Annotated in this window: 53 protein-coding genes (2 of these 53 only partly in view); 24 read left to right on the top strand and 29 right to left on the bottom strand. The window is 73.5% G+C overall.

Annotated elements, in window-relative coordinates; genetic code table 11:
- The 7 genes from ACGFZ2_RS16545 to ACGFZ2_RS16515 all read right to left on the bottom strand — a co-directional run.
- On the bottom strand, positions 1 to 180 hold the beginning of the coding sequence (locus ACGFZ2_RS16545; RefSeq protein ID WP_393263954.1) for an RtcB family protein. It extends 1,239 nt beyond the left edge of the window; the window shows 180 of its 1,419 coding nt (coding positions 1–180); its start codon is at positions 178 to 180; its stop codon lies beyond the left edge, outside the window.
- 28 nt (positions 181 to 208) lie between these two features.
- On the bottom strand, positions 209 to 835 hold the full coding sequence (locus tag ACGFZ2_RS16540) for a GNAT family N-acetyltransferase (RefSeq protein WP_393454427.1): 627 nt from the start codon (positions 833 to 835) through the stop codon (positions 209 to 211).
- Between the two features lie 100 nt (positions 836 to 935).
- Positions 936 to 1,805, bottom strand: coding sequence for a carbohydrate ABC transporter permease (locus tag ACGFZ2_RS16535; RefSeq protein WP_393454424.1), 870 nt, complete (start codon positions 1,803 to 1,805; stop codon positions 936 to 938).
- 38 nt (positions 1,806 to 1,843) lie between these two features.
- Positions 1,844 to 2,881: an ABC transporter ATP-binding protein gene (locus ACGFZ2_RS16530; RefSeq protein WP_393454297.1), complete on the bottom strand. Its 1,038-nt coding sequence runs from the start codon at positions 2,879 to 2,881 to the stop codon at positions 1,844 to 1,846.
- Complete coding sequence (locus ACGFZ2_RS16525; RefSeq protein ID WP_393263958.1) at positions 2,878 to 4,200, bottom strand: ABC transporter substrate-binding protein; 1,323 nt, start codon at positions 4,198 to 4,200, stop codon at positions 2,878 to 2,880. The genes ACGFZ2_RS16530 and ACGFZ2_RS16525 overlap by 4 nt, the downstream gene beginning before the upstream one ends.
- Positions 4,201 to 4,226: 26 nt before the next feature.
- Positions 4,227 to 5,081, bottom strand: a complete 855-nt coding sequence (locus ACGFZ2_RS16520) for a carbohydrate ABC transporter permease (RefSeq protein ID WP_393263960.1) — start codon at positions 5,079 to 5,081, stop codon at positions 4,227 to 4,229.
- Positions 5,082 to 5,107: 26 nt separating this feature from the next.
- Entirely contained in the window at positions 5,108 to 7,900 is a 2,793-nt protein-coding gene (locus tag ACGFZ2_RS16515; protein ID WP_393263962.1) for an exo-alpha-sialidase, read from the bottom strand.
- 441 nt (positions 7,901 to 8,341) lie between these two features.
- On the opposite strand from ACGFZ2_RS16515, the gene ACGFZ2_RS16510 reads away from it, so the two are divergent.
- The 4 genes from ACGFZ2_RS16510 (at position 8,342) to ACGFZ2_RS16495 (ending at position 11,668) form a co-directional block, all read left to right on the top strand.
- On the top strand, positions 8,342 to 10,021 hold the full coding sequence (locus ACGFZ2_RS16510) for a serine hydrolase (RefSeq protein ID WP_393454294.1): 1,680 nt from the start codon (positions 8,342 to 8,344) through the stop codon (positions 10,019 to 10,021).
- Between the two features lie 151 nt (positions 10,022 to 10,172).
- Complete coding sequence (locus ACGFZ2_RS16505; RefSeq protein WP_393454291.1) at positions 10,173 to 11,075, top strand: pentapeptide repeat-containing protein; 903 nt, start codon at positions 10,173 to 10,175, stop codon at positions 11,073 to 11,075.
- Between the two features lie 79 nt (positions 11,076 to 11,154).
- Positions 11,155 to 11,391 carry a preprotein translocase YidC gene (locus ACGFZ2_RS16500; RefSeq protein ID WP_393454288.1) on the top strand — a complete coding sequence of 79 codons (237 nt, stop codon included), beginning with the start codon at positions 11,155 to 11,157 and terminating at the stop codon, positions 11,389 to 11,391.
- Positions 11,392 to 11,440: 49 nt separating this feature from the next.
- Positions 11,441 to 11,668 (top strand): hypothetical protein, encoded by a 228-nt coding sequence (locus tag ACGFZ2_RS16495; RefSeq protein ID WP_393454285.1) that lies wholly within the window; start codon positions 11,441 to 11,443, stop codon positions 11,666 to 11,668.
- 31 nt (positions 11,669 to 11,699) lie between these two features.
- Here ACGFZ2_RS16495 and rnhA read toward each other — a convergent pair whose 3' ends face one another.
- On the bottom strand, positions 11,700 to 12,179 hold the full coding sequence (rnhA, locus tag ACGFZ2_RS16490; RefSeq protein WP_393263971.1) for a ribonuclease HI: 480 nt from the start codon (positions 12,177 to 12,179) through the stop codon (positions 11,700 to 11,702).
- Between the two features lie 130 nt (positions 12,180 to 12,309).
- On the bottom strand, positions 12,310 to 13,560 hold the full coding sequence (locus tag ACGFZ2_RS16485) for a lycopene cyclase family protein (protein ID WP_393454421.1): 1,251 nt from the start codon (positions 13,558 to 13,560) through the stop codon (positions 12,310 to 12,312).
- Positions 13,561 to 13,706: 146 nt separating this feature from the next.
- On the opposite strand from ACGFZ2_RS16485, the gene ACGFZ2_RS16480 reads away from it, so the two are divergent.
- Both ACGFZ2_RS16480 and ACGFZ2_RS16475 read left to right on the top strand, forming a co-directional pair.
- Positions 13,707 to 14,816, top strand: a complete 1,110-nt coding sequence (locus ACGFZ2_RS16480; RefSeq protein ID WP_393454282.1) for a hypothetical protein — start codon at positions 13,707 to 13,709, stop codon at positions 14,814 to 14,816.
- 261 nt (positions 14,817 to 15,077) lie between these two features.
- Positions 15,078 to 15,902, top strand: a complete 825-nt coding sequence (locus ACGFZ2_RS16475) for an inositol monophosphatase family protein (protein ID WP_393454279.1) — start codon at positions 15,078 to 15,080, stop codon at positions 15,900 to 15,902.
- Between the two features lie 36 nt (positions 15,903 to 15,938).
- On the opposite strand, the gene ACGFZ2_RS16470 is transcribed toward ACGFZ2_RS16475, so the two are convergent.
- Positions 15,939 to 16,475, bottom strand: a complete 537-nt coding sequence (locus ACGFZ2_RS16470) for a GNAT family N-acetyltransferase (protein WP_393454277.1) — start codon at positions 16,473 to 16,475, stop codon at positions 15,939 to 15,941.
- 142 nt (positions 16,476 to 16,617) lie between these two features.
- Between ACGFZ2_RS16470 and ACGFZ2_RS16465 the strand changes: the two genes are divergently transcribed.
- From ACGFZ2_RS16465 to ACGFZ2_RS16435, 7 genes are all read left to right on the top strand, one after another.
- On the top strand, positions 16,618 to 16,992 hold the full coding sequence (locus ACGFZ2_RS16465) for a hypothetical protein (protein WP_393454274.1): 375 nt from the start codon (positions 16,618 to 16,620) through the stop codon (positions 16,990 to 16,992).
- A 465-nt stretch (positions 16,993 to 17,457) separates the two neighbouring features.
- Positions 17,458 to 17,946 (top strand): hypothetical protein, encoded by a 489-nt coding sequence (locus ACGFZ2_RS16460; RefSeq protein ID WP_393263980.1) that lies wholly within the window; start codon positions 17,458 to 17,460, stop codon positions 17,944 to 17,946.
- A gap of 30 nt (positions 17,947 to 17,976) precedes the next feature.
- The gene (locus ACGFZ2_RS16455) at positions 17,977 to 18,660 is read left to right on the top strand and encodes a class F sortase (protein WP_393454271.1); all 684 of its coding nucleotides are present in this window, start codon (positions 17,977 to 17,979) and stop codon (positions 18,658 to 18,660) included.
- A 63-nt stretch (positions 18,661 to 18,723) separates the two neighbouring features.
- Entirely contained in the window at positions 18,724 to 19,827 is a 1,104-nt protein-coding gene (locus tag ACGFZ2_RS16450; protein WP_393263984.1) for a magnesium and cobalt transport protein CorA, read from the top strand.
- Between the two features lie 426 nt (positions 19,828 to 20,253).
- The gene (locus tag ACGFZ2_RS16445; RefSeq protein WP_393454268.1) at positions 20,254 to 21,183 is read left to right on the top strand and encodes an STM4015 family protein; all 930 of its coding nucleotides are present in this window, start codon (positions 20,254 to 20,256) and stop codon (positions 21,181 to 21,183) included.
- 240 nt (positions 21,184 to 21,423) lie between these two features.
- Positions 21,424 to 21,795 (top strand): hypothetical protein, encoded by a 372-nt coding sequence (locus ACGFZ2_RS16440; RefSeq protein WP_393454265.1) that lies wholly within the window; start codon positions 21,424 to 21,426, stop codon positions 21,793 to 21,795.
- Between the two features lie 132 nt (positions 21,796 to 21,927).
- Positions 21,928 to 22,344 (top strand): YchJ family protein, encoded by a 417-nt coding sequence (locus tag ACGFZ2_RS16435; protein ID WP_393454262.1) that lies wholly within the window; start codon positions 21,928 to 21,930, stop codon positions 22,342 to 22,344.
- A 36-nt stretch (positions 22,345 to 22,380) separates the two neighbouring features.
- On the opposite strand, the gene ACGFZ2_RS16430 is transcribed toward ACGFZ2_RS16435, so the two are convergent.
- The 8 genes from ACGFZ2_RS16430 to ACGFZ2_RS16395 form a co-directional block, all read right to left on the bottom strand.
- Positions 22,381 to 22,938: a gluconokinase gene (locus tag ACGFZ2_RS16430; RefSeq protein ID WP_393263991.1), complete on the bottom strand. Its 558-nt coding sequence runs from the start codon at positions 22,936 to 22,938 to the stop codon at positions 22,381 to 22,383.
- Positions 22,928 to 24,157, bottom strand: a complete 1,230-nt coding sequence (gene manD / locus ACGFZ2_RS16425; RefSeq protein ID WP_350708225.1) for a D-mannonate dehydratase ManD — start codon at positions 24,155 to 24,157, stop codon at positions 22,928 to 22,930. Before manD ends, ACGFZ2_RS16430 begins: the two co-directional genes overlap by 11 nt.
- 33 nt (positions 24,158 to 24,190) lie before the next feature.
- Entirely contained in the window at positions 24,191 to 25,144 is a 954-nt protein-coding gene (locus ACGFZ2_RS16420; RefSeq protein WP_393454259.1) for a sugar kinase, read from the bottom strand.
- On the bottom strand, positions 25,141 to 25,779 hold the full coding sequence (locus tag ACGFZ2_RS16415) for a bifunctional 4-hydroxy-2-oxoglutarate aldolase/2-dehydro-3-deoxy-phosphogluconate aldolase (RefSeq protein ID WP_393454256.1): 639 nt from the start codon (positions 25,777 to 25,779) through the stop codon (positions 25,141 to 25,143). The genes ACGFZ2_RS16420 and ACGFZ2_RS16415 overlap by 4 nt, the downstream gene beginning before the upstream one ends.
- A 4-nt stretch (positions 25,780 to 25,783) precedes the next feature.
- Entirely contained in the window at positions 25,784 to 26,932 is a 1,149-nt protein-coding gene (gene dgoD / locus ACGFZ2_RS16410; RefSeq protein WP_393454253.1) for a galactonate dehydratase, read from the bottom strand.
- Positions 26,933 to 26,939: 7 nt separating this feature from the next.
- Positions 26,940 to 27,755: a carbohydrate ABC transporter permease gene (locus ACGFZ2_RS16405; RefSeq protein WP_357700978.1), complete on the bottom strand. Its 816-nt coding sequence runs from the start codon at positions 27,753 to 27,755 to the stop codon at positions 26,940 to 26,942.
- Entirely contained in the window at positions 27,752 to 28,702 is a 951-nt protein-coding gene (locus tag ACGFZ2_RS16400; RefSeq protein ID WP_363706493.1) for a sugar ABC transporter permease, read from the bottom strand. The genes ACGFZ2_RS16405 and ACGFZ2_RS16400 overlap by 4 nt, the downstream gene beginning before the upstream one ends.
- 81 nt (positions 28,703 to 28,783) lie before the next feature.
- Positions 28,784 to 30,070 (bottom strand): sugar ABC transporter substrate-binding protein, encoded by a 1,287-nt coding sequence (locus ACGFZ2_RS16395; protein ID WP_350708213.1) that lies wholly within the window; start codon positions 30,068 to 30,070, stop codon positions 28,784 to 28,786.
- Between the two features lie 142 nt (positions 30,071 to 30,212).
- Here ACGFZ2_RS16395 and ACGFZ2_RS16390 point away from each other — a divergent pair, with 142 nt between their 5' ends.
- Entirely contained in the window at positions 30,213 to 30,974 is a 762-nt protein-coding gene (locus ACGFZ2_RS16390; protein WP_393264001.1) for a FadR/GntR family transcriptional regulator, read from the top strand.
- A gap of 221 nt (positions 30,975 to 31,195) precedes the next feature.
- Positions 31,196 to 31,930: a DUF4287 domain-containing protein gene (locus ACGFZ2_RS16385; protein WP_393454250.1), complete on the top strand. Its 735-nt coding sequence runs from the start codon at positions 31,196 to 31,198 to the stop codon at positions 31,928 to 31,930.
- Positions 31,931 to 32,050: 120 nt separating this feature from the next.
- Here the strand turns inward: ACGFZ2_RS16385 and ACGFZ2_RS16380 are convergent, their stop codons facing one another.
- From ACGFZ2_RS16380 to ACGFZ2_RS16360, 5 genes are all read right to left on the bottom strand, one after another.
- Positions 32,051 to 33,403 (bottom strand): MFS transporter, encoded by a 1,353-nt coding sequence (locus ACGFZ2_RS16380; protein ID WP_393454247.1) that lies wholly within the window; start codon positions 33,401 to 33,403, stop codon positions 32,051 to 32,053.
- Between the two features lie 200 nt (positions 33,404 to 33,603).
- Positions 33,604 to 34,563: a hypothetical protein gene (locus tag ACGFZ2_RS16375; RefSeq protein WP_393264006.1), complete on the bottom strand. Its 960-nt coding sequence runs from the start codon at positions 34,561 to 34,563 to the stop codon at positions 33,604 to 33,606.
- A 140-nt stretch (positions 34,564 to 34,703) separates the two neighbouring features.
- Positions 34,704 to 35,930, bottom strand: coding sequence for a hypothetical protein (locus ACGFZ2_RS16370; protein ID WP_393454244.1), 1,227 nt, complete (start codon positions 35,928 to 35,930; stop codon positions 34,704 to 34,706).
- 44 nt (positions 35,931 to 35,974) lie between these two features.
- Entirely contained in the window at positions 35,975 to 37,600 is a 1,626-nt protein-coding gene (locus tag ACGFZ2_RS16365) for a serine/threonine-protein kinase (protein WP_393454241.1), read from the bottom strand.
- A gap of 308 nt (positions 37,601 to 37,908) precedes the next feature.
- On the bottom strand, positions 37,909 to 38,784 hold the full coding sequence (locus tag ACGFZ2_RS16360; protein ID WP_393454238.1) for an SPFH domain-containing protein: 876 nt from the start codon (positions 38,782 to 38,784) through the stop codon (positions 37,909 to 37,911).
- Positions 38,785 to 39,033: 249 nt separating this feature from the next.
- On the opposite strand from ACGFZ2_RS16360, the gene ACGFZ2_RS16355 reads away from it, so the two are divergent.
- The gene (locus tag ACGFZ2_RS16355; RefSeq protein ID WP_393454418.1) at positions 39,034 to 40,902 is read left to right on the top strand and encodes a transketolase; all 1,869 of its coding nucleotides are present in this window, start codon (positions 39,034 to 39,036) and stop codon (positions 40,900 to 40,902) included.
- On the opposite strand, the gene ACGFZ2_RS16350 is transcribed toward ACGFZ2_RS16355, so the two are convergent.
- Entirely contained in the window at positions 40,832 to 41,776 is a 945-nt protein-coding gene (locus ACGFZ2_RS16350; RefSeq protein ID WP_393454235.1) for an ATP-grasp domain-containing protein, read from the bottom strand. The two genes, ACGFZ2_RS16355 and ACGFZ2_RS16350, sit on opposite strands and share 71 nt — an antisense overlap.
- Positions 41,777 to 41,945: 169 nt before the next feature.
- Between ACGFZ2_RS16350 and ACGFZ2_RS16345 the strand changes: the two genes are divergently transcribed.
- The 3 genes from ACGFZ2_RS16345 (at position 41,946) to ACGFZ2_RS16335 (ending at position 44,036) form a co-directional block, all read left to right on the top strand.
- Entirely contained in the window at positions 41,946 to 42,458 is a 513-nt protein-coding gene (locus tag ACGFZ2_RS16345; RefSeq protein ID WP_393454232.1) for a SigE family RNA polymerase sigma factor, read from the top strand.
- The gene (locus ACGFZ2_RS16340; RefSeq protein WP_393454229.1) at positions 42,455 to 43,642 is read left to right on the top strand and encodes a hypothetical protein; all 1,188 of its coding nucleotides are present in this window, start codon (positions 42,455 to 42,457) and stop codon (positions 43,640 to 43,642) included. Before ACGFZ2_RS16345 ends, ACGFZ2_RS16340 begins: the two co-directional genes overlap by 4 nt.
- A 106-nt stretch (positions 43,643 to 43,748) precedes the next feature.
- On the top strand, positions 43,749 to 44,036 hold the full coding sequence (locus tag ACGFZ2_RS16335) for a DUF1905 domain-containing protein (protein ID WP_393454227.1): 288 nt from the start codon (positions 43,749 to 43,751) through the stop codon (positions 44,034 to 44,036).
- Positions 44,037 to 44,078: 42 nt separating this feature from the next.
- On the opposite strand, the gene ACGFZ2_RS16330 is transcribed toward ACGFZ2_RS16335, so the two are convergent.
- On the bottom strand, positions 44,079 to 45,563 hold the full coding sequence (locus ACGFZ2_RS16330; protein ID WP_393264440.1) for a peptidoglycan DD-metalloendopeptidase family protein: 1,485 nt from the start codon (positions 45,561 to 45,563) through the stop codon (positions 44,079 to 44,081).
- A gap of 392 nt (positions 45,564 to 45,955) precedes the next feature.
- Here ACGFZ2_RS16330 and ACGFZ2_RS16325 point away from each other — a divergent pair, with 392 nt between their 5' ends.
- Together ACGFZ2_RS16325 and ACGFZ2_RS16320 are read left to right on the top strand one after the other, a co-directional pair.
- Positions 45,956 to 47,071, top strand: a complete 1,116-nt coding sequence (locus tag ACGFZ2_RS16325) for a DUF4185 domain-containing protein (protein WP_393454225.1) — start codon at positions 45,956 to 45,958, stop codon at positions 47,069 to 47,071.
- Between the two features lie 73 nt (positions 47,072 to 47,144).
- On the top strand, positions 47,145 to 48,140 hold the full coding sequence (locus ACGFZ2_RS16320) for an alpha/beta hydrolase (RefSeq protein ID WP_393264023.1): 996 nt from the start codon (positions 47,145 to 47,147) through the stop codon (positions 48,138 to 48,140).
- Positions 48,141 to 48,234: 94 nt separating this feature from the next.
- Here the strand turns inward: ACGFZ2_RS16320 and ACGFZ2_RS16315 are convergent, their stop codons facing one another.
- From ACGFZ2_RS16315 to ACGFZ2_RS16305, 3 genes are all read right to left on the bottom strand, one after another.
- Complete coding sequence (locus ACGFZ2_RS16315) at positions 48,235 to 48,507, bottom strand: potassium transporter TrkA (RefSeq protein ID WP_393454223.1); 273 nt, start codon at positions 48,505 to 48,507, stop codon at positions 48,235 to 48,237.
- Between the two features lie 137 nt (positions 48,508 to 48,644).
- Positions 48,645 to 49,415, bottom strand: a complete 771-nt coding sequence (locus ACGFZ2_RS16310) for a rod shape-determining protein (RefSeq protein WP_357702800.1) — start codon at positions 49,413 to 49,415, stop codon at positions 48,645 to 48,647.
- Between the two features lie 156 nt (positions 49,416 to 49,571).
- Positions 49,572 to 49,778, bottom strand: a complete 207-nt coding sequence (locus tag ACGFZ2_RS16305; RefSeq protein ID WP_357702798.1) for a hypothetical protein — start codon at positions 49,776 to 49,778, stop codon at positions 49,572 to 49,574.
- Positions 49,779 to 49,894: 116 nt separating this feature from the next.
- Between ACGFZ2_RS16305 and ACGFZ2_RS16300 the strand changes: the two genes are divergently transcribed.
- A complete protein-coding gene (locus ACGFZ2_RS16300) occupies positions 49,895 to 50,794 on the top strand; it encodes a GNAT family N-acetyltransferase (RefSeq protein WP_393454221.1) in 900 nt (299 codons plus the stop codon).
- Positions 50,795 to 51,188: 394 nt separating this feature from the next.
- Here ACGFZ2_RS16300 and ACGFZ2_RS16295 read toward each other — a convergent pair whose 3' ends face one another.
- Positions 51,189 to 53,663 carry a low temperature requirement protein A gene (locus tag ACGFZ2_RS16295; protein WP_393454217.1) on the bottom strand — a complete coding sequence of 825 codons (2,475 nt, stop codon included), beginning with the start codon at positions 53,661 to 53,663 and terminating at the stop codon, positions 51,189 to 51,191.
- A 477-nt stretch (positions 53,664 to 54,140) separates the two neighbouring features.
- Here ACGFZ2_RS16295 and ACGFZ2_RS16290 point away from each other — a divergent pair, with 477 nt between their 5' ends.
- Both ACGFZ2_RS16290 and ACGFZ2_RS16285 read left to right on the top strand, forming a co-directional pair.
- Positions 54,141 to 55,331: a hypothetical protein gene (locus tag ACGFZ2_RS16290; RefSeq protein WP_393454214.1), complete on the top strand. Its 1,191-nt coding sequence runs from the start codon at positions 54,141 to 54,143 to the stop codon at positions 55,329 to 55,331.
- Between the two features lie 190 nt (positions 55,332 to 55,521).
- Positions 55,522 to 56,373, top strand: partial view of an adenylyl cyclase gene (locus tag ACGFZ2_RS16285; RefSeq protein ID WP_393454211.1) — the 5' portion only. It continues 1,017 nt past the right edge of the window; the window shows 852 of its 1,869 coding nt (coding positions 1–852); the start codon lies at positions 55,522 to 55,524; its stop codon lies off the right edge, out of view.

Below are 56,373 nucleotides of genomic sequence, written 5' to 3'. Positions count from 1 at the left end.
CATGGCGTACGAGGCGTCGACGATGCCGGGCAGCGTGGCGACGTTCGCGACCTGCTCCAGCGACTTGTCCGCCCCGGCGTCGGGCAGCAACGACCGGGACGCGAAGACCACACCCGGCACCCGCATCGGGTCGTGCCGGTCGATCCGGAAGCGGTACGGCGACTCCTCGACCAGCTCCATTCCCGGCGGCTACCCGGGCGAGCGCCCCTTACACCCGCGTCCCGGTGTCGGCCCGCCCGGCCGGCCGGCGCATCGCCCAGACGCGGGGACCGCCGTCGGGCACCCGCGCCTGGCCGGTGACCGCGAAACCGAGCCGCTGGTAGAACCGCACGTTCGGCTCCGACGAGGTCTCCAGCACCGCCGGCAGGCCGGCACGGTCGGCCTCGGCCAGGCCGGGCCGCAGCACCCGGGCGCCCAGCCCCCGGCCCTGGTCGGCCCGGCGCACGCCGACGGTGGCGAGCAGGAACGCCGGCTCGGCCGACCGCAGCGAGGCGCAGGCCGCGTCGGCGGCGAGCAGCGCCGCGTGCCGGTCGCCGGCCAACTCGGCGTTGCGCGCCGCCACCCCGGCCCAGACGTCGTCCGGGACCGGCCGGTCGGGGCGCAGCCACACCGCCACGGCGACCGGTCGACTGTCGGGGCCCACCGCGGCCCAGGCGTCGCCGTAGGGCAGCCCGACCGCGTCGACGGTGCCGGCGAACATCGCCTCCAGCCGCTCCCGATGCCGGTCGGCCGCCACCGTCCAGGCCATCCAGGGATACCCGTCGAAGGCGTCGGCGAGCACGGCCGCCGCCCCGGCGGTCGACTCCGGCCCGATCCGGCGTACCTCGAACTCCATGCCGCCCTCCTCGCGCGCCGCCACCCGGTCGGCGCAGTGCGCGATCATGTCACGGCGTCCGGGGCCGGCGCCCGGGAATTTCGGGCTCGCGCCGGGCTCCTCACAGGCGGTAGAACGCGCGGTAGCGGCGAATCAGCCGCCACTGCACCACCACCGCCGCCACGGTCAGCAGGATCATCACCAGGGTCGCGGCGGCCGCGTAGCCGTAGCGCAGGTACTCGAAGCCGGTGCGGTAGACGAACAGCGACAGGTAGGTGGTGGCGTACGGGGGCGGGCCGCCGTCGGTGACCACGAACGCCGGCACGAACGTGAAGTGCAGACTCTGGATGGCGTCGCGCACCGCCAGCAGCCCGAGCACCGGCGCCATCAGCGGCAGCGTGATCCGACGGAACACGTCCCAGCCGGTGGCGTCCTCGATCGCGGCCATCTCGTAGACGTCGCGGGGCAGCGCGCGGCGGGCCGCCAGCAGCACCACGAACGTCTCCCCCATGGTGAACAGGCTCATCAGGATGATCGCGGCCCGGGCGTCGGTCGGGTCGGTGAGCCACTGCGGCGGGGTGCGGCCCAGCGCGGTCAGGCCGTTCTCCCCGCCGGTGCGCAGCAGCTGGTTGATCGGGCCGTAGAGCGGATTGAGCAGCCACAGCCAGAGCAGCCCGTAGGCGATCTCCGGCACCGCCGTGGGCAGCACCGCCGCCGTGCGGGCGGAACCGACCCCGAGCGCCCGACGGTGCAGCAGCAGCGCCAGGCCGAGCGCGAAGAGCACCCGCAGCGGTACGGCCACCAGCGCGAAGACCAGCGAGTTGGTCAGCGCCACCCGGAACACCGGGTCGTCGACCAGCGCCGTGAGGTTGTCCAGCCCCACCCAGCGTGGCGGGCGCAGCAGGTCGTACTCGGTGAAGGCCAGCGCCACGGTGACCGCGGCGGGCAGCAGCACCAGCCCGACCAGGCCCACCAGGTACGGCGCCAGCATCAGCGCCAACTGCCGGCGGGAGCGGCGGTCCGTGGTCGTCACGGGGCGTACCGGCGGCCGGAGTCGGCGTGGAAGACGTGCACGTCGGCCCAGCGCACGCCGACGCGTACCGCCGCACCGCGCTCGGGCCGGCGGGCCGCGGGCACCCGGGCGACGACCCGGTGCCCGCCGGCGAGGGTCAGGTACGCGTACGCGTCCTCGCCGACGACGTCGACCCGGTCGACGGTGGCGTCCGTGCCGTCGGCGGCGTCGAGGGTGACCGCCTCGGGCCGGAAGCCGATCTCCAGCTCCTCGGCGGCCCCGACGGGCGCGGTGCCCGACGGCACGAGCACCCCCGCGGCCGGGAGCAGGTTCATCGCCGGGGAGCCGACGAAGCGGGCGACGAAGGTGCTGGCCGGGGTGCGCCAGATCTCGTCAGGCGTGCCGACCTGCTCGATCCGCCCGGCGCGCAGCACGGCGATGCGGTCGGCGAGCACCAGGGCCTCGGTCTGGTCGTGGGTGACGTGGACCATCGTGGCGCCCAGCCGGTCGTGCAGGGCGCGCAGCTCGGCGCGCAGCTCCACCCGCAGCGCCAGGTCGAGGTTGGACAGTGGCTCGTCGAGCAGGAACACGTCGGGCTCCCGCACCAGGGCGCGGGCCAGCGCCACCCGCTGCCGCTCCCCGCCGGAGAGCTGCCCGGGCCGCCGGTGCAGCAGGGCGGCGCAGCCGACGGCCTCGGCGGCCGCGCGGGCCCGATCCCGGGCGACCGCGCGGGGGGTGTCGCGCACCTCGAGGCCGAAGGCGATGTTCTCGGCGACGGTCAGGTGCGGGAAGAGCGCGTACGACTGGAACACCATCGACACGTTGCGCCGGCCGGGACGGTCGGCGGTGACGTCCCGGCCGGCGATGCGGACCCGGCCGGCGGTGACCGGTTCCAGGCCGGCCACCACCCGCAGCACCGTCGACTTGCCGGCCCCCGACGGGCCGAGCACCACCAGCAGTTCCCCCCGGGCGACGGTCAGGTCCACCTCGTGCAGCACCGTCGACCCACGGTAGGCGGCGGAGACGCCCGCCAGGGCGAGGCCGGGGTCGCTCACCCGTGCTCGCCGCGGGCGAACAGGGGGCGGGTCTGCTGGTCGAGGTCGCGGATCACGTCGTCGAGCCGGTCACCCCGGTGCATGGCGTTCTCCAGGATGCCGTACGTCGCGTCCTCGATCTCGGGCCAGGTGGAGACGGTGGGCAGCGCCCGGACGGTGGGGATGGCGTCGAGGAAGACCTTCGCGCTGCGCGGCGGCTGGGCCGGGCCGAGGAACGCCGGCGACCGCGACACCCCGATGTGGGACGGGACGGTGCGGCCGGTGGCGGCGACGATGCGTTGGCCCTCCTCGGCGATGGCGAACTCCAGGAACCGCCACGCGGCGTCCTTGCGCTTCGCGCCCCGGGTCATGCAGTACGCGTCCGAGTGCAGCACCCCGACCTGCTCCTTGTATACGGGCAGCGGGGCGACGTCCCATTCGAAGCCGGTTATGGAGCGGAACGTGGTGGTGGAGCGGCGGGAGCTCATCAGCATGGCGAGCCGGCCGTTGGCGAACCGCGACTCGTCGTCCTCGGCCTCGACCTCCTCGTCGGTGGGCACCACCCCGTACGCCAGCCGCAGGTCGACCAGGTTCTTCAGCGCCTCCCGGGCGGGCGGGGTGTCCAGGGTCAGGCGGGTCGGCCTCGTCGGGTCGTCGACGAGCTGGCCGCCGTTGGACCAGACGAACGGGGCGAGCCGGATGATGGACGGCTCGACGCCGAGGCCGTGCACGGCGGGGCGCAGCGCCGCGCCCTCGCTCTCGGTGGCCTTGACGACCACGCCACGGGAGTCGCGGGTCATCGCGGACGCGGTGGTGAGCAGGTCGTTCCAGGTCCAGCCGGCCTTCGGCTCGGGCACGCCGTACTTCGCGAAGAGGGTGCGGTTGTAGTAGACGGCGAGGCTGGAGACGTTCTGCGGCAGGCAGAGCTGCCGGTCCTTCCACCGGAACGCGTTCCACGCCACCGGGTAGTAGTCGGCCGGGTCGACGGCGTCGGAGGCGGCGAGCCGGTCGTCCAGCGGCTCGATGACGTCCTTCGCCGCGAACTGGCCGTAGAAGCGGTAGTTCATCAGGAACAGGTCCGGCGGGGCACCGCCGGCCACCGACGTGGCCAGCCGGGCCAGCAGGTCCTTGCGGTCGCTGGCCTCGACGAGCTGCACGTCGGCGCCGGGACGCGCCTTCTCGTACGCCTCGACGAGGGTGCGGTAGGCGGCGAGTTCCTCCGGCGCGCCGAAGACCAGCAGCCGCACCGGGCCGTCGTCGGACGCCCCGGAGCCGGAACCGCAGCCGGTGGCGGCCAGCACGGCGGCGAGCAGCAGGGCGAGCAGCGCCTTCGGTCTCATCGTCGGTTCTCTCTCCGGTCGCATCGTCAGTCTCGTCCCGTCGGGTCGTCGTGGTGGAGGAAGCGCCGCTGGGCGAGCACGAAGACGGCCAGCGCCGGCACCGTGGCCAGCACCGCGCCGGCCAGGAACACCGGGAAGTTCGTCGGGTCCAGCACCGACAGGGAGCGCAGGGCCAGCGGCAGGGTAAACAGGTCGCGGTCGTAGACGTAGACCAGCGGGTCGAGGAAGTTCGACCAGGTGAGCACGAAGGTGAGCGCGGTGAGGCCGGCGGTGACGGGGCGGACCAGCGGGAGGGCGACCCGCCACCAGGTGCGCATCGGCGAGAGGTCCTCCACCAGGCAGGCGTCGTAGAGGTCCGCCGGCAGCGCCCGGAAGGCCAGGTAGTAGACCAGGACGTAGAGCGGCGAGGTGCCCAGCAACGCCGGGGCGACCAACGGCACCAGGGTGTCGGTCAGACCGAGCAGCCGGAAGATCGCGAATCGGGGCACCAGCAGCGCCGTGGCCGGCACCATCAGCGCCACCAGGGAGGCCGCCACGACGACGCCGGTGGTGCGCGGGGCGAGCCGGGCCAGCGCGAAGCCGGCCAGGGCGGCGACGAGCACGCTCAGCGGCACCGCGACGACCGCGACCAGGACCGAGTTGAGCGAGGCCCGCAGCAACCCGCCCAGCTCGACGGCCTGCTGGTAGCCGGCGGTGGAGACCGGCTCCGGCACCAGCCGCGGCGTGGGCGGCGGAGGCAGGCCGGGCTCGGTGAGCGAGCCGGAGAGCAGCAGCAGCAGCGGCGGGACGAAGACGAGCAGGACGAACGCCGCGCCGAGGGTCCGCCAGGCCCGGCCGGCCGCCTCGGGCAGCGGTGAGGGGCCGCTCGCGCGGCCCCTCACCCGGTCGTTGCCGATGGTCGACTTCCTCAGAGCGCGAGCTGCCAGGCGCCCAGGCCGTGCGAGGCGGCGTAGAGCACCCGCTTGCCGGGCACGACGGTCAGCCCGGCGACCTCGACGTTCGGCATGCCGCGGGCCGCCTTCACCCAGGTCGTGCTGCCCCTGGCCAGCCGCAGGACACCGAAGTCGGTGGCCGCGTAGAGGTCGCCGGTGACGTCGTCGCGGACCAGGTCGGTGATCGGCTGGTCGCCGAAGTCGTACGACCGGTCGGCCCAGGTCGCGCCGGTGCCGGCCAGCTTCACCTCGAACGCGTGGCCGAGGGTGGCCGGGGTGTTCGAGTTGAACCCGCTGTAGGAGACCCACGCCCGGGCCGGGTCGGCCGGGTCGACGTGGATGCTGGTGACGAAGCGGTTGGGCGTGGCGGCGGTGTCGATCCGCGTCCAGGTGACCGCGGCGGCCGGCTCGGCGTCGACGTTGCGGGACACGAACACCCGCCCGGTGCTGGTGGCCGCGTACGCGGTGGACGAGTCGGTGGCGACCCGCTCGACCACCGAGACCGCGCCGCCGGCCCGGTCGCCCCAGGCGGCGTCGGTCAGGTTGACCGTGCCCAGCGGCGCGAAGTCGCCGCACTGTGCCTCGAACGTGCCGGTCCAGGTGTTGCAGATCCGGTCGGCCTCCGCCAGGCTCCGGTCGCCGAGGCCGAAGGTCTTGGTCCGGTAGACGGTGCGGGAGGTGCCGGCGAAGATCGTGCCGCTGACCTTCGGGTCGCTGACCACCGGGGCGTAGAACAGGGTGCCCGGGTGCCCGAAGATCGGGTCGGAGATCGAGATCCAGCTGCCCACGTCCCCGTTGTCGAAGTTCACCTCCGGCGAGGCGTCGTAGAAGGTGTGGAAGCGGAACTCCGGCTTGCCGACGTCGAAGCCCGACGCGCCGCCGTCACCGATCATCGTGTTGACCCAGCGGCTGCGCTGGCCCTTGTTCTCCCAGGTGCCGTTGTCCTGGGTGCCGCCCTGCAGCAGCGTGTGGTCGTGCGGGCTGGCCGACAGGCTGATGAACTGCAGCGTGTTCATGCCCTTGTTGATGCCGTCCAGCTTCGACGGGATCCGCGACAGCATCTGCTTGCAGCGGTCCTTCTGCGCCTGCGTGGCCAGGTTGCGGTCCGGGTTGTCGCACCAGGCCGACCGGTCCACGAACTCGCCGCTGGAGCGCATCACGCCGCCGTCGTTGGCCTCGAAGAACTGGTACGGGTTGCGCGGGTTGGTGACCAGCGCGTGCTGGTCGGGGTGCAGGCCGTTGGGGTGCAGCTCGTCGGTGCCGTCGTAGGTCATGTCGGTGCCGCTGACCCCGGCGTCGGTCGACAGCACCACCGCCCGCTTGTGGGCGACGGTCTCGCCGTAGACGTAGGCGCCGCCGGTGTAGACGATGTCCGGGTGCCCGGCCGGGGTGTGCACGAAGACGTCGTACCAGCACTGGCCGGTGCACTGGTTGTAGGTCGCGAAGCCCGGGTCCGCCGGGTTGGCGCTGGTCAGGTCGGCGAACGCGGGGGCGCCGCCGGCCACGTCGTCGCTGCGGAACAGCCGCGAGTACGGGTTGCCGATGTTGCCCTCGTAGACGTACATCCGGGTCTTGCCGTTCGGCAGGGCGGTCACGTCGATCGCGGCCCGGGTCTGGAAGACGGCCGGGTTCAGCGACGGCTTGATCTGCGTCCAGGTGGCGCCGGCGTCCGCCGAGCGCCACACGCCCCGGGCGTACGAGGAGGCGTAGACGATGTTCGCGTCGCGCGGGTCGAGCTTGACGTAGCGCACCCCGCGCGGCGAGCAGGCGGCGGTGTTGGCATACTCCGCGGCGCTGCCGGTGCACTGGGTGGCGTCGGCCGAGCCGTTGTGGATGAACCTCCAGCTCGCGCCGCCGTCGGTGGACTTGTAGAGGCCCCACTTCTCGGCGTCGGGCACCGGCCGCGTGACGCCGGTGCAGCAGGAGCCGGACATGCCCCGCAGCGCCGTGGTGGTGGCGACGTAGAGGGTCCTGGGGTCGCCGGGCTTGATCGTGATCTCGCCGATCCCCTTGCCGGCGAGCGCGTCCTTGCCCAGCGGGCCCGTCCAGGTGACCCCGCCGTTGGTGGACTTGTAGAGGCCGACGCCGCCGACGCAGCCGGAGGCGCAGGTGTTGGCCTCGCCCGTGCCGACGTAGATGGTCAGCCCGGTCTTGTCGTTACGGTCGATCTTGACCGAGCCGGCGGCGTTGATGCCGAGCGGCCCGCCCAGGTAGAACCACTTCGGCTCGGGCGCGAGGACGTTCAGGGTGCCCCAGACGCCGCCGCCGGCCGGCGTGACGTACGCCCGGCAGAGCAGGGCGTTGCAGTCCGGCGCGATGTCGATCGAGGTGACCCGGCCGCCCGCGACGTACGCGTTCGGCACGTAGTTGCCGGCGTTGCGGAACTCGGTGAACGGGTAGAGGGCCTCGCTCGGGCCGACGTTGACCCAGCCCCGGCTGCCGCCGGCGCGCCGCTCCGCGGCCGAGTACGCCGCCTTCGACCGGTCCATCTGGGCGATGCTGATCGTGCTGGTCGGGTACGCGCGCTCCAGGAACTCCTGCTGCGCGGCGTTGCCCGGGCCGTCCGGCGACATGCCGTCGTTGCCCGGCACGGCCTGGCGCAGCCGTTCCATGTGGGCGCCGAGCGCGCCGGGCATCTCCCCGTCGCCGGACGCGGCGGCGGGAGCCGGCACCTGGGCGCCGGCGAGGTGGATTCCGACGAGACCGGTCGATGCCACCAGGGCACCGACCGCCAGTCCCACGAGCAGGTGGCGACGTCTGCGCTTCACGAGGGTCCCTCCGGCAGATAGGGGCCGCCGCACGGTCCTCCGGATTGGCGACCGTCGCTGGCAGCGTCCACGGTGGAGAATGGCAGAGCGCATCGACGTGGGCAATCCCCCGCATGGACCGGGATCAACGTATGGTTGCATCCGCATGGAACGGGCAGTGCGGCACCATGCCAGCGCGTTACGAGAACCACCCGAAATCGCCGTCGTCACCGGCGCCGACTCCGGCATCGGCAAGGCCCGCCTCGCCCGCCGCCGCGTACGTCACCGGCGCGTCCTGCCCGTCGACGGCGGCATGTTGCCGATGGGACCGCAGGCCAACGCGCTCACCTCCCACGACTGGCGGTCGGTGCGAAAGTGGCGTGACGGCCGTCGACCGGACTGTCCAATCTCGAATCCTCTTGTAGGGTCTCCCCAGCTAGATCAACTACACGGGGAGATGTCGTGCGGGCAGTCAGCAGGAGGACGTTCGGAAAGCTCGTCGGCGCGGCCGGCGCCGGTGCCGCCGGTGCCGGCACGCTGCTCCACGGGCCGGCGCGGGCGGCGGACGGGTGGGTCGCCACCGGCACCGCGGTTGCCGGGCTGAGCAGCTTCGACGACGCCATGAAGTCGTTCATGCAGGCGCGCGGTGTCAGCGCCGGGCAGCTCGCGGTGGCGTACAACGGCCGGCTCGTGCTGGCCCGGGGCTACGGCAACAACTCGGCGGAGACGATCCAGCCGACGTCACTGTTCCGCATCGCGAGCCTCAGCAAGTCGCTCACCGCGGCGGCGGTGCTCCGGCTGGCGCAGGACGGCCTGGTCGGCCTCGACGACCCGGTGACCTCGGTGCTGGACTTCATCCCGCCGACCGGGCAGTCCGTCGACCCGAGGCTGCCGCAGGTGACCCTGCGGCGGCTGCTGCAGCACCTCGGCGGCTGGGACCGGGACCTCACCTTCGATCCCCTGCACGGCCGGGACCACGTCATCGCGCAGGCGCTGGGCGTGCCGCTGGAGCTGCGCAAGGAGGACGTCCTGCGCTACATGGCCGGCCAGCCGCTGCAACACAACCCGGGCAGCACCGTGGCGTACAGCAACTACGGCTACTTCCTCGCCGGCCGCGTCGTCGAGAAGGTCACCGGCCTGTCCTACGAGGCGTACGTCAAGCAGAAGCTCCTCGCGCCGTTGGGCATCACTCGGATGGCGCACGGGAAGGCCCTGACGCGGCTCGCCGGCGAGGTCAGCTACCGGTCGCAGTACACCGGGCGCACCGTGCTGGACGACTCGGGCACCATCGTGCCGGCCCCGTACGGCACCTTCAGCATGAGCCTGCGCGACGCCAACGGCGGGTGGGTCGCCTCGGCGGTGGACATGGTCCGCTGGGCCACCATGCTCGACGGGGCCGGTGGCGTGCTCGACGGCGCCTCGCTGGCCAAGGTCACCGCGGTGCCGTCGACCGGCGTGAACGGCAACGGCTGGTACTACGGCCTCGGCTGGGCCGTGCGCCCCTTCGCCACCAGCGGCGGGACGAAGTACAACATCTGGCACACCGGCAGCCTGGCCGGCACCTACACCCTGCTGGTCAAGAGCTACCAGGGCATGAGCTGGGCGGCGCTGTTCAACCAGCGCGACGATCCCTCCGGCCTCAACTACGGCGACATCGACGGCGCGCTGTGGGCCGCCTCCCGCCAGGTGACCAGCTGGCCGACGCACAACCTCTGGTCGACGTACTTCAGCCCGTGGAGCACCGTGGTGGACGACACCACGGCCGGGCGCTTCACCGCCAGCAGCAACTGGGCCGTCTCGTCCAGCCTCACCGGCCGGTACGGCACCAGCTACCGTCGGGCCGTCCCGGTCGCCGCCAGCGACGTCGCCTGGTACAAGGTCGACGTCCCCGAGACCGGCACCTACCGGGTCGACGTCTGGTACCCGGCGTCCACCGGCAACAGCGCCGCCACCCCCTACATCGTGGCCACCTCGACGGGCAACAAGACGGTGCACGTCGACCAGCGGAGCAACGGCGGGAAATGGGCCTCGCTGGGCACCTACACCCTCGCCCAGGGCGACGGCAACAAGGTGGGTGTGAGCCGGTGGACCTCGGGCACCGGCTACGTGGTCGCGGACGCCATACGCGTCACCCGGGTCTGAGCGTTTCGTGGCGGGGCGGGCGGGGCCCGACGCGCGCTCTGCGCTGGTGGCCCGGCCCGCCGAGCGGGCCACCAGCGCCGCGCGGGACAATGGGAGGTCCGCCCGCGTCCCGGCGAGCGGAAGGGTCACGATCGGCAGGAGAACGGTCAGCGTGTCGGAAACACCCCGGTCGTCATCGTCGGCGGCGGACGACCTGCGCGCCGACTGCGCCCGGTGCTTCGGGCTCTGCTGCGTCGCGCCCGCCTTCTCCGCGTCGGCCGACTTCGCCATCGACAAGCCGGCCGGGCGCCCCTGCCCGAACCTGGGGTCCGACTCGCGCTGCGGCATCCACGCCGACCTGCGCGAGCGGGGCTTTTCCGGCTGCACCGTCTTCGACTGCTTCGGCGCCGGGCAGCGGGTGGCCCAGCACACCTTCGGCGGCCGGGACTGGCGCGACGCGCCGGAGACCGCGGCGAGCATGTTCGACACGTTCGCGGTGATGCGGCCGCTGCACGAGCTGCTCTGGTACCTGACCGAGGCGCTCGCGCTGCGCCCGCCGCACCCGCTGCGCGACGAGCTGACCGGCGCGCTCGCCGAGACCGAGCGGCTGACCCGGGAGCCCCCCGAGACGCTGCGGGCGCTCGACGTGGACGCGTACCGGGGGCGGGTCAACCCGCTGCTGTCCCGCGCCGGGGACGCGGCCCGGGCGCGGGGCGGCCGGGCCGGTGCGGACCGGCGGGGCGCCCAACTGTTCGGCGTCGACCTGCGCCGGGTCGACCTGCGGCGGGCGAACCTGCGCGGGGCGCTGCTGATCGGGGCCGACCTGCGCGGCGTCGACCTCGGCCTGGCCGACCTGACCGGCGCCGACCTGCGCGGGGCGGACCTGCGCGGCGCGGACCTGTCCGGCAGCCTGTTCCTGCACCAGTCGCAGCTCGACGCAGCCCGGGGCGACCAGCGCACCGCACTGCCGCCCGGCCGGACGCGCCCCGGGCACTGGTCACCGCTGGCGCTCACCCCGGTGCGCCACGCGCCGCGCGCCCCCGGGCGACCCGGCCGTCCCACCCGGCGGCGCTGACCCCACTCCCGCCGACGTTTCACCCCGTCGGCGCCGGGTAGCCGGGACCGGACGGCACGGCGGCGACGGGGAGGCAGCGGTGGGGTATCGGGCACGCGACGGCGAGCTGCCGGTCGACCCGGCGCACGCCGAGGACGAGGCCGACCAGCCCCGGCTGGTCCAGGTCGAGGCGGACACCGACGTCCCGGCGCCGGACGACACGACGGCGAAGCCCGACCTGGTCACCGAGGACGACGGATCCGGCGTGGCGGGCGGCGCGTCAGGCAGTTCCAGCGGCGGGTCCGGCATGCCGAGTCACCCGGACGCGGCGCGTTGAGCCCGGGACCGGGCGTTTGCGATCACCCCACGGGGGCAGGAGGGGCGGCATGACCGAACAGAACCGTACCGACCGGGCCGCCACCGACGAGCCGGACGGCGCGACCGCCATGCAGGCGTCGCTGCGTCCGCCGGGTGAGTCCCTGCACAGCACCGACGACACCGGCGACGACTTCGCGGACCTGCCGGCCGAGGACCGGCGTTCGGCCCGGGAGGTCAGCCGCGCCGGCTACGACGTGGCCGACGTCTCCGGCACCGGCGACCCGAACCGCGAGTAGTGCAAGCGACGCCGGCCGCCGGCTGACCGGGTCAGCGGCCGGCCGGGACCGCGGCGGCGCGGGCCTCGGTCATGCCGCGGTTGGCCAGCGCGTCGGCGCGCTCGTTCTCCGGGTGGCCGTTGTGCCCCTTCACCCACAGCCAGGTGACCCGGTGCCGGGCGCACGCGGCCTCCAGCCGCTGCCACAGGTCGGCGTTCTTGACCGGTTGCTTCGCGGCGGTCCGCCAGCCGTTGCGCTTCCACGAGGCGAGCCAACTGGTGATGCCGTTGCGCACGTACGTGCTGTCGGTGTGCAGCTCGACGGTGACCGGCCGGGTCAGGCTCTCCAGGGCCTGGATGGCGGCCATCAGCTCCATCCGGTTGTTGGTGGTCGGGGTCGCCTCGCCGCCGCAGAGCTCCCGCTCGTGCGCGCCGTAGCGCAGCACCACGCCCCACCCGCCGGGGCCGGGGTTGCCGCTGCACGCCCCGTCGGTCCAGATCTGCACGACCCTGCCGGTCGTCTCGTCCGCCATGTCGGCAACCTACCGAATCCCGACCGGCTCTCCCGCCGTCGGGGCAGCCGACCCGGCGTCGCGGCTGTCGGTCCTCGGACGGGAGGGCCGGCCCGGCCGCCACGCCCACCAGGGCAACCGCGCCCCGCCGTCAGCCGTCGACGTCGGTCCGGCCGCCGAGCACCGGCGGCGGGACCGTCCACGTCGCCGACCGGCGAGCCGGGTCGAGGCGGTCCCGGAGCCGGGCGCCGACATCGCCGGCAGCGGCGGCGACCATCGGCAGCAGCCGGGTGGACCTCATCACCGCCAGTTCCTCCGCCGGAGTGGTGGCGCCGTCGAGGAACCGCAGCACGCGCTCGGCCGGGTTGCGGTCGAAGATCCGGTCGAAGAACTCCGGCCCGCCGACGCCGCCGGCGTCCAGGGCCCGGAGCGCGACCGCGTCCATCCAGCGGTGCCGGCGGGGGTACGCGGGCCCGGGTACCGGCGGCCGGCCGGCGGCGAGGGCAGCGGCGACCTGCTCGGCCTGGCGGCGCATGGCGGAGAAGGTGAAGCCGGTGGAGGGCCGGGTGGCGCCGCCCGCCGTGCCGAGGCGGACCACCCGGGGCGAGGGCCGGGCGTCGAACGGGCCGTCGGTCATGGGGATCACCCCGTTCTCCACCTCCCGCACCCGCAGCCGCGCCGGGTCGAGGCCGAGCAGGTCGCGGTAGCCGGCCAGCGCGGCGTCGTACCCCGCGTCGCTGAGCAGGTCGGGTGAGAACTCCGTGTACTCCACCAGGGCGTACCGGTCGCTGACCGGCAGGACGTAACCGAACGACACGCCCCGGGCGGGCTGCGGGGTGCGGAAGTCCATCAGGACGGCCCGGGCCGGGTCGAAGACCGGCGCCTCGGACTCCAGCCACCAGCCCCGGAAGTGCTGGAGCCAGTTGGTGCGGCCGGGCCGGCGGGGCGACCGGGGCCGGGAGTCCAGCACCCAGGACGCGCGGAGCGCCGGCCGGCCCCCGCCCACGTGCACCGTGACGTGCCCGCCGTCGTCGTGCAGGGTGTCGACGGGCGCGACGATCCGCCGTATGCCGAGCCGCCGCTCGGCCTCGGCAGCCCGGTCGTAGACCGGGCCCGAGCGCAGCATGGCGTACCGCAGCGGGGCGAGGTCCAGGACGCGGCGGCCGGCGGGCGTCGCGACCTCGACCTGTTGCCAGCTCGCGGCCAGCAGCGGGTCCAGGTCGTTGCCGGGGTGGTCCCAGAACGCCCAGGTGCGGTCCTGGCCGCGCCGGTGGACCGGGTCGACGACGGCGACCCGCAGGTCACGCACACCGTGCCGGTCCAGGGCGGCGAGCACCAGCGACGCGGCACCGCCGCCGCCGACCAGGGCCAGGTCGACGTCCAACGGTGCGGAGGCGGTCACGTCGACCACGCTGCCACACCTTCCCGACGACCGGCCACCGGCCGGCCGGGCCGGCGGTCGCGGGCACCCGCCGGGCGCCGGACGGCGGTAGGGTGCCGGCGGTCGCCCGACGGGCACCGTCGCCACCACCGGAGGGTCCGCACCCCATGAGCACCACGGCCGCCAACGCCCTCACCGCCCGCTGGGCGTCCAGCCTGGACGGGGAGCAGACCGTCCTGTCCGGTGCGGGCGTGTACCCGCTGCTGGCGCTGCTCGGCCCCTACGCCGGCGGCCCGGCCCGCGAGGAGCTGCTCGCGGTCGCCCCCGACCCGGCCCGGTTCGACCTGGACCGCTCCCCCACCACCCAGCTCGCGCTCGCCACCTGGGCGCGGCGGGACCTCCGGCTGACCGAGCGGTGGCTGCGGGAGGTGCCGGCGGCCATGCGCGGGGAGTTGACCGGCGACGGGGCGCAGGACCAGCGGGCCCTCGACGAGTGGGCCGCCACCCACACCGACGGTCTGGTACCCCGGATGCCGGTGCAGGTCACCCCGGACACCGCGATGGTCCTGGCCAGCGCGCTGTCGCTGCTGACCGAGTGGGCCGAGCCGTTCCGGGACGCCCGGTGCGAGCCGGCCGGCGGGCCGTGGCGGGGCCGCCGGCTCGCCGGGCTGGGCCGGCTGAGCCACGACCTCGACGCGCTCGGGGTCGCCGACACCGCCGTCGGCCCGCTGAGCCTGCTGACCGTGCGCGGCACCGCCGACGTCGACGTGGTGCTCGCCCTGGGCCCGCCCGGGCGCACGGCGGCGGAGGTGCTGCCCGCCGCGATCGGCGGCCTCGGCGCGCCGTCCGCGCTGCCCACCGCCGCCGGCCCCGGGGTCACCGAACAGGTCGTGGACGCGTACGACGACCGGCCGGAGCTGTACGTCTCCACGGTCGGCTTCACCGTCTCCGCCGACCACGACCTGCTGGAGCGGCCCGCGACGTTCGGCCTGGCGACCGCCACCGGGGACGGCGACCACTTCCCCGGCATCGCCCGGCTCCTGTCCGTCTCGCAGGCGCGGCAGAGCGCGACGGCCACCTTCAGCGCGACGGGCTTCCGCGCCGCCGTGGTCACCGCCCTCTCCACGCGGGCGGGTTCCGCCCCGCCGCGACTCACCGCGCGCCGGCGGCGGGTGCGCCTCGACGTCGACCGCCCCTTCGGGTTCCTCGCCGTGCACCGGTTCACCGGGCTGGTGCTGCTCGCCGGCTGGGTGACCGATCCCGCGGTGCGGGACTGACGCCGAGAGGTCTGGGACACCGACGTCAGGATCGGGACCACGGGGCCGCTGCCTGGTCGCTGTCGAGCTGCCCTCACAGATGGGGCACACCGCGCCGCGCAGCCCGACCGGAGTGTGATGCGACGGGGTGGTCCTACAGACGGGGCAGCTCGACAGCGCCCATGGCACGCCACCAACCCATCGGCAGACCTGTCGAGGCGGTCACCACCCGACCGCCCCGCCCGCCGCCGACGCCGACGGGCGCTGGTCTACCGTGCAGCCATGGCGCACACCGACCCCGATCTGGCCATCGCCGCGGCGGAGGCCGGCGCGGCCGTCGTACGGGCCCGCTACGGCGGCACGTTGGACCGGTTCGACAAGGGCCCCGGCGACTTCGCCACCGTGGCCGACCTGGAGTCGGAGCGGGCCATCCTCGACGTCCTGCGCGGTGCGCGGCCGGACGACGCCGTGCTGGGGGAGGAGAGCGGGCACAGCGGCTCCCGCTCGGCGGCCCGGACCTGGCTGGTCGATCCGCTCTGCGGCACGCTGAACTACGCGGCGCGGACCCCGCTGGTCGCGGTGAACGTGGCGTTGCGCGTCGACGCGGAGATCACCGCCGCGGCGGCCGCCGACCCGCTCGCCGGGGAGCTGTTCTGGGTCGGGGGCGGCCGCGCCCACGTGCGCCGCGACGGCGTCGACGACGCCCTGGTGCCGTCGGCCCGGTCGCGGCTGGTGGACGTCGACCTCGACCCGCCGTTCCCGAACGCCTCCGTGTTCGACGCGCTGCGGCTGCTCGCCGATCCGGAGTTCGCCGCGCGGTTCCGTCCCCGGGTGCTCTCCACGACGCTGGCGCTGGCGTGGGTGGCCGCCGGGCGGCGGGCCGCATACGTCACCGACCGGGACGTCCGGGACAGCGTGCACTTCGCCAGCGGCATCGCCCTGTGCCAGGCCGCGGGGTGCGTGGTGACCGGCCTGAGGGGACAGCCCCTGCACACCGGCGTCGGCGGGCTGCTCGTCGCGGCGGACGCGGAGACGCACGCCACCCTGCTGGCCCTGGTCGACCGGCAGTTCCGCGCGACACAGGAGCGGACGGCTGTCCTGCCCTGACCGGCACGCCGGCCGACCGGGCGGCGCGTCAGGCGCTCAGCGGTCCCCCGCCCGGGTGCGGTAGACGACCAGCCGGCGCAGCGGGCCGGACTCGACGTCCGGGTCGTCGAAGTCGTCGGCCGGGTCGGTGGTCATGCCGAGGCGGCGCATGACCGCCTGGGAGCGTACGTTCGTCGCGGTGGTGATCGCCAGGATCTCCGGCAGCCCGACGGTGTCGAAGCCGTACCGCAGGACGGCCCGGGCCGCCTCGGTGGCGTAGCCGTGGCCCCAGGCGGAGCGGGCGAGCCGCCATCCGGCCTCCACCCCGCTGACCGGGAGCCCGTCGTCGACGCGGTCCAGGCCGGCGAAGCCGATGAACCGGCCACCGTCGCGGACCTCCACGGCCCAGAAGCCGTAGCCGAGCGTGTCGATGTCGGCCTGGAACGACCGCGCCGAGGCGGCGGCCTGCTCGGCGTTGAGCAGCGGGCCGAGGTGCTCGCGCACCTCGGGGTCGGCGTTCATCGCCGCCCACGGGGCGAGGTCGGAATCCCGCCAGCTCCGCAGCAGCAGCCGTTCGGTCCTGATCTCCGTCACCGGGCGACCCTATCGGCTCCCGCCGACACCGGGCACGCGGGATTCGCGCGACACCGGCACGCCGCCGTTGACAATAATTAGTTACATATGTCACCTTAAATGCGTACTGCCACGGGGCGGTACGCACGGGGAGGTCCATTACATGTTGAAGAGAGTCGTCGCCTCAGCTGCGGTTGTCGCCTCATCGTTGGCCGCCGGCGCACTGGCGGTTCCGGTGGCCGCCCAGGCCAGCACTCGTTACGGGTGCACCTATCCGCGCGTGTGCTTCTACCTCACCCCCGGGGACTGGACGGCACAGCGGCCGACTGCGGCGTATCAGGACGTTACCAGCACCTGGCAGACTCTCGGCTCGTCAAGCCGTGGCTCCGCCTACGCCTTCAACTCCCGCAACGACGACGTCGCCTACTTCCACTTCACCAATGGCAGGCAGATATGCCTCCGCCCGGACAGTCCGCTCTACCTGTCCCAGTACGGCACCGTTGACAAGATCCGGATTTCCAGTTCGTCAACCTGTTAGCCTCGACCCTTATTGAGGGCCGCCCGGCCGCTGGGCCGGGAGTCGCGAAGGTGCCTTCCGGGCTGGCACGACGAGATTTCTCGAGGTCTCATCTGCCTGTTCCGGAGGGCACTTTTCCGTGCAGGTTGAACACCTCACCACCGGTTCGATGCGCGCAGGGCGGCGGCGCGGACGAGACCGGCCCGCCCGCGCATCGTCCCCGCAACGGGGCCGAGACCGACCCAGCCCCGACAGCCCGGCACTGACGGCATCGACCCCGGCGAACCCTCGCGGGCGGGCCGTGCCGGCATTTCCGCTGCTCCCTCCGCCTCCGGGGTGGACACGTGACGGCAACGAGGATTTCTCATTTTCACCGGATCGGGGGTCCAACCCTCCTAGGGTTGGTCACACCGGTGCTAGTCACGGAGTTGGCCACCCGAACGACGTCCCACGCAGTCAGCGGACGAAAAGTGAGGGAAGACGCGTATGAAGGTCACAACAGTTCTCGTATCGGCGGCGGTCGGCGTGGGCCTCAGCACGCTCCTGCTCCCGGGCGCCGCGCTGGCCGACACCGTCGTGTCACCTGCCACCACTCCGGTCGGCGGGACGGTCGTGCTCACCGCGACGACGTGCAACCCCAAGTCCGGCGACGCGATCTTCCACGTCACCGGTCCCGACCGCGACCAGAACGTCCGGTCCACCACGGCGGCGGCCGGCGGCGGTCTGAGCGCGGAACTCTTCACCGCCGGGTTCACCCTGGGCACCTACACGGTGACCGCGACCTGCGGCGACGGCAGCGCGGCCGGCAGCGCGACGTTCACCGTCACCCCGATCGGCGGCGCCCAGGCCGGCGGCCGCGACGGCACCGACGGGGCCGGCGCGCTCGCCGCCGGTGGCGTCCTGCTCGGCTCCGCCGCCGGAGGCGCCCTGATCCTGGCCCGCCGCCGACGCCACATGGCCGGCGCCACGCTCTGACCGACGGCCGAGCCGTCCATCCTGAGGCGGGTGCCCGCACCGGTGAACGCCGGAGCGGGCACCCGGGCGAACGCGTACGGAGGTGGGAACGTGGGCTGGCGCAGGCCCGGGTGGGCGGTCGCGGTCATCGCCCTGCTCGGCACCACCGGGCTCGCCCTGGTCACCGCCGGGGTGGCGACGGCCCCGCCGCGCCCGCCCCGGCCCGGGGTCGCCGACGCGCCGCCCGGGGCCCGCCCCCCGGCGCCGTCGGTGCCGCCGCTGGACCGGGCCGAACCGGTGGACGTGCGGATCCCGGCCATCGACGTGCGGGCCCCGATCGTCCCGGTCGGCGCCGACGCCGACGGGCGCCTGGAGGTGCCGCCGCTGGACCGACCCACCCTCGCCGGCTGGTACCGGCACGGAGTGAGCCCCGGCGAGACCGGCAACGCGGTGATCGTCGGGCACGTGGACTCCGCCGCCGGGCCGGCGGTCTTCTTCGACCTCGGCCGGCTCCGGGCCGGCGACACGGTGCGGATCACCCGCGCCGACGCCAGCGTCGCGACGTTCGCCGTCGACGGTGTCGCGTCGTACCCGAAGGACCGCTTCCCCACCGACCTGGTCTACGGCCCCAGCGGGGCGGCCGGCCTGCGCCTGATCACCTGCGGCGGCCGGTTCGACCGGCGCGTTGGCAGTTACGTCGACAACGTCGTCGTCTTCGCCACCCGGGTGCCGTGACCCACGGTTCGCCGGGCCCGAGTACGGTGGCCGCGCGGATGCCGGCGACGCGGAGGTGGACGGGTGGCGCAGCGGGTGAGGGAGCGGCTGCGGTTGTCGGCCGTGTTCGACCGGCTGCTCGGCCGGCCGGTCCCCGGGCAGCGCGAGCGGGAGCCGCGACGGTCCAACCCGGACGCCGTGGTGGACTGCGCCGTCTACGTCGACGGACGGCGCGAGCCGGGTCGCCCGCACTACGCCGACGCGTACGCCCGCTGTCGCCGCAGCCGCGGCGCCTTCGTCTGGTTGGGTCTGCACGAGCCGGACCCGGCGGTGATGGCGGCGGTCGGCCGCACGTTCGGACTGGACGACCTGACGGTCGAGCAGGCGCTCACCGACGGCCACCGCCCCACGGTGCGGCGCGACGGCGGCGTGACCCTGCTGGTGCTGCGCACCGCCGGGTACGTGGAGCACGCCGAACTGACCGACACCTCGGAGGTGATCGACACCGGCGACGTGATGGTGTTGCTCGGCGACCGCTTCGTCATCACCGTGCGGCACGGCGCCGCGGGCGCGCTCACCCCGGTCCGCGCCGACATCGAGCGCCGCCCGGCAGTGCTCGCCGAGGGCCCGTGGGCGGTGGCGTACGCGGTCTGCGGCCGGATGGTCGACCTCTACCTGGAGGTCGCCGGGCACGTGGAGCGGGACCTGGAACGGGTCGAGGAGACGGTCTTCGCGCGCGACCGGTCCGCCGACATCCAGCACATCTACCAGCTCAAGCGGGAGATCGTGGAGTTCAAGCGGGCGGTGCAGCCGTTGCAGGCGCCGCTGCGGTCGCTGCTCGACGAGCGCCCCGACAACCCGCCGCGCGGCCTGCGCCGCCGGTTCGTCGACGTGGACGCCCGGCTGACCCGGGCGGTGGACCGGGTCGCCGCCTACGACGACCTGCTCAACTCGATCCTGCAGTCCCGGTTGGCGCAGCTCGCGGTGGACCAGAACAACGACATGCGCAAGATCGCCGCCTGGGCCGCCATCGCCGCCACCCAGACCGGGATCGCCGGGATCTACGGCATGAACTTCGCCACCATGCCCGAGCTGAACTGGCGCTACGGCTATCCGGCCGCGCTGGGCCTGATGGCACTGGTCGCGGTCACCCTGCACCGCCTCTTCCGCCGCTCCGGCTGGCTCTGACCGGAGGTCGCCACCCGCCCGGTCAGGCCGAGCCGGAGATTCCCCGGCAGCGGCCTCGCGAGTTGGCCTGACCGTCGGCCGCTACCCTCGCCCACGTGATGTGGCAGCGGTACATGGCGGCTGTGGAGCGACGACCGGCTGCACGCCAACAGCGCCGGCCACGAGCGGATCGCCGCCGCGCTCGCGCACACCGTCGGGCTGCCGGAGACCGACGACGGTTGGACGCGCCCGCTGGAGATCGCACCGCGCCGTCGGCGCCACGAGGTGTTCCGCGCCGAGTTGGCCTGGACCCGCCGGCACCTGCTGCCCTGGCTGGTCCGGCATGCGCGCGGGCGGTCCTCCGGCGACGACCGGTCGCCAGGCGACCCGTGCCGCTGCCGGTCGAGAAAGCGATGACCGAGAACACAGCAACTGAGGAGTTGCACCATGCCGGGTGACCTAGACACGTTTCACGGCCTACCGGTCGTCGACTTCACCAGTGACGGTGACCTGCGGGAAGCAGCGTCGGTGGCATGGCGCGTGAGTGGTGGCGGGTGCGACAGCGACCAGAGCTTCGCGGAGACGTGGCAGCAGTTCCTCCAGGCGGTCGACCTCGCCGGGGTACGAGCCCTGGTATTCGGCGGCTGGGCGGACGCATATGAGTTCGACCCCGCGCCCATTCTCGACCTGGCCGTCGCCGCAGCGGACCGACTGACCGGCCTGCGAGCCTTTCACTTCGGGGACATCTCCTACGAGGATTGCGACATCTCCTGGATCCGGCAGACCGATGTGACCCCCCTGCTGAGCGCCTACCCACTGCTGGAGCGGTTCGAAGCGCGCGGCGGGCCAGGCATGGCCGTCTCACCGCTGCGCCACACTTCGCTGCAGTACCTAGAGTTCGAGAGCGCTGGCCTTCCGGTCCAGGTGGCGCGCGGACTCTGCGCCTCCGAGTTGCCCGCGCTGAAGGAACTGGAGCTGTGGCTCGGAGTCCGGGATCGCGGGGGCGACACCGCCGTTGCTGACCTGGCAGCGCTGCTCTCCGGCGAACGCTTCCCTGCGCTGCGTCACCTGGGACTGCTCAACAGCATGCTGCAGGACGAGATTGCTGCGGCGGTCGCCGAGGCTCCCGTCGTCGCACAGTTGCGGTCCCTGGCCCTGTCCATGGGCGCCCTGTCGGACACCGGCGCCGCGGCGCTTCTCAACGGCCGGCCGCTCACTCACCTGAGGTGGCTCGACCTCCAGCACCACTACCTCAGCGCGGCCATGATGCGTCGGCTGCGGGATGCCCTGGAGCCTTCCGGGGTCGAGATCGACCTCAGCGACGGTAGGAAGGACCCGGGCGACAGCAGGTGGCGCTACGTCGCGCTCCCCAGATGACATGTCGGCGGTCGTCATTGCGAGGGTTCCAGTCCGTCGACGCTCGGGGAAAGTCCCTGCGAGCCTGACCGACCGATCGGCCCACCGGCAGGGCCGATTTCCGTCGCGCCGACTGGTCCGATCCGGCCCGCGCCACGCGCCCGCGTGTACCGGCCGGCCGGACGCCCAGCACCTGCCGGCGTTTGACCGCCGGGGCCGGGGGAAGACGGTGCGCCCAGGGCCGATTCCCGAGGAGCGACGATGGCGGACGCAGGACGGGCCAGGAAGGCCACCGGGGCGCGCAAGGCCCCGATGAAGCGGACGGCGGCGGCGAAGAAGGTGGCGACGGCCACGAAACGGGCCACCGGGACGACCGCGGCCAAGACCCCGGGTGAGAAGCCGACATCGACGACGCCCCGGGTGGCCCGGAAGAAGGCCACCTCCGCCACGGCGGCCCCCACCCGCACCCGGAAGGCGCCGGCCACGGGCGCGCCGGCGAAGAAGGCGCCCGCGAAGAAGACGGCGAAGGCCGCCGCGACCCGTGCCGGCGCGACCACGAAGGCACCGGCCCGCAAGGCAACGACCATGGAGTCCTTCGGCAACCGGCGGACAGCCCGGACGAGCGGCCGCTGACCCGGCCCGCACGACGGTGTTCCGGCGGCGAACCGGCGGCGGACCGAGCCGTCGGCGTACGGCGCCGGGGTCGGACGCCCGCGTGCCGGGTCCGGACGCCAGTCGCGGCGGACCGTCGGCCAGAATGGGCCCGTGGCGACCAGACCCCGCCGGAGCGCGGCCGACGACCCCGACCGGACCTGCCCGTGCGGGTCCGCCCAGCCGTACGCGCGGTGCTGCGGGCGACTGCACCGGGGCGAGGCCGACGCGGCGACGGCCGAGGCGCTGATGCGCTCGCGGTACAGCGCCTTCGCCGTCGGCGACACCGCCTACCTGCTGCGGAGCTGGCACTCCTCGACCCGGCCGCGCCGGCTCGACCTGGATCCGAGCCAGCGCTGGACGGGGCTGGAGATCGTCGACGCCGACCGGGGCGGGCTGTTCGACACCACGGGCGTCGTCGAGTTCCGCGCCCACTACCGCGCGGGCGGTCGGCCGGGGACGCAGACCGAGCGCAGCCGATTCGTCCGCGAGGACGGGCGCTGGGTCTACGTCGACGAGTTGCCCGGCTGACACCGGCCCGGCAGCCGCCGGGCCGGTGCGCCGCGGCTACCCGCCGGTGGGGAGGCCGGTGCGCAGGCCGAGGCCGTCGACCGCCGCCGAGACGAGTTCGTCCGGCGCCAGCGAGACGTCGAGCACCAGCACCGACTCGTCCGGGTGGGGCTGCTCCAGGGTCGCCAACTGCGACTCCAGCAGGCTCGCCGGCATGTAGTGCCCGGCACGCCGGGCCATCCGGTCCCGGATCACCTCGGCCGGCCCGTCCAGGTGGACGAACTCGACGCTCGGCGGCCCCTGGCGCAGCACGTCGCGGTAGGAGCGCTTCAGCGCCGAGCAGGCCAGCACCGTCGACACGCCCTCGGCGGAGCGGGCCGCCATCCATGCGGCCAGGTCGCGCAGCCAGGGCAGGCGCGCGGCGTCGTCCAGCGGCACGCCGGCCCGCATCCGCGCCACGTTGGCCGGCGAGTGGAACTCGTCCGCCTCGGCGAAGGTCAGGCCGGTACGGTCGCTGATGCCCCGGGCCACGGTCGTCTTGCCGGCCCCGGACACCCCCATCACGACCACGTGCCGGGTCGCGGCCGGGCCGCCCGGGCGGCTCTCACCAGTCATGGACCGTCCCGTCCTTGAGCCGGTTGAACGGCAGGTAGGCCGGCACGTACGGGAACTTCGCCGCGGCTTCCTCGTCGAGTTCCACGCCGAGCCCCGGCTGCTCGCCCGGGTGCAGGTAGCCGTCGGTGAAGGTGAACGACTGCCGGAAGACCTCGTTGGTGAGCGGCCCGTGCTGCATGTACTCCTGGATGCCGAAGTTGTGGATGGCGAGGTCCAGGTGCAGCGCGGCGGCCATGCCGACCGGCGAGATGTCGGTCGGGCCGTGGATGCCGGACTTGATCTGGTACTGGGCGGCGAAGTCGAGCAGCTTGCGCATGGCCGTGATGCCGCCGGTGTGGGTGACGGCGGAGCGCACGTAGTCGATCAGTTGCTCGCGGATGAGGGTCTGGTAGTCCCACACCGTGTTGAAGATTTCCCCGATGGCCAGCGGGGTGGTGGTGTGGTGGCGCACCAGCCGCAGCGCCTCCTGGTTCTCCGCCGGGGTGCAGTCCTCCAGCCAGAACAGGTCGTACGGCTCCAGGGCCTTGCCCAGCTTCGCGGCCTGGATCGGGGTCATCCGGTGGTGGCCGTCGTGCAGCAGCGGCAGCTCCGGGCCGAACTCGTTGCGGACCGCCTCGAAGACGCCGGGCAGGTGGCGCAGGTAGGCGCGGGTGTCCCAGTCCTCCTCGGCCGGCAGCGGGGTGCGCTGCGCCGGCTCGTAGTCGTACCGCTTGCCGTCGGCGCTGGGCTGGGCGGCGACGCCGTACACGGCGTTGATGCCCGGCACGGAGGTCTGCACGCGGATCGACCGGAAGCCGAGCTCCAGGTGCCGGCGGATCGAGTCGAACAGCTCCGGGATGTCGCGGCCGGAGGCGTGGCCGTAGGCCATGATGCCGGTGCGGGAGGCCCCGCCCAGCAGCTGGTACAGCGGCATGCCGGCGGCCTTGGCCTTGATGTCCCACAGCGCCACGTCCACCGCCGCGATGGCCGCCATGGTGACCGGCCCGCGCCGCCAGTACGCCGAGCGGTACAGGAACTGCCAGGTGTCCTCGATGCGGTGCGGGTCGCGGCCGATCAGCAGCGGGACGACGTGGTCGCGCAGGTACGAGGCGACCGACAGTTCGCGGCCGTTGAGGGTGCCGTCGCCCAGGCCGGTGATCCCGTCGTCGGTGGTGATCTTCAGGGTGACGAAGTTGCGGTCGGGGCTGGAGACGATGACGTCAGCGGCGACGATCTTCACGGGATGCCTTTCTTCTACAGGTGCGCGGGGCGGCTAACGGAGAACGCTGCCCGTCTCGTGGCCGTCGAGAAGGGACAGTTCGGCGCGGCGGGGCAGCCCTTCGCAGTCGCCTCGGCTGGAGACCGCGAAGGCGCCGAGGGTGGCCGCGCGGCGCAGGCGACCGGCCAGGTCGAGCCCGTCGAACCAGCCGGACAGGTAGCCCGCGGTGAACGCGTCCCCGGCGCCGACGGGGTCGACGGCGGTCACGGTCAGCGCCCCGACGTGCTGGACGCCGTCCGGGGTGTGCGCCCGGGCCCCGTCGGCGCCCAGCTTGACCAGGACGGTGTCCACGCCCCGCCCGAGCAGGTCCGCCACGACCGTGGCCTCGTCGGCCCCCGGGTCGCCGACGAGGTCGAGCTCGTCGGCGGAGGCGATGACGACCGAGGCGTACCCCGCCAGCGGGGTGAGCACCTCGCGGGCGGCGTCGCGGGACCAGAGGCGGGCGCGGTAGTTGACGTCGAGGCAGACGGGGATGCCCGCCTCGGCCGCGGCCTCGGCGGCCCAGCGGGTGGCCGCGCGGGCGGTGTCGGACAGCGCCGGGGTGATCCCGGTCAGGTGCAGCATTCCGGCGCCGGCGGCCAACGGCGTCCGCAGGTCGTCGGCCCGCAGCGCCGACCCGGCCGATCCGGCCCGGTGGTACTGCACCCGGGTCAGGTCGGCGGTGCGCTGCTCCAGGAACATCAGGCCGGTCGGCCGGTCCGGGTCGCGGGTCACGCCGTCGACACCGACGCCCTCGGCGCGCAGCTGCCGCAGCGTGTACTCGCCGAACTCGTCGGTGCTCACCCGGCCGGCCCAGGCGGCCCGGTGGCCCAGCCGGGCCACCCCCACCGCCACGTTGGACTCGGCGCCGGCCAGGTGCATGGTCAGCGGCCCGCCGGCGGCGAGCGGGCCGGCGGAGCGCAGCGACACCATGGTCTCGCCGAAGGTGAGCAGGTCGGGCGCGGTCATGACGCGGCCGGCTCCCGCACGGCGGCGAGGTAGGTGCGGGCCCGCGTCCGCAGCGCGTCCAGGTCACCGCCGGAGGCGGCGTCGCCGACCAGCGGCCCGCCGACGCCGACCGCGATCGCGCCGGCCTTCAGGTAGCCGTGCACGTCGGCCAGGCCGACGCCGCCGACCGCGACGAACGGGATGTCCGGGAACGGATCGCGCACCGCCTTGAGGTACGCCGGGCCGCCGACCGACGACGGGAACAGCTTGATCGCCGACGCGCCCATCCGCATCGCGGTGTACGCCTCGGTCGGGGTGAACGCGCCGGCGGCGACCGGGATGCCCCGGCGGGCCGCCTCGGGGATCGACTCGACCACGGCCGGCGTCACCACGAACTGGGCGCCCGCGGCGGCCACGTCGGCCACGTCGGCGGCGGTGAGCACGGTGCCGGCGCCGACCAGGGAGCCGGCGGGGGCGACCCCGCGCAGCGCCTCGACGGCCCGCAGAGCGTCCGGCGTGGTGAGGGCCACCTCGACGAGGCGTACGCCCTCCTCGAGCAGGGCGGTGCCGGCGGCGATCGCGCCGGCGGTGTCGGTGCCCCGGATGACCGCGAGGATGCGGGCGTCGGTGAGTTCGGCGGTGAGGTCGAGGGTCATGTGATCACCATTCCGCGTAGGAGCCGTCACGGTGCCGCCACGTGGGGCTGCGCCACGAGTGGCCGCGCTTGTCCGCCGTTCGCACGGCGTGTTCGTCGATCTCGATGCCGAGTCCGGGCGCCGTGAGCCGCTCGACGTACCCGTCGACGAACGTCAGCGGGGTCTTGTCGAGGCAGTAGTCGAGCACCTCGGCGCCGAGGTTGTAGTGGATGCCGATGCTCTGTTCCTGGATCAGGTAGTTCGGCGTGGCGAAGCCGACCTGCAGGCAGGCCGCGAGGGCGATCGGCCCGAGCGGGCAGTGCGGGGCGAGCTGCACGTCGTACACCTCGGCCAGCGCGGCGATCTTGCGGACCTCGGTGATGCCGCCGGCGTGCGAGAGGTCCGGCTGGGCGACCGCGATGCCGGCCTGCAGCACCGGCAGGAACTCCTGCCGGCTGTAGAGCCGCTCCCCCGTCGACACCGGCGTGGTGGTGGAGCGGACGAACTCGCCGATGAGGTGCGAGTTCTCCGGGACCACCGGTTCCTCGAGGAAGAACGGCCGGTACGGCTCGAGCAGCGGGGCGACCCGGCGGGCGGTGGCGAGGGTGAAGCGGCCGTGGAAGTCGACCGCCACGTCCCGCTCGTCGCCGAGCACCTCGCGGGCGGCGGCCACCCGTTGGACGACGCCGTCGAGTTCGGCGACCGACGCGACCGGGCTCATCTTCCCGGACGCGTTCATCTTCACCGCGGTGAGGCCGGTCTCGACGGCGGCGGCGATCTGGTCGCGGACCTCGGCGGGTTCGTCGCCGCCGACCCAGCCGTAGACCCGGATCCGGTCCCGGACCGGGCCGCCGAGCAGCTGGTGCACCGGCGCGCCGAAGTGCTTGCCGGCGATGTCCCACAGCGCCTGGTCGAGCCCGGACACGGCGCTGGCCAGGATCGGCCCGCCCCGGTAGAACGAGCCCTTGGTCATGACCTGCCAGTGGTCCTCGATGCGCAGCGCGTCCTGGCCGATGAGCAGTTCGCTGAGCTGCTCGACGGCGGTGCGGACGGTCTCGGAGCGGCCCTCGCAGGTCGCCTCGCCCCAGCCGACGATGCCGGAGGAGGTCTGCACCCGGACGAACAGCCAGCGCGGCGCGACGAGGAAGGTCTCGACCTTTTCGATTGTCGTCATGGCGTCCTCAGCCCTTCGTGGCGCCGGCGGTCAGGCCGGAGACGATGTACTTCTGCACGAACAGGGCGATCACCATGATCGGCACGGTGACCACGGTGGCCGCGGCCATCAGGCCGCCCCAGTCGATGCTGGCGTAGCCGACGAAGTCGAAGATCGCCACGGGGAGCGTCTTGGTGTCGGCGCCGGAGAGCACGAGGGCGAACATGAAGTTGTTCCAGGAGAAGATGAAGGACAGGATCCCCGCGGTGGCGATGCCGGGCACCGACAGCGGCAGGGTGATCCGCCGGAACGCGCCGATGTGGGTCAGCCCGTCGACGAGCGCCGCCTCCTCGAGTTCGCTCGGCAGGCCGTCGAAGTAGCCCATCATGATGTAGACGATCAGCGGCAGCGACACGAACATGTGGCTGAGGATCAGCACGGTGAACCCGCCGACCATCTGCAGGTTCGAGAAGACGTAGTACCAGGGCACCAGCAGCGAGACGCCGGGGATGACCCGGGCCATGAGCACGACGAGCGCGGACTTCTTCATGTTGAAGCGGCTCATCGAGTACGCGGCGGGCACGCCGAGCAGGAGCGACAGCACGGTCGCCGCGAACGCCACCCAGAGGCTGTTGCCGATGAACTGGACGTAGTTCGCCTGCTCCAGCACCGTGCCGTAGTTGTCCAGGGTGGGCGAGAAGGAGAACGCCTTGTCGGTGTCGTAGATGTCGACGTTGGTCTTCAGCGACGCGAGGATCATCCAGAGCAGCGGCGCCATCAGCGAGAACACCACGACGACCAGGGCCACCGCCCGGAAGACCTTGAACGGCCTGCTCGGCTTCATCGGTCCAGCCCCTTCTTGCGGTAGGTCAGGGCCCACATCACCCCGATGATGATCAGGAAGAAGATGATGAGGACCGTCGACGAGACGCCGTAGTCGTTGTAGTCGAAGCTGAGGCCGTAGGCGTAGACGTTGAGGGTCTCCACCTCGTGGAACGACCCGCCGCCGCGCCCCTTGGTGGCGTAGAGGATGTCGAAGGTCTTCAGGGCGTCGATGCCGCGCAGCAGGACCGCGACGATCACGGTAGGCATCAGCAGCGGCAGGGTGACGTGCCGGAACCGCTGCCAGGTGCTGGCGCCGTCGATCAGCGCCGCCTCCTGCGGCTCGTCGGACAGCGACGTCAGGCCGGCGAGCAGGATCAGCACGACCATCGGCGTCCACTGCCAGATGTCGATGAACATCGTCGTGGGCAGGGCCGAGCTCTGCCCGGACAGCCAGGGCTGGGGGCCGATCCCGACCCAGCCGAGCACCTGGTTCGCCATGCCGATGTTGGGGTCGAAGATCAGCCGCCACATCATGCCGACCGCGACCGGGGTGGCGACCAGCGGCAGCAGGATCGCAACGCGGACCCACTTCTCACCGCGGAACGGCCGCCACAGCAGCAGGGCGATCGCCATGCCGAGCACGACCTCGAAGAGGAGCACGACGCCGGTGAAGAGGGCGGTGCGCCACACGGCCGGCCAGAAGCGGTCGGTGTCGGTGAGCACGTCGAGGTAGTTCTGGAAGCCGATGAACTCGCTCTCGGCGCGTACCGAGCCCTCGGCGTCGGTCAGGCTGAGGTACCCGGTCCAGGCCACCGGGAAGACGATCAGCACGGCGACGAACGCCATGGCGGGTGCCGCGAAGAGCCACTTGCGGTGCTCGTTGGCCCAGCGCGACCAGGCCGAGGTCTCCGGGGACGCCGGACGCGCCTCGGTCGATCTTTTGACTGGTGTGGTGACGGCTGACATGAGGTCTCCGGGTGGGGGGTCAGGGCCAGCGTCCCGACGCGGGGTGGCGGAGCCGGTCGGCTCCGCCACCTGCGCTTCGGGCTACTTCGCCTCGTCGTCGAGGAACTTCTGGAACGCCTCGTTGGCCGCGTCCGCCGAGGCGGCCGCGTCCTTGCCGGTGATCGCGTCGACGATCGGCTGGCCGACGATCTCCCGCGCCTGGGCGACCTTCACGACCAGCGGACGGTCGTGGCCCACGCCGTTGGCGGTGCTGACCGTGGTGGCCTCGGCGAGGTCCTTCGGGTAGCTCGCCGAGCCCTCCGGGTTCTCCCAGACGGACGTACGGGCGCTGGGAACGCCGGCCTTCTGCTGCGCCAGCGCCTGCTCCTTGCCGGCCGCCCACTGGATGAACTTCCAGGCGTTGTCCTGGTTCTTGGACGTCTCGTTGACGCCGAGCGCCCACGAGGGGATGTTGTACGGCTTCGAGCCGGCCGGGCCGGCCGGGAAGGCGGCGAACCCGACGGTCTCGGAGACCTTCGACTTGGCCGGGTCGGTGGCGTTCTTGTAGAGCGAGTTGGCCTCGGTGTAGAAGGCCGCCTTGCCCTGGGTGAAGATCGCCATCGCCTCGGACCAGCTCATGTCGGTGCTGATGTTCTCCGGGCCGTGCTCGCGCAGCAGCCCGCCGTAGTAGGCGTACGCCTGCTTGGCCTGGTCGGTGTTGACCGACGCCTTGCCGTTGGCGTCGACGAAGTCGCCGCCGAAGCTGTAGAGGAAGCTGGAGAACTGCGTGACGGCGGCCGCCTTGCCGGTGCGGGACACGAAGCCCGCAACGCCCGGGTTGTCCGCCTCGACCTTGGCCGCCTGCGCCTTGAGCTCGTCGAGGGTCTTCGGCGGGGCCGTGAAGCCGGACTTCTCCAGCAGGTCCTTGCGGTAGTAGAGGACCTCCTGCTCGGTGATGATCGGCACCCCGACCAGCTTGTCCTCGTAGCTGGTGGCCTGCACCGGCCCGGTCTGGAAGTCGCCGAACTCGAACGCGCTGTCCGACTTGGCCTTGTCGGTCAGGTCGGCCAGGTACTTGTTCTTGGCGAACAGCTTCCCCTCCTGCAGGGGCCGGTACATCATCACGTCGATGTCGCTGGATCCGGCGTTCAGCTTGACGTTGTACTGGTCGGAGAGCTGGTCCTCGCCGAGCTGGGTCACCTCGACCTTGAGGCCCGTCTGCTTCTCGAACTCCGGCAGCGCCTTCTTGATGTTGTCCGTCCAGACGTGGTTCACCAGCGTCACGCGCACGGTGTCCGAGCCGCCGGCGTCGTCCCCGCCACCGCAGGCGGACAGGCCGAGGGCGACGACCATCGCCAGGGAAGTCCCGATAACTGATCGACGTCTCACGTCCATCTCTCCTTATGCCGTGGCCGTGGCCGGGCCCGACGTGGGGCCGCCACCTCCCTGTTTACATCCGCTTAACGTCGGGATGCTAGGCCGAAAAAGCAGATTTATTCAAGAGGTAGACCCAACTGATATGATCAGCCGTGTGAAACCGTCCTCCCCAGGGGTCGCAGTCGCCCCGATCGCCCCTGCCGAGGCCGGGCTGCACGCACGCGTCCTCGACCACCTCGGCACGGCCATCTGCGGTGGCGAACTGGCGGCCGGGGCCGTCCTCAACATCGACGAACTGGTCGAGCGGTATGCCGTGTCCCGCTCGGTCGTCCGCGAGGTCCTGCGGGTGCTCGCCTCGATCGGGTTCATCGAGACCCGCCGACGGGTCGGCGTCATGATCCGTCCGACGGACGCCTGGAACGTCTTCGACCCGCAGGTGATCCGCTGGCGGCTCGCCTCGTCCGGCCGCATCGCCCAGCTCCGCTCGATCACCGAGCTGCGCACCGCCGTCGAGCCGCACGCCGCCCTGCTCGCGGCCAGCCGGGTCGGTCACGACGAGGCGAGCGACCTCGTCGGGCTCGCGGCGAAGATGTGGGCCGCCGGCAAGGCCGGCGACGAGGAGCGCTTCCTGCGGCTCGACATCGAGTTCCACCGGCGGGTGCTGGTCGCCTCCGGTAACGAGATGTTCGTCCGGTTGCAGGAGCTGGTCGCGGAGGTGCTCACCGGCCGGCACCAGCACCACCTCATGCCCCACCACCCGCACGAGCAGGCCCTCCAACTGCACGCGGAGGTGGCCCAGGCGATCCAGCGGCGCGACGGCGAGCGCGCCCGGCGGGCCATGGTGCAGCTCATGGAGCAGGCCTTCGACGAGATGAGTTCGATCTGGGAGCAGACCGGCGAAACCGCCGGCCCCTGACCGCTGCCCCGACCCGTCCCGCTCCCGTCGTCCTTTCGCCCGGCGTATGCTGGTGGCGGCGCCGTCCCGCGCCTCACCTCCCTACCGGTGCTCACGCCACCGGCGTCGCGGAGGCAAAGGGAGCCTCGCGTTCTCGGGATGCCGTGCCACATGCCCTGATCCGGCGCGGTCGACGGGAGCGTGGGTCCCTGCGACCCGCGCCGTCGACGAGGGAGCATGTGATGACGCGTGACAAGTCGTTCAAGACCCGGGTCCGGGCCCGGATGGACAAGACCGGCGAGAGCTACACGACCGCCCGCCGGCAGCTCGTCGCCCGGTCGACCGCCGCCGCGCCCGAGCCCGCCGCCGCACCGCCCGCGCCGCCGAAGCCCGCGCCGGGCGCGACGTCGTCGGGCACGGCGGTGCAGACCGCGCGGATCTCCGACGCGCTCGTCCGGGAACGCACCGGCCGCGGCTGGGACGAGTGGTTCGCCCTGCTCGACGCCTGGGACGCCACCGGGCGTACGCACACCGAGATCGCCCGCTGGCTGGCCACCACGCACGAGGTGCCGGGCTGGTGGGCGCAGAGCCTCACCGTCGGGTACGAACAGAGGCGCGGCCTGCGCGCCCCCGGGCAGCGGCGCGGGGGCGGCTTCTCCGCCGCCGGCAGCCGCACGGTGGCCGTCCCGGTGCGGCGACTCTTCGACGCCTTCGCCGACGACGCGCTGCGCCGCCGGTGGCTGCCCGGCGCGGAGGTCCGGGTCCGCACCGCCACCGCGCCCCGGACGTTCCGCGCCGACTGGGGCGACGGGTCGACCCGGCTCGTGGTGGGCTTCGCCGCCGTGGGCGAGACGAAGTCCCGGGTGTCCGTCCAGCACGAGAAACTGACCGGGGCGGAACAGGCGGCCGAGCTGAAGGCGTACTGGCGGGACCGGCTGGCCGCGCTCAAGCACCTCCTGGAAGGCACGGGCCGATGAGCACACGTCCGTCGCCGGCACCACCCCTCCGATCCGGCCACCAGCGGTCGGACCGGCACCTCGCCGGCTGACGGCGCGCCGGCCCGGCGGCGGTCACGCCGACCGCCGCCGGGCCCGTCGTCAGCCGACGCGACCGGCGGCCACCCGACCCGGCCCGCCTCGGGACCGCCGGCCGCCGCCCGTCACCAGGAGCAGCGCGACGATCAGGTACGGCACGGCGGCCACCGCGAAGGCGAACCCGTTGCCGGCCCCGGTGGCGAGCAGGCCGTACCCGCCGTAGACGGCGATGATCGTCACGTCGGTGGCCATCCCGGCGAGCGAGGTGACCGTGGCCCGGCTGCTGCCGGTGACCCGGGCCTGCAAGCGGGCGTCGGCGAGCACGGTGGCGAGTTGGAAGCCGCAGAACGCGGCCGCGACCAGCACGAACCCGACGGGCCGGGCGAGCAGCGCTCCGGCGGCCAGGGCCACGCCGGACACCGCCAGCAGCCCGGCGTACCCGCGGGTGGTCAGCCGCTCCCCCGCCGGGGCGAGCAGGCCGCCGGCGCTCACCCCGGCCCAGATGAGCAGGAGCAGCAGCGGCACGCTCGCCTCGGCGACGCCGGTGTCCCGCGCCAGCAGCGGCGTGTACTCCTCGAGGGCCCCCCAGACCGCCGCGACCGCCGCGACCAGCAGCACCGCCGCGCGGACGGCCCGGTCGGCGTGCGCCTCGGCGAGCCCGGCGCGCAGGCTCGCCCACCAGCCGAGGTCGCCGTCCTCGTCGCCCGCGTCCCGTCCCGCCTCGGCGGCCCGCCCGGTCCACTCCTGGCTGGCGGTCGCGGCCGGGCCGGCGGTGGTGGCCGCTGCCGGCCCGGCCGCGGGAGCGGCAGCGGCCACCGGGGCGTCGCCCCGCCGGTGTTCGGGGAAGCGGGTGGCGACGGCGGCGGCGAGCAGGCAGGCGAGCACGCTGGCCACGCCCACCGCCGGGTAGCCGCCGACGGCGAACACCGGGCCGGCCAGGACGATCGAGGCGAGCACGCCGAGCGTCTCGGCCGTCCTGGCCCGGCCGATGACGCGGGCGTACCGGCCGGCGGCGTCGAGCCGGTCGAGTTCGTCGAAGACCAGCGCCTCCAGCGCACCCGAGGCGAGCGCACCGCCGGCGCCCCACAGCACGAACCCGACGGCGAAGGCCGGATACGAGGGGACGAGCACCCAGAGCGCGAAGCCGGCGGCCGTGACGAGCGGGGCGAGGGCGAGCAGCAGCCGCCGGGAGACCGCGTCGGCGAAGGCGCCGGAGGGCACCTCCAGCAGGATGCCGCTGGCCGACCAGATCACGAACAGCGAGGAGATCTGCCAGACCGACAGGCCGGTGTCGCTGAACAGCAGCGCGTACAGCGGATAGAGCAGAACGAGTTCACCGAGGAACGCGTACCCGTAGAGGATGGCCGCCAGCCGGCGGACACGCGGATCGGGCACGCGCACAGTGTGGACAGTCATGAAGCCTTCCCGTGGAGACGAAGCGGACGCCGGGCGTACGGCGTCCGCGGCGGCCCACGGGGGCGACCGTCAGCGGTGCATCAACATCGCCACGTCATGCCGGCGATGTTAGGCGGCGGCGGCCCTGACGGCCATGCCGTACCGCGACACGCGTCGGGGTGGGACCCGTGCGGATCCCACCCCGGAACGCGGCGGCGCGGTCAGCGGCGGAACTTCTCCTGTCCCATCGGCGGGATGACCATGGTGGCCTCGGCGTCCTGGCCGGTCGGCTGCGCCGGGACCGTGGCGCCCGTCGAGGTGACCTGGGTGGCGTCCGGGTCGACGTGGGGCGCGGCCGGGTCGGCGGGGCGCGGCACGACCTGGGTGGCGTCGGCGTCCACGGCCGGGCCGGCGGGTTCACCGGCACGGACGACCTGGGTGGCGTCGGCGGCCGGCTCGGTCAGGTGGGTCTCGGTGTCGCGGCGGCCGGCCTGGTAGGCGCGGGCGTGCGTGGCGATCAGGTGCGACTCCTGCTCGGCGCGGGTCAGCCAGGACTCCCAGCGGCTCTGCATCGGACGGACCAGACCGCCGCCAACCCCGACGACGAGGATGCCGCCGACGGTGGCGAGCACGGCGACCAGCACCGGGGTGGTCACGGCGGTCGCCACACCGATCTGGTTGAGGGCGGCGATGACGCCGAGGCCGAGGATGAACACCGAGGCGATGCTGGCCAGGATGCGGCCGTACGACAGCCCGCCCAGGGCGCCGCTGATGATGTCCTTGACGGCGTTGGCGATCGCGGCGGCGACCACGACAATGACGATCGCGACGAAGGCACGGGGCAGCCAGGCGATCACGCCGGCGATCAGGTCCGAGACGGGATTCGGGCCCCAGATGCCGAACGCGAGCTGGAGGGTCACCAGCAGCACGCCGTAGTAGGCGAGCTTCGCGACGATGTCGCTGGCGTCGTACCGGGACCGGGCCAGGGCCCGGCGGATCCCGCCGCGCTCCACCGCGCGGTCGAAGCCCACCCGCTCCAGCACCTTGTCTACGATCTTGAGCACGGCCTTGGCGATCAGCCAGCCGACCACCAGGATCGCCACGAAGGCCACGGCCTTGGGCAGGAACAGCATCACCGAGCGGAGGGCGTCCCCCACCGCGTCGCCGAAGTCGTCTCTCATGGGAATCCTCCACACGGGTGTCCGTCTCGTCGCGCCCGACCTACCCTCGGCGCCGGCCGGGGAAACACCGGTCGGCGCCGGGCGGCGTCGCGTCGACGCGACGGTGCCGGCGGGGCCGCGCGCCCGCTCGGCCGGGAGGGTCAGCGGCGCCGGCAGTCGTAGGCGACCGGGGCCTGGGCCTGCACCGGGGACGGCGAGGTGATGTTGACCGTGGCCGTCTCGGTCGTGGTGCCCACGCCGCTGAAGGCCCAGCGCAGCGTCAACTCGACGGTGCGCTGGCCGCGGCCGACCCGCTCGGCCAGCAGGCTGCCGGGGGCGCTGCCACTGCGCAGCCACTGGTAGCGGATCTCCCCCGCCCGGCCGTTGGTCGACACGGTGGCCACCACGTCGACGGTGACGTCGCACCGGTCGCCGGCCGGCCGCGGCACCGCCACCGTGACCCCGGTGACCTCCAGAGGGCTGATCCGCTGCCAGAGATAGAGGCCGACGGCGGCGAGCAGCGCGACGGTGAGCACGGTGGAGAGCACCGAGGTGACGGTCCGCCACGCCGGCCGCCGCCGGCGCGGGGGCGTCGGCACGGGCCAGGCGGGCGCGACCGGTGGGGTGGCCGGCACGCCCGGCCCGAACCGCACCTCGCCGCCCACGGGCACGAGGGACGCTCCCGTACGCCCGCCGAAGACCGTCCCCGGCCCTGCCCCGGTGGTACGCCCCGTCCCGACCGCGGTCACCGGGCCCGTCGGCTCCTGCCCGCTCGGTTGCGCCGTCGTCCACGGCCCGGACCGCCCACCCGCATCGACCGGCAGCCGGCCGGGGTCCACGTGCGTGGACGGCACGGGACCGGCGGGCGGGGCTACCCGCCACCCCGGCGCGAGGTGCGCCGTGGGCTCTCCCCCGCCGAGGTGCCCGGTGGCGTCCCCAAGGTTCAGGTGCGCCGTAGCTTCCCCCTGGGCCAGGTGTGCCGTGCCGTCTCTGGCGGCCGGGTGCCGCATCGTCGGCGCGCCGCCGGGCAGGGGCGCGGTCGGCTCGCCGGAGCCGGGGTACGACGTGGGCTCGCCGGAACCCAGGTAGGCCGTGGGCTCACCGGAACCCGGGTAGGCCGTCGGCCCGCCGGAACGCAGGTAGGCCGTGGGCTCGCCGGAACCCAGGTAGGCCGTCGGCCCGCCGGAACCCGGGTAGGCCGTGGGATCACCAGAGGCCAGGTGTGCCGTGGGCTCGCCAGCACTCACGTGCGCGGTGGGTTCGTCGGAGGCGGGGTGTGCGGTGGGCCCGGTCGGGTGCGGGACGCCGTCGAGCCGGGCGGTCGCCGCGGCGTCGACGGGCAGCCGGTGGGTGGGCAGCGCCTCGGTCTGGTCGTTCGGCTGGGTCACGGCGGCCCGCCCTCCGTCATCGTGGTCGACATCCGGGCCACCGATCAGCCCGGGGTGCAGAACGGGCGGAGCGTCACGTGGACCGGCGAACTCTCGGGCGAGGCGTTGCCGGCCTCGTCGACCGCGACGACCCGGACCGGGATCCGGGTGCTGTCGCCCGGCCGGGGCAGGTCGCGCAGGACGCCACGGAACAGTCCACGACGGTCGGCCGTCATGGGCACCTCCGTGGTGCGGCCGTCCAGGGTGTACCGGAAGCTGACCCGCAGTCTCCCGGCCGTCGTACGGTCGTCGGAGACGACGGCGGACACGGTGCTGGACGTGGGCCCGTACGGACAGCCCTCGGGGTCCAGCGCGGTCGGGCTTGCCGCGACCTGCCCGACGGAGGGCGCGACGGTGTCCGCCGGCGGTGGCGGGCTGGTGCTGGCCGACGCGGTCGGCGAGGCGGAAGCGGACGGGGACGACGACGCGCTCGGGCCGGTTGACGCCGGGGCGGCCGTCGTCGCGGTGGGCGTGGCGGACGCCGGGACGGGGGTCGCCGCCGCCGTCGGCGTGGGCGGCGCGGCGGCCGGGGCGGACGCCTCGCCGGTCGGACCCGCCGTCGCCTGCGGGGCGGCCGCCGCCGGCACGGTCTCGTCGCGGCTGGCGTAGCTCAGCCCGGCCCCGCCGACCAGCAGTGCGGCGACCAACCCGCCGCCGAGCAGCGCCGCGCGGGCCCGGCCCGCGCGCAGCCAGGTCCACCGGCCGGTGCCCCCGCCCAGTGCGGTGCTGGCCAGGCTGGTGGCCCCGCCGGTGCCGTCGGGGAACGGGAAGAGGGCGGCGAGCAGGGCCGCCCGGCGGGCCAGCTCGCGCAGGCCGCGCTCCTCCCACTCCGGTCCGTACGCGCCGGCCGCCACCTGCTCCAGCACGGCGAGGAAGACCTGCGCGGGTTGCGGTCGCTCGGCCGGTTGCTTGGCCATGCCGTGCCGCAGCAGGTCGTGCACCGGCTCGGGAGCCGGGTCGGTGGGGATCGGCGCCCGAGCGTGCTGCTGGTGCAGGGTGAACAGGTCCCGCCCGTCGTAGGGCGGCCGACCGGTGAGGCACTCGTAGAAGGTGGCGGTGGCCGCGTAGATGTCGCAGGCCGGGCTGGCCGGGGCGCCCGTCCACTGCTCGGGGGCCATGTAGCGGGGGGTGCCGGTGACGCTGACGCCGGAGGTCTCCCCGACCGGCATCGCGATGCCGAAGTCGGCCAGCTTGCTGGTGCCCTCGGCGGTGACCAGCACGTTCTCCGGCTTGTAGTCGCGGTGCACCACGCCCCTGGCGTGCGCGGCGCCGAGCCCGGCGAGCGATCCCTTGAGAACGCACAGCGCCGACTCCGCGGTGGTGGGGCCGTGCGCGCGCAGCATCTGCCGCAGCGATACGCCGTCGACCAGCTCCATGACGATCGCCGCGCCGGCGGGCGACTCGACGTACTCGTAGAGCCGGGAGACGTGCGGGTCGTCGATCTCGGCCAGCAGCCGGGCCTCGTCCCGGAACGCGGTGCGGAACGAGGGGTCGTCACCGATGCCGCTGGTGAGGTACTTGATGGCGACCGGGGTGCCGGTCGCGTCGTGCACGGCGAGGTCCACCCGGCCGGACGCGCCGGCGCCGAGCTGCCGGACCGGGCGGTAGCCCGAGACCTGCCAGCCGGTCACGCGCTCACCTCCCCACCCCGGAACGGACAGCCTCCGTGGCTGCCTCGGTGGCCATTGTGGTCGCGCCGGGCGGTGGATCCATCGGCGCAACGGCTGCTTCCGGGCTCCGGACGTCCCGCTCGGCGCGGCGGGGTGACGGCATGGTCGGTAACGGACACCGCCCACTCGTAGCACCCTCTCGCAAGCGTCGTCGCCGAGCGGGCGGCCACCCGCCGGCTCGGCGGGCGGTGGTCGTACCCGGGCAGCCGGGCGAACCGGCGACGGAGGCGGCGGCGCGCCGAGGTCGGCAGGCGCGGGCCGGCGAGGGGTCAGGCCGGGGGTCGGTGGCGGCCGTCGCCGGGCGCGGCGGTGGGTGCCGGTGCGGCGCGCTCCGCCGCGGGGGGCTGCGCCGCCGGCGGCTCGGCTTCGCGCGTGGGTGCGGCGGCGTGGGTGAACTTGTCGAAGAAGCGCAGCAGCTCGACCGGGAACGGCATCACCAGGGTGCTGTTCTTCTCCGCCGCCACGTCCACGACGGTCTGCAGCAGCCGGAGCTGGTACGCCCCGGGGGTCGCCGCCATCGCCCGGGACGCGTCGGCGAGCCGGCGGGACGCCTGGTACTCGCCGTCGGCGGCGATCACCCGGGCGCGGCGCTCGCGTTCCGCCTCGGCCTGGCGGGACATCGACCGCTTCATCCCCTCGGGCAGCGCGACGTCCTTGACCTCGACCCGCTCGATGAGCAGCCCCCACGGCTTCTCGGTCGGCGCGTCGATGACGGCCTTCAGCTCGGTGTTGATCCGCTCCCGGTCGCCGAGCAGGGTGTCCAGGTCGGCCTTGCCGATCACCGACCGCAGCGCGGTCTGCGCCACCTGGAGCACGGCCGCAGGGTAGTCGCGGACGTTGACCAGCGCCTTCACCGGGTCGACGACCCGGTAGTAGACGACCGCGTCGACGGTGAGGGTGACGTTGTCCCGGGTGATGGCGCCCTGCGGGGGCACGCCGATCACGGTCGTCTGCATGCTGACCCGGACCATCCGGTCGGCGATCGGGACGATCAGGCGCAGGCCGGGCTCGCGGACCGGTTGCAGCACGCGGCCGAAGCGGAAGACGATGCCGCGCTGGTACTGCTGTACAAGCCGGACGCTCAGGGCGCCGACGAGCGCGAAGAACACGACCACGATCACCGCGCCGATCACGACGGCTTCCACGGCACCCCCGATCCGTTCGGCTCCCCGGGCCCCCCTTTCCCGCTGCGTCGCCGGATAGTCCTGCCTCTCCGGCGGTCGTCCGGTCGGCCGCCGGCGCCCCTCGGGGCAGATCGGAGGTTGCCGGACGCCGGGCCGATTTCCTGGCTACGGTACGGGGAGCAGGCCGGCGGGGGCTGCCCGGCCGTGGGTCGGGCGGTCCGGCAGCACCGGGCCGAGGAAGGCCGATCGCTGGAGGCGATGCCGGTGACGATGGAAGCAGAGCGCACTCTCCGCGCCGACGAGATCACCGAGCTGGGCGAGCTCGCCGCGCAGTTGCGGGTGGACGCGATCCGGTGCAGCACCCGAGCCGGGTCCGGTCACCCGACCTCCAGCCTGTCCGCCGCGGACCTGCTCGCCGTGCTGGTCACCCGGCACCTGCGCTACGACTGGTCGGATCCGGGCGCTCGCGCCAACGACCACCTGATCTTCTCCAAGGGCCACGCCTCGCCCCTGCTGTACGCGGTCTTCAAGGCGGTCGGGGTGATCAGCGACGAGGAGCTGGTGGAGACCTACCGCCAGTTCGGCTCGCGCCTGCAGGGGCACCCGACACCGGTGCTGCCCTGGGTCGACGTGGCCACGGGCGCGCTCGGCCAGGGGCTGCCCGTCGGTGTCGGGATCGCGCTGGCCGGCCGGTACCTCGACCGGCTGCCGTACCACGTCTGGGTGTTGTGCGGGGACAGCGAGACGGCCGAGGGCTCCATCTGGGAGGCGCTGGACAAGGCGAGCCACTACGGGCTCGGCAACCTCACGGCGATCGTGGACGTGAACCGGTTCGGGCAGCGAGGGCCGACCGAGTTGGAATGGGACCTGGACACCTACCGGCGGCGGGTCGAGGCGTTCGGCTGCCGGGCGGTCGTCGTCGACGGTCACGACCTCGCCGCCGTCGACGAGGCGCTGGGCCGCGCCCGGCAGGCGACGGGTCCGACCGTGGTGCTCGCCCGGACCGTGAAGGGCAAGGGCGTACCCGAGGTCGAGAACAAGCCGGGCTGGCACGGCAAGCCGTTCAAGCCCGACCTGGCCGACCGCGCCGTCGACGCGCTCGGCGGCGTACGCCAGATCCGCGTCGCCGGCCCACGCCCCGAGGCCGCTCCGCCGCCCGCCGCTGCCGCCGGCGCGCCACCGGAGCTGCCCCGGTACGACCGGGGGGCGAAGGTCGCCACCCGCAACGCCTACGGCGACGCGCTGCGCGCGCTGGGCGCCCGGCCGGACGTGGTCGCGCTGGACGGCGAGGTCAGCGACTCGACGCGCGCCGACCGGTTCGCCGGGGAGTATCCCGACCGGTTCTTCGAGATGTTCATCGCCGAACAGCAGCTGGTCGCCGCGGCGGTCGGGTTGCAGGTACGCGGGTACCGGCCCTTCGCCTCGACCTTCGCGGCCTTCTTCTCCCGCGCCTACGACTTCATCCGGATGGCCGGCATCTCCGGGGCCGACATCGCCCTGTCCGGCTCGCACGCGGGGGTGGAGGTGGGGGCGGACGGCCCCTCGCAGATGGGGCTGGAGGACCTGGCGGCGATGCGCGCCGTCCACGGGTCGACCGTCCTCTACCCCAGCGACGCCGTGTCCTGCGCGGCCCTGGTGCGGGAGATGGTCGACTGCGGGGGCATCACCTACCTGCGGACGACCCGGGGGGCGTACCCCGTCCTGTACGGCAACGACGAGGACTTCCCGGTGGGCGGCAGCAAGCTGCTGCGCGGCGGCGACGACGACCGGGTAGCGCTGGTCGGGGCCGGGGTGACGGTGCACAACTGCCTCGCCGCCGCGGACCGGCTGGCGGGCGAGGGCGTCGCGGCCCGGGTGATCGACCTGTACTCGGTGAAGCCGCTGGACCGGCAGCGGTTGCTGGACGCCGTCCGGGTCACCGGCGGCCGGCTGGTGGTGGTGGAGGACCACTACCCGGAGGGTGGCCTCGGCTCGGCCGTGCTGGAGTCGCTGGCCGACCTCGCCGAGCCGGTGCGGGTGACGCACCTCGCCGTCCGCGGCCTGCCCACCTCCGGGACGTCGAGCCAGCTCATGGACCAGGCGGGAATCGGGGTGGAGGCGATCGTCGCGGCGTCGCGCGCCGCGCTGTCCCGAGACTGAGCGGGCGGGCGACGGGTGGCCGCGCAGCCGGGTCGGTGAACAGAGCGCCGACGAGTGCTTCCGGTGCGATGGTGACCGGCCGGTCGCTGACCTGCCCGTCGCCGAGTTCGACGATCCGCCACACCCCGTCGGCGCGCAGGGCCAGATCCACCGTCACGAAGGGCAACCGCAGCGCCGCGATCGACGCGCCCAGCGGACACGGGTCGAAGTCCGCGGGCGGGGTGTCGTGCGGGCTGTCCGGGTGCGCGCCGACCAGGACGCAGCCGCCGTCGATCCACCACCTGCGGACCTCGGCGCCGGCGAACCGCTCGAACCGGCGCAGCACGAGGCCACCGACGACGTCCTCCGCGCGCAGGTCGAGGAACCGGCTCGCGATCGCCCAGGCGGCGTCACCGTCGTCCAGGTTCGGGATGAACGCCGCCTCGTGCCAGTGGTGCTTCATCGACTTGGTGAAGTCGCGTAGCACCGCTGGCCCGCCGCCGAGGTCGCACCGCGCCCGCTCGAAGTCGGCGCGCCGTGTCCCGACCGTCCACGTCGTACGCGGCGTCAATTCGGCGAGGTCGGGATACCAGCCGGGCAGCTCGTGGGCCCGCATGTACTGCTCGGCGCTCGTCCGCAGCGTGACGCCACGGCCGGCCAGCGCTGCGGCGAAGGCGGCGTACCGCTCGCTGCGCAACATCCACCCGCGGTAGACGGCCTCGCCCTCCACCGTTATTCGGGACACCGCCCGCGGCACGTCGTCGCCACGGGCCAACGCGTCGTGGTCGACGAGGGCGACCGCGACGCCGGCGTCCCGGGCCGCGCGTGTCTCCGGCGCGAAGTGGTCATCCGGACGACGCGGCCGCAGCGGGTCCGCGGGAACGATCAACAGCATCCGGTGGATGTTGCCCGATCGGCCCGTGGGACGCGACCGCGTTCCCGTCGGCGATGCCGGCGGTGGTGCCGGGCGACGGCGACTTCCCGTCGCCGCGCACCAGGACAACCGATCGGCGGGCGAGTGCGTCCTTAGTCCAAGCAGTCGGATAGGGCGGTGTGGAGGTTCGATGGACGAGGTTGCCGAGGACGCGTTCCGGTCGTTCGTCGCGGCGCGTTCGGCGGCGCTGCTGCGCAGCGCTTACCTGCTGGTCGGCGACCGCGACAGGGCCGAGGACCTGCTGCAGACGGTGCTCATCAAGACGTACGTCAGGTGGTCGCGCATCCGGGACCCCGCCGTCGAGGGGTACGTGCGGCGGGCGCTGGTCACCACCGCGACGTCGTGGTGGCGGGGCCGGGCGTACCGGGAGCGACCGGTCGACACGGTGCCGGACCGCGGCGGCGTGGACGAGACGGACGCGCGCCTGGAGCACGACGCGATGTGGCAGCGCCTGCTGACGCTGCCGCCGAAGCAGCGGGCCGTGCTGGTGCTGCGCTACTACGAGGGCATGGCCGAGGCGGAGATCGCCGAGGTGCTGGACATCCGGCGGGGCACGGTGAAGAGCCACGCGTCGCGGGGTCTCGCCGCGCTACGCCGTCAACTGGAGGAACAGGATGCGGAGAAGGGGGCGGTGACGCCATGAACGACCGACCGGACCGGGGACTCGCCGACGCACTCGAGCGGCGGGCCGACTCGATCGCGCCGGGGCCTCGGCTCTCCGCCGAGGAGATCGTGCAGGCGGGACGCCGAGCGGCCCGACGACGGACCACGCGGATCCGGGTGTCCGCGGCGGCAGCGGTCACCGCGCTGGCGGTCGTGGCCGCGCCCGCCGTGATCGACGCCGTACGACGTCCGACCCATCCGGCGCCGGCCGCGTCCAGGTCGGAGCCGCCGCGCGGCCTGCCCACGGCCTGCCCGGTCGAGCGGCTGCCGGTGCCGGCGGGCAGCGTCATGGACATGGTGATCGGCATGGATCCGACCGGTCGCTACATCGTGGGTCGGACGAACCCCGGCCGCGGCGGCACCGGTCTCGACATGTTGATCTGGGACAACGGCCGCCTCCAGGTGATCCCGGTGCCGGGCGACCAGCAACTGCCCACCGACATCAACTCCCGCGGCGAGGCGGTCGGCGTCAGCGGCACCGTCGGTGAACGGGCGTGGATCTACCGCGACGGCACCGTGACGCATCTGCCCGGGCAGCCCTCGACGCGGGCCAACGCGATCAACGAGGGCGGTGTCGTGGTCGGTGCGAACGGGCTCCGACAGCCCCTGGTCTGGCGAACCCCGACGGACCAACCGACGGTGCTGCCGATGCCGGACGGCGACTGGGAGGGCGAGGCCAGCGACATCTCCGCCGACGGCACGATCGTCGGCACGCTCAACCGCCAGCGCACCACCCTGTTCCAGGCGTACGCCTGGTTGCCCGACGGCACGCTGCGGGAACTGCCGCCACCGGTCGTCGACGGCGAGAGAGCCGTCGCCACACGCGCGATGTCGATCTTCGGGGACTGGGTGGCCGGCACCGCGGATGGGCCACGCGGTGACGTCCCGACGCGGTGGAACCTGCGCACCGGCGAGGTCCAGACCTTCCCCGGGATGCGGATGGGCGGTCGCGGCGTCAGTGCCGACGGCTGGCTCGTCGGCAGCCGGGAGGGGCAGGGACTGCTCGCCAGCCACCAGGGCATGGTGACGCTGCCGGACCTGCACGACCACGACACCAACATGTCGAACTACGCCGTGGCGATCAGCCGGGACGGTCGCCTCGTCGCGGGTGGCGGGTCGGTCGGCGGTCCCCGGGCTGTCCCGGTGGTGTGGCGCTGCCGGTGACACTCCGACCCGGGGAGGCGCGGCCGGGCCGGGGTTGCCGTCGCGACGACCGTCACCGGCAGCCTCGGCCCGCCGCCGCGAAAGTTCGCGGCCCTATGCTGAGCCGATGGAGGTGGAGTTCAGCGGCGAGATGTTCTTCTGGAGGGGCCCCGCGCCGTGGCACTTCGTCCCCGTGCCGGAAGACGACTCCCGCGAGCTGAACGCGACCTGCGCGTCCGTGAGCTACGGCTGGGGCATGATCCCGGTGACGGCCCGGATCGGGGGCACCGGGTGGCGGACGTCGCTGTTCCCCAAGGACGGGCGTTACCTCGTGCCGGTGAAGGCCGGGGTGCGCGAGGCCGAAGGGCTCGCGGTCGGAGACGCCGTCACGGTGCGCCTGGTCGTCGACGTCTGACCCGGGTGACCGGGTCGGGCCGGAGGCGTCCCGGCCGGGACCCTACAGCGCTCCGCCCCAGTTGTCGGTGGTGAGTCGGCCGGTGGTGTCGTCGATGAAGCGGTGTTCGAGGGTGCCGTTCGTCGTCCGGTAGAACACGTGGTGCTGGTTCGGAGTCGACAGTCCCGCCGGGTCGTCGGTCACCACACCACGGGCGCCCCAGTCGTCGACGCCCGGGTTGATCCCCGGCCACCAGTACCAGTGGACCAGGTCGCCCGAAGCCGTACGGGCGAAGACGTGCTGCTGATCGCGGTGCACGAACGCGTGCGGGTTCCCCACGAACCCACCACCGGGCCACACGCCACCGTTGAGCGTGCCGGACGGATCGTCGAAGAACCGATGCTGCAACCTGCCGTCGGCATTGCGGAAGAACACGTGGTGCTGGTTGCCGCCGTAGGAGAACCCGGTCGGGTCCGACGCCACACCCGAGGTCACACCCCAGTTGTCCGTAGCGGGGTTGATGCCCGGCCACCAGTACCAGTGGATCAACCCACCCGAGGCCGTACGGGCGAAGACGTGCTGCTGGTCCCGATGCACGAACGCGTACGGATTCCCCACGAACCCACCACCCGGCCACACCCCACCGGCGATCTGGCCCGTGTTCAGGTCGTAGAAGCGGTGCTCCAGGTTCCCCTCCGGATTGCGGTAGAACACGTGCTGCTGACTGCCGTACGCGAAGCCGGTCGGATTCGACATCACCCGCCCGACCGTGTTCCAGTCGTCCAAGCCGGGAGAGGCCATGCCCGGCCCGAACCACCAGTGTCGCAACGTGTTGTCGCTCCCCCGCGCGAACACGTGCTGCTGACCGGCGTGCGAATACCCGACCGCCTTGCCCGTCAGCGGGCCCCCGCCCCAGTCCGCCCGCACCAGTCCCGCACCCGGCGACCACGACAGGTTCACCAACGACCCCGCCGCACCCACCGCCACGACGTGCTGCCCGTCGCCGAAACCGAACGCCCGACCGGCGACGGGCTCGGCGGGGCGACCGCAGTTGTCGCTGGTGAGGTACCGCTGGTGGTAGGAGCCCGGATACGGCGCGAGGGAGATGCCGTTGATGACGATGCTCTGCCCGACGCCGTTGTACAGCTGCTCGTAGTGGATGTGCGCGCCGAAGGAGTTGCCGGTGTTGCCGGTCAGCCCGATCTGCTGGCCCTGGGCGACTGTCGCGCCGTTGGCCACCGAGTAGGCGGCGAGGTGGAAGTAGTAGGTCTTCCATCCGCCGCCGTGCTCGATGGCGATGTAGTTGCCCGCGCCGCTGGGCTGCGAGTAGCGGTAGGCGGTGCCGGCTGCCGAGGCGAGCACGGGGGTGCCGTCGGTGACCCCGCCGTCGGCCCGGACGAAGTCCAGCGCCTGACGGACCTCGCTGCTGTGGTGGCTGTAGGTCCACCGTTGCCCGCACGGGAACGGGGCTTTGAAGGTGGGCGCGGCGGCGCCGGCGGGTGTGCCGGCCGCCACGGCCAGCGCCGCCCACGTCACCACGGCGGCCACGAGCGCCACGCCCAGTCGGCGGACGATGCCTACGGTACGCACGGGCGGCTCCTCGCTGCGGTGGTGGCGGCTGCGGAAACGGGCCGTGCGATCTGCGGTCGCGCCGGCCCGACGGTCGGTCTGGGCGGTGCTCGGAGCGCGGGCGAGCGGGGCTCCGATGGCGCGAGTCTGGAGAAGGGCGGTGACGCCTGTCAATGGATTGACGAAAGTTTCCGGCAGGGTGTCACTAGCCACCCGCAAACATCCTTCGGCGCCGGAGCGCGCTTGACCGCGCCGGACGTTGGCCGTAGCTTCCAGCTATACATCGACGAGGGTCGCTTGATCAGGTCGGCATCCGTTCCGGCGCCACAGTTCTCCGCCCTGCCCGCCGCACGCTCGCGACAAGGACGGTCATGACGATCAACCGCCGCTCACTGCTCGGGAAGGTCGCCGTGGTCGGCGCGGCCGCCGCGGTCGCGCCGGCCCTGGCCCCCGGCGCGGCCCAGGCCGCCTACTGGAAGAAGCGCCTCACCGGCGCCGACCTGGACACCAACCACCGGTGGCAGGTCGCCGGCACCGACCTCGGCATACCGTACGTGCTGGAGAACGGCTCCATCGGCTACCTGTTCGGCGACACCTTCAACACGCCGTGGCCGGAGGGCCCGCCGCTGCCCAACGACTGGCGCTCACCGGTGATGCTGCGCTCCTACGTCCACCCGGGGTCGAGCGGTGGGATCGTCTTCGACAGCGCCGCCCGGGTCGCCGGCAACGGGCGGGCTCCCGAGCTGATGCACAACGGCCACAACGGCGTCGGCATCGACGGCCTCTGGGAGGTGACCGTCATCCCCAACGACGGCATCAGCTTCCCCGAGACCGGCCGCCAGCTCGTCTCGTACATGAGCATCGAGAACTGGAACTCCGCCGGCCCCGCCGGGCCGCACTGGAAGTCGCGCTACGCGGGGCTGGCCTACAGCGACAACGGCAACGACTTCGTCCGTACGCCGCTGAAGTGGTGGAACGACGGCACCAACACGGACCCCTTCCAGATGTGGACGATGCAGCGCGACGGAGACTGGGTGTACGTCTTCTCGGTGCGCTCGGGCCGGCAGGACGGCCCGATGATGCTGCGCCGCGTTCGCTGGGACCGGCTCTTCTATCCCGAGTCCTACGAGGGCTGGGGCTGGAACGGCACCAACTGGGGCTGGAGCCGCCCGTGCACGCCGATCCTCACCGGCCGGTTCGGCGAGCCGTCGGTGCGGCGGCTCGCCGACGGCACCTGGGTGATGTCCTACCTCAACTGCGCGACCGGCTGCATCGTCACCCGCACCGCCGGCGGGCCGGACCAGGTCTGGACGGCGGAGAAGGTCCAGGTCACGCCGTGGCAGGAGCCCGGGCTCTACGGCGGCTTCATCCACCCGTGGTCCAGCCGCCGGGCCAACGACCTGCACCTGATGGTGTCGAAGTGGACCAGGACGCCCGACAACCGGAGCACCGCGTACCACGTCAGTCAATTCGTCGCGTCGGCGTGAACCCGCCGGACGGAGGCGGGCGCGCAGCAGTCGTCACGCCGGGTCGACGCGGCCCCGGCGCTGGAGGGAAACCATGAGTGAGAGTGGCAACGTCCGTCGTCGAGTGAGCCGCCGGCGCCTGCTGGCCGGCACGGCGGGAGTCGCCGCCGCCGGAGCGTTCGTCGGGGCGTTCTCCGCGTCGTCCCCCGCGGTCGCCGCTGTCGACGGCCACGGCCTGCACATCGTCGACCGCAACGAGAACCCCGGCCGGCTGCAGTACTACCGCTTCGCCACCGCCGCCGTCGAGTGGGACCCAGCGGTCAACGTCCTGCTGCCCGACGGCTACCACACCAGCGGCAGGCGCTATCCCGTGCTGTACCTCCTGCACGGCGGCGGAGCCGACTTCCGCACCTTCCACCTGCAGGACAACATCATCAATCTCACCGCCGGCCGGGAGATCATCGTCGTCATGCCGGACGCCTCGACCGGCTGGTACTCGAACCCGGTGCACAGCAACACCGGCCCCCGCAACTGGGAGACCTTCCACATGGCGCAACTGCTGCCGTGGATCGAGTCGAACTTCCGCACGTTCCCGGAGTACGACGGACGCGCGGTCGCCGGGTTCTCGATGGGCGGGTTCGGCGCCCTCAAGTACGCCGCGAAGTACTACGGCCACTTCTGTTCGGTCAGCTCCCACTCCGGTCCGGCCAGCCTGCGCCGGGACTTCGGCCTGGTCGTGCACTGGGCCAACGCCACCTCGGCGGCGCTGGACCTGGGCGGCGGCACGGTCTACGGCGCACCGCTGTGGGACGAGGCCCGGGTCAGCGCCGACAACCCCGTCCAGCGCATCGGCAGCTACCACAACAAGCGCGTCTTCCTCGCCGCCGGCACCTCGCCCGACCCGGTCAACTGGTTCGACACCGTCAACGAGACCCAGGTGCTGGCCGGCCAGCGCGAGTTCCGGGCGGCTCTCGCCCGCGCCGGCATCCCGCACGAGTGGCGCGAGGTTCCCGGGGGCCACTACTTCCGGCACGAGCTCTTCGTCCAGGACCTCGACGGCATGCTCCGCCGCCTCCGCCGCGCCGGCTGACCTCGTCGACGTCCCCGCCGCGCCACCCGAGCCGTGGCGCGGCAGGGACGTCGTCGCAGGCTGCGCGGTGCACGGAATCCGCGCCGGCGGGCACTCACCGCGGCGCGGCGGGCTGCCGGCCGGAATCGTCGGGCGCGGTGATGGTGACGTCGAAGACGTCGAGGAGGCCGAGCAGTCCCGCGAGGGCGACGGCTTCGTCGCGTTTGAGGATGATGCTGCGGGTGGCGTCGGGGTCGTCGCCGTCGTGGTAGACCAACTCGCGCCGGCCGCCGGCGTAGTGGGTCACCACCCCGACGCGGCATCCGGCGTCGGTGGTGAACATGCGGCGAAAACCGATGCCGGGCAGCGGTGTCAGTTCGACGTCCATCGGAACTCCAGGTAATGAGGGAACCGCAGCCGGTGGGCGCGGTGCGGTGACGGCCGGACGAGGGGCACGTCCGGCCGCGGCGGCGACGGCAGGCACGGTGCGTCGTCGCCGCGCCGTGCGGGGACCGTCGCGCGGGGTCAGCCGGTGAGCAGCAGGCGCAGGCCGGCGAGCGTGGCCAGGTGCGGATCCGGGGGCATCGTGACGGTGCGGCCGGTCAGGGCGGCCAGCCGGGCCGCGAGCCCCGGATGCGCCGCCCCGCCACCGGTGATCAGCAGCCGACGTCGACCCGGGCCGACCGGGCGGGCGCCGACGCGGCGCACGGCGGCCGCGATGAACGGCACCTGGTCGACGGCGTTGGGCACGTCGACGTGCTCGGCGGCGGCGACCGCGCGGTCGGCGATGCGGGCGATCTCGGTGCGGCCGTGCCCGATGTCGACGGCGACGACGTCGTCGCGGTCCAGGTCGGCCTGGCAGGCCAGGGCGGCCGCCAACGGCTCCTCCACGGTGGCGACGCGCCCGCCGAGCGCCCGGCGGACCACCGCGACGAGGAGGTTCTTCTGCTGCAACGTGGCGGTGGCCGGCACGCCGACGACGACCGGTGAGACGTCGTCGCCCGGCCGCCCGGCGGCCGCCGCCACCACCCGCAACAGGTGTACGCAGGTGAAGAAGTCCTCCACCACGCCGTGCCGCACCGGCCACAACAGCTTCGCGCCGCTGGTGGCGCGCAGGTCCATCGCGGCGCGCCCGACGGCATGGCCGCCGGAGGGTATCCGCGCGACGACGGCGGGTTCGGTGACGACCTCCCCGTGCACCGGGGTCCACACGCGCACCGTCGACGTGCCGAGGTCGAGGGCGACGGGATGCCGTACGCCGAGGCGGGCGTACGCGCCGGGAGCCAGCATGCTCATCGCCCCCGCGCCGGAGCGGGCGCGGCGGCGCACGTCGTCGGTCGGGGCGGTCCGTCACCGACGGACAGGGAACGGGGGCGCGTGTCGTGACGCAGGGTCGGCATGGTGCTCCAAGCCACGGGCCGGCGCCGTAGGGCGTCGGGAGGCGAACAGGCTTCAGACGGCGAACGTCAGCCTGGGCGGAGCACGGTCCGCCGACCACGCCGGCACGCAACCGGGGACGGCCCGCCGCGTGCACCGGAACACGATGCACAGCCCGACGGCCCGCGCCGCCGACAGCACCATGACCAGCACGGCCAGCATCAGCAGCGCCGACAGCGAGACGCGCTTGCCGACGCGGCGGAGACCGTGCCGATCCTGCATGGCCGACACCATAGCCGGGCGACCGGCCGCTCGGCCACGGCGTTCGACGGGCGCCACCCGGCCGCCGGTTCCGCAAGCCCTGGCGCCGGGACAGATAGCTGACTAAGTCAGGTTTCATGACCTCGGATCAGCTCGTCGCCGCGGTGCGGCGGTTCAACCGGACGGTGACCCAGCGGGTGGGCGCCCTCGACGACGCGTACATGGCGCGCGGGCGTCCCCTCGCGCAGTCGCGGGTGCTGTGGGAGATCGGCCCCGGTGGCAGCGAGGTCGCGGCGCTCCGGGCCCGGCTCGGGCTGGACTCGGGCCACCTCAGCCGGCTCCTGCGCACCCTGGAGCACGACGGGCTGGTCACCGTCGGGCCCTCCGACCCTTTCGGGGGCGACGGGCGGGTACGGGTCGCCACGCTCACCGACGCCGGCCGGGCGGAGTGGTCCGAACTCGACAGGCGCTCCGACGAGTTCGCCTCGTCGATCCTCGCGCCGCTGTCCGCGCGGCGCCGGGAGCGGCTCGTCGCGGCGATGGCCGAGGTCGAGCGGCTGCTCGTCGCGTCGATGGTGGTCATCGCACCCTGCCCGCCCGGCGACCCGCGGGCCCGGGCCTGCACGCGGGCCTATGCCCGGGAGGTCTCCCGACGCTTCGACGACGGGTTCGATCCGAGCCGGAGCAACCCGGTGCACGACGAGGACCTCGTCCCGCCGGCCGGCCTGTTCCTGCTCGCCACCCTCAACGGCGAGCCCGTCGGGTGCGGCGCGGTCAAGCTCCACCGCGACGCGCCCGCCGAGATCAAGCGGGTCTGGGTGGCGGACACCGTACGCGGGCTCGGGGTCGGGCGGCGGATGCTCGGCGAGCTGGAACGACACGCCGCCGCACGGGGCCGGACCGCCGTCCGGCTGGACACCAATCGCAACCTCACCGAGGCGATCGCGATGTACCGCGCGGCCGGCTACCGGGAGATCGAGCCCTACAACACCGAGCACTACGCGCACCACTGGTTCGAGAAGCGCCTGACGCCGTGACGTGTCGACCGCCGCGCCGCCGCCCGACGGCGAGCCCGGGCGACGGGCGGACGGGCAACGGGCGACGGGCGGAACGACGCCAGCAGGGCGACGGGAATGGCGAATCAATTGACGCCGGCCCTCGTTCCCGCTGCGCGCATTCTGCTCTGACCGCCATGGGCCGGGGCACCAATCCGGGTAGTTTCTCCGTGTGGTCTACCCCCATTGCCGTGTGACGATGACGACGGTGGGGAATTGCCGTCTCCGGCGTACCGAATGACGGGCCCGGCATTTCTTCCGGGCCGGCTCGGCGGGCGCGGAACCACCGCGGAGCGTTGATCGGAGTGGTCACGACACGGCGCCTTCCGGCCGAACGGCCTCGCCAGTGGGCGGTCGGCAGGCAAGCGGCTCCCGGTCAGCGCTGGGGCGGCGCGGACGACTCCGGGACCAGCGGGTCGTGCGCGGCGTGCCGCAGTTGGCGGGTGCCGACGGCCTCGGCCAGCGCGAACGCGCACAGGGCGCCGGCGAGGACGGCCAGCCCCGCCAGCCGGGACACCGCGGTGGTCACCGCCGTCAGCCCGACCAGCGCCACGATCGCGACGAGCCGCAGGCCACGGACCCGGTGCTGGATGCGCCACCAGAAGGCCTGGTCGGCGAGGAGGAAGACGATCACCCCGCCGTAGAGGGTGAGGTGGGACATGTCCCACCACCCGACGGGTCCGGCGACCCGCTCGACCTCCGCCACCGTCTTGCGTAGCCCGAGCGCGACCAGCACGACCCCGACGATCATCGGCAGGTGCGAGTACGTGTACGCCTCGAGCGCGAGCCGGCTGCGCCGGCCGTCGTGCAGTCTCTGCACGCCTCGCTGCCCCGCGGTGGCGTCGACGTCGAAGTACGCCCACCAGAGCATGGCGACCACCACCAGGCTCAGCACGGAGGCGACGGCCACGGGCACGGAGACCGCGCGGTTGCTCACCGAGGCGCCGGTCGAGACGATCGCGCCGCCGAGCGCGACGAGGATGATCAGGCCGAACCGGTCGGCCCAGTGCTCGGCGGAGCGGACCGGCCAGTGCCGGGCGTTGAGCAGGTAACCGCTGCCGAGTTCGACGATGACGGCCGCGGCCCACAGGGCGGCACGGACGGGTCGGAAGGCCTGCGGATCGTCCGACGGCGGCGGGACGATGGCGGCGGCGTAGAGCAGCGCGAGCGCCACGGCGGCCGACACCGCGAGGCGCACCAACTGGCCGCGGAACAGCCGGTCCTTCCTGGCGACCGTCCAGAACGCGACGAAGTTCAGGGCGCGCACGAGGCCGTAGCACGTCACGAAGACCAGCGGTCCCGGCAGGCCGCCGGGCAGGCCGATGAAGACCGCGGGCACGGCGACGGCGATCACCAGGATGCTCGCCGCGGCGCCGAGGAGCAGGAGCCGGGCGAGGGCGTTCTCGGTGCGGAACGAGCTGCCGAGCCAGGCGTAGCTGCACCACGCCCACCAGAGCAGCACGAGCACCGCCAGCCCCTGGAGCAGCCCGCGCCAGCCGGGTTGCGCGGTCATCAGCTCGGTGACCTGGATGAAGGCGTAGACGAAGACCAGGTCGAGGAAGAGTTCCTTGGGCGTGACTCCGGTGGAGCGCTCGGTGACCGGCTCGATCGCCCGGTGCAGCGCCCGGTGCCGCACCCGGAAGACGGTGCGGTCGAGCAGGACCAGGCTGGCGACCGCGGCGGCGAGCAGCCCCAACTGGGCGACCACCGGCGCCCGCGCCGCCACCGGGACGAGCGCCAGCACCAGGACGAGGCCGACGAGCGGCCCGCGGCCCCAGATGCCGATCGTCCGGCGCTCGAAGGCGATCAGGGCGAGCAGGTACAGTGCCACCCCGCCGTACAGGGCGAAGAGGCCGAGCGCCGGCTCCGACCGCACCGACTGGAACGCCACACTGTTGAACGTGTGCTTGAGCCCGAGCGAGAGCAGGATCAGCCCGACGATCATCGGCAGGTGCAGGAACGTGTACGCGTCCCGGGCGAGCCGCGAGCGGGCGACGCCGGAGGCCTGTTCCAGCGCGTCCTCGGCGGAGAACCTGGCGATGTCGAAGTACGTCCACCAGAGCACGCCCACCAGCAGCATGCTGAGCACGGCGCCCCCGACCACCGCCCAGGTGACCGGGCTGGCCCAGCCGACACCCTGGCCCGTGCCGGCCGAGATGATGATCTCGCCGAACGCCACCAGGATGATCAGATGGAACCGTTCGGTCCAGTGCTTGACGGACTGGACGCGCCACCAGCTCACGCCGATGATCGCTATCCCGAGGTACTCGACGAGGAAGGCGGCCAGCAGCAGCGCGAAGCGGGTCCACTCCCGGGCTTCGCCGGCGGCACCGAACGCGCCGACGGGCAGGAGGCCCGCGGCCAGCAGCAACGGCGCGGCGGCAAGCAGGGGCACCCAGACACGCGGGTACGTGCGCCGGGCGGCGGGATCCCGCCAGACGGCGACGGTGGCCACCAGCAGCGCGCCGGAGCGGACGACCAGGTAGCAGACCACGACGACCAGCGGCCCGTGCAGGCCGCCCGGCTTGTCGGAGAACGTCTCGTTGAGGGTCACCCCCACGACCAGGATCAGCGCCGCCAGGCCGAAGATGACCACCGGCATGACGCCCCGGTCCACCCGGACGACGTTGCCGAGCCAGGCGTACGACAGCCAGCAGGTCCAGAGCAGGACCAGTAGCACCACGCCGTGCAGCAGGCTCGCGACGGTCAGGTCGGACGCGGCCGTGCTGGACACGGTGATGAAGGCGAAGACGAAGATCAGGTCGAGGAAGAGCTCCAGCCGGCTGACCGCGCTGGACTCCCCGACCAGCTGGATCCGGCCGGCCGCCACCGTCGGCCCCTTCTCGGTCACGTTCCCCACTCTGCCAAGGCCCGGCGGGGTGGACAGCGGATCCGGGAAGCGGGCCCGGGAGTCGGCGCCGCCCGGCCGGCACGCCCGGCGGTCTGCGGGGCGGCGACGGCAGGCCCCGCATTTCACGCCGTCGCTTTCTGCGTCATTTCCCTGCCGGCCCACCCGGATTTTCCAGTCGTCCACCGAAATCGTCGCGGGCGAGCCGTCGGGCGCCGCCGCATTGGCGGCGGCGGCCCGTGGTGGAGTCAAGAAGACGAAAATCACGCTTTCTCGGATTTCCCGCGCGGCCCGTCCCTTTGTAGGCTCTGTGGGCCGGTTTCCCGGCCCGGTCGGCGCGTGATTTCCGACGCCGAGGCACTACCCGCCACCCGTCCCCGCCCATCCAGAGGGGCGGCGCCGTCGGCTGCGGTGACGCGTGTCCGGGCATGCCGGGGCGCCGGCCAGGTCCATCGACGACACGACACGGGAGCACGACACATGCAGGGGACATCCGCAGCACGCTGCCGGGCGACGCCGGCCCGACGGCGCCTTCTCACCGCACTGCTCGCCGCCACGGTGGGCGTCGTCGCGGCGGCGCCCCCCGCCCGGGCCGCGGACACCGGCTACGTGTCGGCGACCTCGGTGGAGGCCCTCGGCGGCGACCTGTCCACGGTGAGCCCCACGGTGCAGACCACCTATTCCGGCGACCCGCTGCGCCCCGCCGACTACCTCAAGCCCATGGGCCCGCTGGGCCACTACGGGCTGATCGGCCCCTGGGGGCCGCTCGGCGTCGCCGGTCCGATCGGCGTCGAGCCGTGGCACCCGTCAAGCTGGATCACCGGGACGGCCTGGGACGACTGGGCAGGCATGCTCGGCTGGTACGGCGGGCCGATGAGCGAGTGGGGCCCGCTCGGCCCCGACGGGCCGCTGTCGCCGGAGGCGTACCACGGGACGCTGCCCAGCCTGGGTGACTTCAGCAAGCAGGTCCAGGCCGGCGGCGTGTGGGGCGTGCTGGGCCCCGTCGGGCCGCTCGGCCCGCTCGGCCCGTTGGGTCCACTCGGCCCGGCCGGCGCGCACGGGCTCGGGCGCACGGCCGACGGCGCGTACGTCACCAGCGGCGGCGCGGTACGCCGTACCGCGACCGTGCCGTACGGGACCTCCACCCGCAGCTACGAGCTGTACGAGCAATACCGCGACGAGTACGCCCGCGGTCTCGGCTACGGCAACGACACCTCGTTCATGGTGGAGCGCAGCACGCTGTCGCCCGGCAGCTCCGTCGACTACCGGTTCACCTCCCAGAGCACCCAGTGGGTCACCGTCAACGTCGTCCCGAAGTGGATGCGCTACGACCTCGCCACCCTGTCGGGGTACGTGAGCAGCGCCGCGACCAACCACCTGGACTACCCGAGCGGCGCGGCGGGTGGCACGGCGCTCGTGGACGACTTCGACCTGCGGCTGACCGATGACACGGGGCGGGTGCTCGCCGTGTCGAACTCCGTCGAGCTGGCCGACACGATCCAGGTCCAGGTTGCCGCCGGCACGCGGCTGAACCTGCGGGTGACCCACCACCAGCGTGGCTCCTACCTCGGCTACCACGACGGCTACCGGCTCTTCGTCACCGGCTCCACGCCGCACATCGCCGGCACCGACATCACCGGCGCCCACCAGCGCCCCGTCGGGACGGTGTGATCCCGCCCGGAGGTCGTCCCGCCTGATGCGCGGGCCGTACCCGGTGGCGCCGTCGGTTCGCTCCGCACGGCGCCACCGGGTGGCGCCGTGCGGAGCGAGGATCGAGGTCCGCTGCCGTAGCGCGCGGCTCCGTCGACAGGGTAGAAACATGCCACGTCGAGAGAGCGCTCTCACGGAGAGGACGGTCCACATGAGAATCCAGTCCACCCGCCGACGACGACTCGGCCGGGCGCTCGTGCTCGGCCTCGTGTTGACGACCGCCGCCAGCACGGCCGGCCCGGCCGCCGCCGGGCCGCCCCGCCCCGGCCCGCCGGACTTCGGGCCCCACGTGACGATCTTCGACCCAGGCATGCCGGTCGGCGAGATCCAGGCGACCCTGGACGCGGCGCACGCCCGGCAGGTCGACGACGAGATGGGCACCGCGCGGCACGCGTACCTCTTCATGCCCGGCACGTACGGCACCGCCGAGCAGCCGTTGCAGGTGAGGGTCGGCTACTACACAGAGGTCGCCGGCCTGGGCGCCTCCCCCACCGACGTCGGCGTCAACGGCAAGGTCGAGGTCTACAACCGGTGCCTCTCCGGCGGCGGCACGGGCAACTGCATCGCCCTGGTCAACTTCTGGCGCACCCTGTCCAACCTGTCGATCGCCGTCAACGCCGCCGGCCAGGACGGCTGCCGCTCGTCGGCCAACTTCTGGGCGGTGTCGCAGGCGGTGTCGATGCGTCGGCTCGACATCAGCGGCGGTGGGCTGTCCCTGATGGACTACTGCACGGCGGGCCCGCAGTACGCCAGCGGCGGCTTCATCGCAGACTCGCGGCTGCCCCTCACCACGAACGGCTCGCAGCAGCAGTGGCTGACCCGCAACAGCGAGGTCGGCGGCTGGTCCAACGCGGTGTGGAACCAGGTCTTCGCGGGCACCGTGGGCGCCCCCGACGACGCCGGCTTCCCCGACCCGCCGTACACCACGCTGCACACCACGCCGCTCAGCCGGGAGAAGCCCTACCTGTACGTCGACGCGAAGGGCGGGTACCACGTCCGCGTG

This window comes from Micromonospora sp. NPDC048063 (assembly GCF_043202855.1).
Classification (GTDB): domain Bacteria; phylum Actinomycetota; class Actinomycetes; order Mycobacteriales; family Micromonosporaceae; genus Micromonospora.
The sequence above is the reverse complement of the archived record's forward strand: the minus strand, read 5'-3'. Positions and strand labels throughout refer to the sequence as shown.

What these genes read in the sequence shown, in the direction of transcription:
- ACGFZ2_RS16445 (WP_393454268.1), top strand. Translation starts at nt 20,254, where the DNA reads ATGCCGGGTGACCTAGACACGTTTCACGGCCTACCGGTCGTCGACTTC.
- ACGFZ2_RS16380 (WP_393454247.1), bottom strand. Translation starts at nt 33,403, where the DNA reads ATGACTGTCCACACTGTGCGCGTGCCCGATCCGCGTGTCCGCCGGCTG.
- ACGFZ2_RS16300 (WP_393454221.1), top strand. Translation starts at nt 49,895, where the DNA reads ATGACCTCGGATCAGCTCGTCGCCGCGGTGCGGCGGTTCAACCGGACG.
- ACGFZ2_RS16340 (WP_393454229.1), top strand. Translation starts at nt 42,455, where the DNA reads ATGAACGACCGACCGGACCGGGGACTCGCCGACGCACTCGAGCGGCGG.
- ACGFZ2_RS16315 (WP_393454223.1), bottom strand. Translation starts at nt 48,507, where the DNA reads ATGGACGTCGAACTGACACCGCTGCCCGGCATCGGTTTTCGCCGCATG.
- rnhA (WP_393263971.1), bottom strand. Translation starts at nt 12,179, where the DNA reads ATGGCGGACGAGACGACCGGCAGGGTCGTGCAGATCTGGACCGACGGG.
- ACGFZ2_RS16355 (WP_393454418.1), top strand. Translation starts at nt 39,034, where the DNA reads ATGGAAGCAGAGCGCACTCTCCGCGCCGACGAGATCACCGAGCTGGGC.
- ACGFZ2_RS16375 (WP_393264006.1), bottom strand. Translation starts at nt 34,563, where the DNA reads ATGAGAGACGACTTCGGCGACGCGGTGGGGGACGCCCTCCGCTCGGTG.
- ACGFZ2_RS16350 (WP_393454235.1), bottom strand. Translation starts at nt 41,776, where the DNA reads ATGCTGTTGATCGTTCCCGCGGACCCGCTGCGGCCGCGTCGTCCGGAT.
- ACGFZ2_RS16310 (WP_357702800.1), bottom strand. Translation starts at nt 49,415, where the DNA reads ATGAGCATGCTGGCTCCCGGCGCGTACGCCCGCCTCGGCGTACGGCAT.
- ACGFZ2_RS16335 (WP_393454227.1), top strand. Translation starts at nt 43,749, where the DNA reads ATGGAGGTGGAGTTCAGCGGCGAGATGTTCTTCTGGAGGGGCCCCGCG.
- ACGFZ2_RS16420 (WP_393454259.1), bottom strand. Translation starts at nt 25,144, where the DNA reads ATGACCGCGCCCGACCTGCTCACCTTCGGCGAGACCATGGTGTCGCTG.
- ACGFZ2_RS16465 (WP_393454274.1), top strand. Translation starts at nt 16,618, where the DNA reads ATGTTGAAGAGAGTCGTCGCCTCAGCTGCGGTTGTCGCCTCATCGTTG.
- ACGFZ2_RS16325 (WP_393454225.1), top strand. Translation starts at nt 45,956, where the DNA reads ATGACGATCAACCGCCGCTCACTGCTCGGGAAGGTCGCCGTGGTCGGC.
- ACGFZ2_RS16535 (WP_393454424.1), bottom strand. Translation starts at nt 1,805, where the DNA reads ATGCTGGCGCCGTACCTGGTGGGCCTGGTCGGGCTGGTGCTGCTGCCC.
- dgoD (WP_393454253.1), bottom strand. Translation starts at nt 26,932, where the DNA reads ATGACGACAATCGAAAAGGTCGAGACCTTCCTCGTCGCGCCGCGCTGG.
- ACGFZ2_RS16430 (WP_393263991.1), bottom strand. Translation starts at nt 22,938, where the DNA reads ATGACTGGTGAGAGCCGCCCGGGCGGCCCGGCCGCGACCCGGCACGTG.
- ACGFZ2_RS16345 (WP_393454232.1), top strand. Translation starts at nt 41,946, where the DNA reads ATGGACGAGGTTGCCGAGGACGCGTTCCGGTCGTTCGTCGCGGCGCGT.
- ACGFZ2_RS16475 (WP_393454279.1), top strand. Translation starts at nt 15,078, where the DNA reads ATGGCGCACACCGACCCCGATCTGGCCATCGCCGCGGCGGAGGCCGGC.
- ACGFZ2_RS16540 (WP_393454427.1), bottom strand. Translation starts at nt 835, where the DNA reads ATGGAGTTCGAGGTACGCCGGATCGGGCCGGAGTCGACCGCCGGGGCG.
- ACGFZ2_RS16385 (WP_393454250.1), top strand. Translation starts at nt 31,196, where the DNA reads ATGACGCGTGACAAGTCGTTCAAGACCCGGGTCCGGGCCCGGATGGAC.
- ACGFZ2_RS16415 (WP_393454256.1), bottom strand. Translation starts at nt 25,779, where the DNA reads ATGACCCTCGACCTCACCGCCGAACTCACCGACGCCCGCATCCTCGCG.
- ACGFZ2_RS16480 (WP_393454282.1), top strand. Translation starts at nt 13,707, where the DNA reads ATGAGCACCACGGCCGCCAACGCCCTCACCGCCCGCTGGGCGTCCAGC.
- ACGFZ2_RS16460 (WP_393263980.1), top strand. Translation starts at nt 17,458, where the DNA reads ATGAAGGTCACAACAGTTCTCGTATCGGCGGCGGTCGGCGTGGGCCTC.
- ACGFZ2_RS16440 (WP_393454265.1), top strand. Translation starts at nt 21,424, where the DNA reads ATGGCGGACGCAGGACGGGCCAGGAAGGCCACCGGGGCGCGCAAGGCC.
- ACGFZ2_RS16495 (WP_393454285.1), top strand. Translation starts at nt 11,441, where the DNA reads ATGACCGAACAGAACCGTACCGACCGGGCCGCCACCGACGAGCCGGAC.
- ACGFZ2_RS16305 (WP_357702798.1), bottom strand. Translation starts at nt 49,778, where the DNA reads ATGCAGGATCGGCACGGTCTCCGCCGCGTCGGCAAGCGCGTCTCGCTG.
- ACGFZ2_RS16400 (WP_363706493.1), bottom strand. Translation starts at nt 28,702, where the DNA reads ATGTCAGCCGTCACCACACCAGTCAAAAGATCGACCGAGGCGCGTCCG.
- ACGFZ2_RS16290 (WP_393454214.1), top strand. Translation starts at nt 54,141, where the DNA reads ATGCAGGGGACATCCGCAGCACGCTGCCGGGCGACGCCGGCCCGACGG.
- ACGFZ2_RS16405 (WP_357700978.1), bottom strand. Translation starts at nt 27,755, where the DNA reads ATGAAGCCGAGCAGGCCGTTCAAGGTCTTCCGGGCGGTGGCCCTGGTC.
- ACGFZ2_RS16525 (WP_393263958.1), bottom strand. Translation starts at nt 4,200, where the DNA reads ATGAGACCGAAGGCGCTGCTCGCCCTGCTGCTCGCCGCCGTGCTGGCC.
- ACGFZ2_RS16320 (WP_393264023.1), top strand. Translation starts at nt 47,145, where the DNA reads ATGAGTGAGAGTGGCAACGTCCGTCGTCGAGTGAGCCGCCGGCGCCTG.